This window comes from Bacillus sp. SRB_331 (genome assembly GCF_003264175.1).
GTDB classification, from domain to species: Bacteria; Bacillota; Bacilli; order Bacillales; family Bacillaceae_G; genus Bacillus_A; species Bacillus_A mycoides.
Window position 1 is genome coordinate 57672 of sequence record NZ_NADV01000008.1, and the last position, 57671, is coordinate 115342.

At 35.3% G+C, this 57671-nt stretch carries 63 protein-coding genes and 1 riboswitch (2 of these 64 cut by a window edge); of the genes, 10 read left to right on the forward strand and 53 right to left on the reverse strand.

The window, feature by feature from the left end:
• From aroA to B5P42_RS07225, 19 genes are all read right to left on the reverse strand, one after another.
• A protein-coding gene (gene aroA, locus B5P42_RS07135) for a 3-phosphoshikimate 1-carboxyvinyltransferase (protein WP_113733907.1) crosses the window boundary here: on the reverse strand, positions 1 to 506 show its 5' end (the start). The gene continues 769 nt to the left of window position 1, outside the view; only the first 506 of its 1275 coding nucleotides appear in the window; the start codon lies at positions 504 to 506; the stop codon falls past the left edge of the window.
• A gap of 157 nt (positions 507 to 663) precedes the next feature.
• A complete protein-coding gene (gene hisC, locus B5P42_RS07140; protein WP_113733908.1) occupies positions 664 to 1776 on the reverse strand; it encodes a histidinol-phosphate transaminase in 1113 nt (370 codons plus the stop codon).
• Positions 1777 to 1893: 117 nt separating this feature from the next.
• The gene (aroB, locus tag B5P42_RS07145; RefSeq protein ID WP_113733909.1) at positions 1894 to 2979 is read right to left on the reverse strand and encodes a 3-dehydroquinate synthase; all 1086 of its coding nucleotides are present in this window, start codon (positions 2977 to 2979) and stop codon (positions 1894 to 1896) included.
• Positions 2979 to 4151: a chorismate synthase gene (gene aroC, locus B5P42_RS07150; RefSeq protein ID WP_113733910.1), complete on the reverse strand. Its 1173-nt coding sequence runs from the start codon at positions 4149 to 4151 to the stop codon at positions 2979 to 2981. Before aroC ends, aroB begins: the two co-directional genes overlap by 1 nt.
• 300 nt (positions 4152 to 4451) lie before the next feature.
• A complete protein-coding gene (ndk, locus tag B5P42_RS07155) occupies positions 4452 to 4898 on the reverse strand; it encodes a nucleoside-diphosphate kinase (RefSeq protein ID WP_000415879.1) in 447 nt (148 codons plus the stop codon).
• Between the two features lie 124 nt (positions 4899 to 5022).
• Complete coding sequence (gene hepT, locus B5P42_RS07160; RefSeq protein WP_002011823.1) at positions 5023 to 5985, reverse strand: heptaprenyl diphosphate synthase component II; 963 nt, start codon at positions 5983 to 5985, stop codon at positions 5023 to 5025.
• Between the two features lie 38 nt (positions 5986 to 6023).
• Entirely contained in the window at positions 6024 to 6737 is a 714-nt protein-coding gene (menG, locus tag B5P42_RS07165; protein WP_002086620.1) for a 2-heptaprenyl-1,4-naphthoquinone methyltransferase, read from the reverse strand.
• A gap of 29 nt (positions 6738 to 6766) precedes the next feature.
• Positions 6767 to 7519 (reverse strand): heptaprenyl diphosphate synthase component 1, encoded by a 753-nt coding sequence (locus B5P42_RS07170; RefSeq protein WP_060751482.1) that lies wholly within the window; start codon positions 7517 to 7519, stop codon positions 6767 to 6769.
• Between the two features lie 271 nt (positions 7520 to 7790).
• Positions 7791 to 8360, reverse strand: a complete 570-nt coding sequence (gene folE, locus B5P42_RS07175) for a GTP cyclohydrolase I FolE (protein ID WP_002011819.1) — start codon at positions 8358 to 8360, stop codon at positions 7791 to 7793.
• Positions 8361 to 8481: 121 nt separating this feature from the next.
• Positions 8482 to 8754, reverse strand: a complete 273-nt coding sequence (locus B5P42_RS07180) for an HU family DNA-binding protein (RefSeq protein WP_001043860.1) — start codon at positions 8752 to 8754, stop codon at positions 8482 to 8484.
• A 298-nt stretch (positions 8755 to 9052) separates the two neighbouring features.
• Positions 9053 to 10531 (reverse strand): stage IV sporulation protein A, encoded by a 1479-nt coding sequence (gene spoIVA, locus B5P42_RS07185; RefSeq protein WP_000416521.1) that lies wholly within the window; start codon positions 10529 to 10531, stop codon positions 9053 to 9055.
• A 242-nt stretch (positions 10532 to 10773) separates the two neighbouring features.
• Entirely contained in the window at positions 10774 to 11487 is a 714-nt protein-coding gene (locus tag B5P42_RS07190; RefSeq protein WP_002126422.1) for a hypothetical protein, read from the reverse strand.
• A 65-nt stretch (positions 11488 to 11552) separates the two neighbouring features.
• Entirely contained in the window at positions 11553 to 11756 is a 204-nt protein-coding gene (locus tag B5P42_RS07195; protein WP_002011815.1) for a DUF2768 domain-containing protein, read from the reverse strand.
• A gap of 227 nt (positions 11757 to 11983) precedes the next feature.
• Positions 11984 to 12235: a stage VI sporulation protein F gene (locus tag B5P42_RS07200; protein ID WP_000369753.1), complete on the reverse strand. Its 252-nt coding sequence runs from the start codon at positions 12233 to 12235 to the stop codon at positions 11984 to 11986.
• Positions 12236 to 12351: 116 nt separating this feature from the next.
• Complete coding sequence (locus B5P42_RS07205; RefSeq protein WP_002011813.1) at positions 12352 to 13374, reverse strand: NAD(P)H-dependent glycerol-3-phosphate dehydrogenase; 1023 nt, start codon at positions 13372 to 13374, stop codon at positions 12352 to 12354.
• Positions 13375 to 13392: 18 nt separating this feature from the next.
• On the reverse strand, positions 13393 to 14703 hold the full coding sequence (gene der / locus B5P42_RS07210; protein WP_002011811.1) for a ribosome biogenesis GTPase Der: 1311 nt from the start codon (positions 14701 to 14703) through the stop codon (positions 13393 to 13395).
• A 124-nt stretch (positions 14704 to 14827) separates the two neighbouring features.
• The gene (locus tag B5P42_RS07215) at positions 14828 to 15013 is read right to left on the reverse strand and encodes a capping complex subunit for YIEGIA (protein ID WP_002086624.1); all 186 of its coding nucleotides are present in this window, start codon (positions 15011 to 15013) and stop codon (positions 14828 to 14830) included.
• Positions 15010 to 15903 (reverse strand): YIEGIA family protein, encoded by an 894-nt coding sequence (locus B5P42_RS07220; protein WP_002086625.1) that lies wholly within the window; start codon positions 15901 to 15903, stop codon positions 15010 to 15012. Before B5P42_RS07220 ends, B5P42_RS07215 begins: the two co-directional genes overlap by 4 nt.
• Positions 15896 to 16507 (reverse strand): YphA family membrane protein, encoded by a 612-nt coding sequence (locus B5P42_RS07225; RefSeq protein ID WP_002086626.1) that lies wholly within the window; start codon positions 16505 to 16507, stop codon positions 15896 to 15898. Before B5P42_RS07225 ends, B5P42_RS07220 begins: the two co-directional genes overlap by 8 nt.
• Before the next feature lie 117 nt (positions 16508 to 16624).
• On the opposite strand from B5P42_RS07225, the gene B5P42_RS07230 reads away from it, so the two are divergent.
• On the forward strand, positions 16625 to 16759 hold the full coding sequence (locus B5P42_RS07230; RefSeq protein ID WP_000513901.1) for a YpzI family protein: 135 nt from the start codon (positions 16625 to 16627) through the stop codon (positions 16757 to 16759).
• A 194-nt stretch (positions 16760 to 16953) separates the two neighbouring features.
• On the opposite strand, the gene B5P42_RS07235 is transcribed toward B5P42_RS07230, so the two are convergent.
• The 5 genes from B5P42_RS07235 to B5P42_RS31930 form a co-directional block, all read right to left on the reverse strand.
• Positions 16954 to 17673, reverse strand: a complete 720-nt coding sequence (locus tag B5P42_RS07235) for a hypothetical protein (RefSeq protein WP_258397438.1) — start codon at positions 17671 to 17673, stop codon at positions 16954 to 16956.
• A gap of 250 nt (positions 17674 to 17923) precedes the next feature.
• The gene (locus B5P42_RS07245) at positions 17924 to 18973 is read right to left on the reverse strand and encodes a type 2 isopentenyl-diphosphate Delta-isomerase (RefSeq protein WP_002011801.1); all 1050 of its coding nucleotides are present in this window, start codon (positions 18971 to 18973) and stop codon (positions 17924 to 17926) included.
• Positions 18974 to 18985: 12 nt separating this feature from the next.
• Positions 18986 to 20134, reverse strand: a complete 1149-nt coding sequence (rpsA, locus tag B5P42_RS07250) for a 30S ribosomal protein S1 (protein WP_044438016.1) — start codon at positions 20132 to 20134, stop codon at positions 18986 to 18988.
• A gap of 329 nt (positions 20135 to 20463) precedes the next feature.
• A complete protein-coding gene (cmk, locus tag B5P42_RS07255; RefSeq protein ID WP_002011798.1) occupies positions 20464 to 21141 on the reverse strand; it encodes a (d)CMP kinase in 678 nt (225 codons plus the stop codon).
• A 130-nt stretch (positions 21142 to 21271) separates the two neighbouring features.
• Entirely contained in the window at positions 21272 to 21445 is a 174-nt protein-coding gene (locus B5P42_RS31930; protein ID WP_002135263.1) for a DUF5359 family protein, read from the reverse strand.
• 213 nt (positions 21446 to 21658) lie between these two features.
• On the opposite strand from B5P42_RS31930, the gene ansA reads away from it, so the two are divergent.
• Complete coding sequence (gene ansA, locus B5P42_RS07260) at positions 21659 to 22633, forward strand: asparaginase (protein ID WP_002030754.1); 975 nt, start codon at positions 21659 to 21661, stop codon at positions 22631 to 22633.
• 33 nt (positions 22634 to 22666) lie between these two features.
• On the opposite strand, the gene B5P42_RS07265 is transcribed toward ansA, so the two are convergent.
• From B5P42_RS07265 to B5P42_RS07320, 12 genes are all read right to left on the reverse strand, one after another.
• Entirely contained in the window at positions 22667 to 23647 is a 981-nt protein-coding gene (locus B5P42_RS07265; RefSeq protein WP_113733911.1) for a YpdA family putative bacillithiol disulfide reductase, read from the reverse strand.
• Positions 23648 to 23756: 109 nt separating this feature from the next.
• Positions 23757 to 24287 (reverse strand): peptidoglycan recognition protein family protein, encoded by a 531-nt coding sequence (locus B5P42_RS07270; protein ID WP_002011791.1) that lies wholly within the window; start codon positions 24285 to 24287, stop codon positions 23757 to 23759.
• A gap of 79 nt (positions 24288 to 24366) precedes the next feature.
• Positions 24367 to 24603 carry a DUF3961 domain-containing protein gene (locus tag B5P42_RS07275; protein WP_002011789.1) on the reverse strand — a complete coding sequence of 79 codons (237 nt, stop codon included), beginning with the start codon at positions 24601 to 24603 and terminating at the stop codon, positions 24367 to 24369.
• A 94-nt stretch (positions 24604 to 24697) separates the two neighbouring features.
• Positions 24698 to 24907 carry a hypothetical protein gene (locus tag B5P42_RS07280; RefSeq protein ID WP_002126403.1) on the reverse strand — a complete coding sequence of 70 codons (210 nt, stop codon included), beginning with the start codon at positions 24905 to 24907 and terminating at the stop codon, positions 24698 to 24700.
• An 80-nt stretch (positions 24908 to 24987) separates the two neighbouring features.
• A complete protein-coding gene (gudB, locus tag B5P42_RS07285; protein WP_000225168.1) occupies positions 24988 to 26274 on the reverse strand; it encodes an NAD-specific glutamate dehydrogenase in 1287 nt (428 codons plus the stop codon).
• Between the two features lie 348 nt (positions 26275 to 26622).
• Complete coding sequence (locus B5P42_RS07290; protein ID WP_002011786.1) at positions 26623 to 27231, reverse strand: genetic competence negative regulator; 609 nt, start codon at positions 27229 to 27231, stop codon at positions 26623 to 26625.
• 77 nt (positions 27232 to 27308) lie between these two features.
• Positions 27309 to 28184, reverse strand: a complete 876-nt coding sequence (locus B5P42_RS07295; protein WP_113733912.1) for a MerR family transcriptional regulator — start codon at positions 28182 to 28184, stop codon at positions 27309 to 27311.
• Positions 28184 to 28960 (reverse strand): metallophosphoesterase, encoded by a 777-nt coding sequence (locus tag B5P42_RS07300; protein ID WP_002141026.1) that lies wholly within the window; start codon positions 28958 to 28960, stop codon positions 28184 to 28186. Before B5P42_RS07300 ends, B5P42_RS07295 begins: the two co-directional genes overlap by 1 nt.
• A gap of 71 nt (positions 28961 to 29031) precedes the next feature.
• Positions 29032 to 29511 (reverse strand): LysM peptidoglycan-binding domain-containing protein, encoded by a 480-nt coding sequence (locus B5P42_RS07305; RefSeq protein ID WP_002126396.1) that lies wholly within the window; start codon positions 29509 to 29511, stop codon positions 29032 to 29034.
• Positions 29512 to 29533: 22 nt separating this feature from the next.
• Positions 29534 to 30097 (reverse strand): CPBP family intramembrane glutamic endopeptidase, encoded by a 564-nt coding sequence (locus B5P42_RS07310; protein WP_002064506.1) that lies wholly within the window; start codon positions 30095 to 30097, stop codon positions 29534 to 29536.
• Complete coding sequence (locus B5P42_RS07315; protein WP_113733913.1) at positions 30097 to 31626, reverse strand: RecQ family ATP-dependent DNA helicase; 1530 nt, start codon at positions 31624 to 31626, stop codon at positions 30097 to 30099. The genes B5P42_RS07310 and B5P42_RS07315 overlap by 1 nt, the downstream gene beginning before the upstream one ends.
• Complete coding sequence (locus B5P42_RS07320) at positions 31616 to 32677, reverse strand: YpbB family protein (protein WP_002086645.1); 1062 nt, start codon at positions 32675 to 32677, stop codon at positions 31616 to 31618. Before B5P42_RS07320 ends, B5P42_RS07315 begins: the two co-directional genes overlap by 11 nt.
• A gap of 297 nt (positions 32678 to 32974) precedes the next feature.
• On the opposite strand from B5P42_RS07320, the gene B5P42_RS07330 reads away from it, so the two are divergent.
• Positions 32975 to 33223, forward strand: a complete 249-nt coding sequence (locus B5P42_RS07330) for a ferredoxin (RefSeq protein WP_001151994.1) — start codon at positions 32975 to 32977, stop codon at positions 33221 to 33223.
• 116 nt (positions 33224 to 33339) lie between these two features.
• Here the strand turns inward: B5P42_RS07330 and B5P42_RS07335 are convergent, their stop codons facing one another.
• Positions 33340 to 33918 (reverse strand): ECF transporter S component, encoded by a 579-nt coding sequence (locus B5P42_RS07335; protein ID WP_002011769.1) that lies wholly within the window; start codon positions 33916 to 33918, stop codon positions 33340 to 33342.
• Between the two features lie 163 nt (positions 33919 to 34081).
• Positions 34082 to 34221, reverse strand: a riboswitch (FMN riboswitch).
• Positions 34222 to 34469: 248 nt separating this feature from the next.
• Here B5P42_RS07335 and B5P42_RS07340 point away from each other — a divergent pair.
• Complete coding sequence (locus tag B5P42_RS07340; protein ID WP_002030740.1) at positions 34470 to 35156, forward strand: hypothetical protein; 687 nt, start codon at positions 34470 to 34472, stop codon at positions 35154 to 35156.
• Positions 35157 to 35376: 220 nt separating this feature from the next.
• Here B5P42_RS07340 and B5P42_RS07345 read toward each other — a convergent pair whose 3' ends face one another.
• The 14 genes from B5P42_RS07345 to B5P42_RS07410 form a co-directional block, all read right to left on the reverse strand.
• On the reverse strand, positions 35377 to 35991 hold the full coding sequence (locus B5P42_RS07345) for a peptidoglycan DD-metalloendopeptidase family protein (RefSeq protein WP_113733914.1): 615 nt from the start codon (positions 35989 to 35991) through the stop codon (positions 35377 to 35379).
• 85 nt (positions 35992 to 36076) lie between these two features.
• The gene (locus B5P42_RS07350) at positions 36077 to 36658 is read right to left on the reverse strand and encodes a cob(I)yrinic acid a,c-diamide adenosyltransferase (protein WP_113733915.1); all 582 of its coding nucleotides are present in this window, start codon (positions 36656 to 36658) and stop codon (positions 36077 to 36079) included.
• Between the two features lie 143 nt (positions 36659 to 36801).
• A complete protein-coding gene (resE, locus tag B5P42_RS07355) occupies positions 36802 to 38577 on the reverse strand; it encodes a sensor histidine kinase ResE (RefSeq protein ID WP_142674047.1) in 1776 nt (591 codons plus the stop codon).
• Positions 38577 to 39293, reverse strand: coding sequence for a DNA-binding response regulator ResD (gene resD, locus B5P42_RS07360; protein ID WP_002011758.1), 717 nt, complete (start codon positions 39291 to 39293; stop codon positions 38577 to 38579). Before resD ends, resE begins: the two co-directional genes overlap by 1 nt.
• 301 nt (positions 39294 to 39594) lie before the next feature.
• On the reverse strand, positions 39595 to 40752 hold the full coding sequence (gene resC, locus B5P42_RS07365) for a cytochrome c biogenesis protein ResC (RefSeq protein ID WP_002030737.1): 1158 nt from the start codon (positions 40750 to 40752) through the stop codon (positions 39595 to 39597).
• Positions 40753 to 40770: 18 nt separating this feature from the next.
• Positions 40771 to 42387, reverse strand: a complete 1617-nt coding sequence (gene resB / locus B5P42_RS07370) for a cytochrome c biogenesis protein ResB (RefSeq protein WP_002135242.1) — start codon at positions 42385 to 42387, stop codon at positions 40771 to 40773.
• A gap of 124 nt (positions 42388 to 42511) precedes the next feature.
• On the reverse strand, positions 42512 to 43033 hold the full coding sequence (gene resA / locus B5P42_RS07375) for a thiol-disulfide oxidoreductase ResA (protein WP_002064495.1): 522 nt from the start codon (positions 43031 to 43033) through the stop codon (positions 42512 to 42514).
• A gap of 94 nt (positions 43034 to 43127) precedes the next feature.
• Positions 43128 to 43856 carry a 23S rRNA pseudouridine(2605) synthase RluB gene (rluB, locus tag B5P42_RS07380; RefSeq protein ID WP_002030733.1) on the reverse strand — a complete coding sequence of 243 codons (729 nt, stop codon included), beginning with the start codon at positions 43854 to 43856 and terminating at the stop codon, positions 43128 to 43130.
• Positions 43857 to 44144: 288 nt separating this feature from the next.
• Entirely contained in the window at positions 44145 to 44675 is a 531-nt protein-coding gene (spmB, locus tag B5P42_RS07385) for a spore maturation protein SpmB (protein ID WP_002086660.1), read from the reverse strand.
• Positions 44672 to 45268 carry a spore maturation protein SpmA gene (gene spmA, locus B5P42_RS07390; protein ID WP_002086662.1) on the reverse strand — a complete coding sequence of 199 codons (597 nt, stop codon included), beginning with the start codon at positions 45266 to 45268 and terminating at the stop codon, positions 44672 to 44674. Before spmA ends, spmB begins: the two co-directional genes overlap by 4 nt.
• On the reverse strand, positions 45261 to 46385 hold the full coding sequence (locus tag B5P42_RS07395) for a D-alanyl-D-alanine carboxypeptidase family protein (protein ID WP_113733916.1): 1125 nt from the start codon (positions 46383 to 46385) through the stop codon (positions 45261 to 45263). Before B5P42_RS07395 ends, spmA begins: the two co-directional genes overlap by 8 nt.
• Positions 46386 to 46497: 112 nt before the next feature.
• Entirely contained in the window at positions 46498 to 47412 is a 915-nt protein-coding gene (locus B5P42_RS07400; protein WP_060751496.1) for a superoxide dismutase, read from the reverse strand.
• Positions 47413 to 47518: 106 nt separating this feature from the next.
• Positions 47519 to 48010: a YpuI family protein gene (locus B5P42_RS07405; protein WP_060751497.1), complete on the reverse strand. Its 492-nt coding sequence runs from the start codon at positions 48008 to 48010 to the stop codon at positions 47519 to 47521.
• A 22-nt stretch (positions 48011 to 48032) separates the two neighbouring features.
• Positions 48033 to 48422, reverse strand: coding sequence for a hypothetical protein (locus tag B5P42_RS07410; RefSeq protein WP_113733917.1), 390 nt, complete (start codon positions 48420 to 48422; stop codon positions 48033 to 48035).
• A 194-nt stretch (positions 48423 to 48616) separates the two neighbouring features.
• On the opposite strand from B5P42_RS07410, the gene mprF reads away from it, so the two are divergent.
• Entirely contained in the window at positions 48617 to 51202 is a 2586-nt protein-coding gene (gene mprF / locus B5P42_RS07415) for a bifunctional lysylphosphatidylglycerol flippase/synthetase MprF (RefSeq protein ID WP_113733918.1), read from the forward strand.
• A 4-nt stretch (positions 51203 to 51206) separates the two neighbouring features.
• Here mprF and B5P42_RS07420 read toward each other — a convergent pair whose 3' ends face one another.
• Positions 51207 to 52001 (reverse strand): hypothetical protein, encoded by a 795-nt coding sequence (locus B5P42_RS07420; protein WP_060751500.1) that lies wholly within the window; start codon positions 51999 to 52001, stop codon positions 51207 to 51209.
• A gap of 173 nt (positions 52002 to 52174) precedes the next feature.
• On the opposite strand from B5P42_RS07420, the gene deoD reads away from it, so the two are divergent.
• From deoD to B5P42_RS07440, 4 genes are all read left to right on the forward strand, one after another.
• On the forward strand, positions 52175 to 52882 hold the full coding sequence (gene deoD, locus B5P42_RS07425) for a purine-nucleoside phosphorylase (protein ID WP_060751501.1): 708 nt from the start codon (positions 52175 to 52177) through the stop codon (positions 52880 to 52882).
• Positions 52883 to 53038: 156 nt separating this feature from the next.
• Positions 53039 to 54850, forward strand: a complete 1812-nt coding sequence (locus tag B5P42_RS07430; protein ID WP_113733919.1) for a sensor histidine kinase — start codon at positions 53039 to 53041, stop codon at positions 54848 to 54850.
• 107 nt (positions 54851 to 54957) lie between these two features.
• Entirely contained in the window at positions 54958 to 55488 is a 531-nt protein-coding gene (locus B5P42_RS07435) for a tyrosine-type recombinase/integrase (RefSeq protein ID WP_000806230.1), read from the forward strand.
• A 120-nt stretch (positions 55489 to 55608) separates the two neighbouring features.
• Entirely contained in the window at positions 55609 to 55803 is a 195-nt protein-coding gene (locus B5P42_RS07440) for a DUF3924 family protein (RefSeq protein WP_113733920.1), read from the forward strand.
• Between the two features lie 326 nt (positions 55804 to 56129).
• Here the strand turns inward: B5P42_RS07440 and B5P42_RS07445 are convergent, their stop codons facing one another.
• Entirely contained in the window at positions 56130 to 56975 is an 846-nt protein-coding gene (locus B5P42_RS07445; RefSeq protein WP_002086674.1) for a DUF72 domain-containing protein, read from the reverse strand.
• A gap of 160 nt (positions 56976 to 57135) precedes the next feature.
• Here B5P42_RS07445 and B5P42_RS07450 point away from each other — a divergent pair, with 160 nt between their 5' ends.
• Positions 57136 to 57671: the beginning of an ATP-binding protein gene (locus tag B5P42_RS07450; RefSeq protein ID WP_002030719.1), read on the forward strand. 715 nt of this gene lie beyond the right edge of the window; 536 of the gene's 1251 nt are visible here — the first part of the coding sequence; its start codon is at positions 57136 to 57138; its stop codon lies off the right edge, out of view.

The following is a 57671-nucleotide window of genomic DNA, read 5'->3' on the forward strand; positions in this document are numbered from 1 at the left end:
TTCACTTGTGCGCTTGCTACTGGTGAATGGTAATGCATACCTTTTACCTTACCACCGCGAATAGATAAAGGTGTATATTGTCCGTTTTCTCTACCATCAATTTGAGCATTCATCTTACTAAGCGGGTCTGTAACACGTTTCATAGGACGTTTTCCAATTGATGCATCACCAATTATCGTACTATGGAACGGCGTATTTGCTAAAATCCCAAGCATAAGACGAATAGTCGTCCCTGAATTCCCCACATCTAATACTTCTTTCGGTTCTTGTAAATTATGTAATCCTTTACCGTAAATCGTGACATCGTTACCAAACTGTTCAATCTGGACACCTAGTTTTTGAAAACATGCAATTGTACTTAAACAATCTTCTCCTAATAAAAAATTTGATACTTTCGTCGTCCCTTCCGCTATCGCTCCAAACATAACAGAGCGATGCGAAATAGATTTATCACCTGGAACAACAATTTTCCCATTCAAACTATTTTTTCGTCCTACTAGTTTCAAACTGTATCCTCCTCACATTTTAAATAAGTTATATGTACAATAGTTCTTCTTATACGTCTACTTCTATTGTAACGTTTTCTTTCTTGAACGTGCAAACAACTCCCCTTATTGCAGTTCAAATGAAAAAGGCTCCTGTAACAGGAGCCTCCACCATTTCTTAAGAATACGTTTCTTCTTTCTTCACTTGTTCTTTTACAAGTTCCGTAAGTAATTCAATAATCTCATCATTTTCTTCTTTTAATCCAACAGTAATACGAATACCATCATGCATACCAAATGCTGCACCAGAACGAACGATATATCCTTTTTTCATTAATCGTTCGAAAGCTTCATTACCAGGTATACCAAGTTTCAAGAAAATGAAATTCGTTTGAGATGGATAGTAGAATACGTTATATTCCTTACAAAATGCATAATATTGATTTAATCCTCCGGCATTTTTCTTCACACACTCTTGTAAAAACTGTTGATCCTCTATTGCCGCTAATGCTACCGCTTGGGCGATAGTTGATGTGTTAAATGGTAGTCTTGCTACCTCTAGCTGCCCAATAAGCTTTGCATCACCAATCGCATATCCAATACGAAAAGCAGCTAATCCATATGCTTTTGAGAATGTGCGTAGCACCATAAGATTTTCGTACTTTTCAAGAAGAGGTAATGTTTGCGGATAATCTTCTGCCCCAGCATATTCATAATATGCTTCATCCATAATAACGAGCGCTGACTTTGGAACTGATTCTAAAAATGAAAGTAATTTTTGTTTTTCTACATATGTACCTGTCGGATTATTCGGATTACAAACCCATACAATCTTCGTTTTCTCATCTACTTGTTGTAACATTGCATCTAAATCGTGAATGCCATCTTTAAGTGGTACTTCACGAACTTCTGCTCCTTCAATAACAGCATGGTGATGGTATTGCGAGAACGTAGGGTTCGCCATTACAACATTTGTTCCATTATGTAGCAAAGCACGACTAATCATTTGAATGACTTCATCTAGCCCACTACCAAATAAAAGTTGTTCCGCTTTTACACCTAAATGCTCTGCTACTTTCTCACGAACCTCAAATGCCGCCCCGTCCGGATAGAGTGCATATTGATTAGCTAACGAAGTTAATGCTTCTGTCACACGCGCAGAGCAGCCAAACGGATTTTCATTCGAGGCTAGTTTTACAATTTTTGACAATCCATATTCTCTTTTTACTTCCTCAATATTTTTCCCAGGTACATATGCTCTCAAAGTTAACAATTGCTCTTTTACTCTCACTTTTCTTCCCCCAGTCATTGATATGATTTATAATGTCTTACTGTCATCTTTAATCATAACCGTCACCATTACGAGAATACCTTTAAATATGCATTTCATACCTGTTCTATGACTTTTTTACACCATATCCTTTTGAAATGCTTCTAACGCAATATGAACAGTCTCATCTGAAATAGATACGACATTCACTCCCCCATATTCCTGCATAAGCACCATATGAATTGTTCCAGCATTTGCTTTTTTATCTTGTTTCATCAACCGAACGAGACGTTCTACATTCAAGTCACTTGGCATTTTTGGATAACCGTATTTCAAGAACCACTGCTTCATTTCTTCATAAGAAAGATCAACTTTGTACACTTGCTCACTTAAAAACATAGCAAATAGCATGCCAACCGCTACTCCATCACCGTGAGTAATATTCCCATATCCTAACTCTTTTTCAAGAGCATGTCCTAACGTATGCCCAAAATTCAAATGGGCACGTACACCTTTTTCTGTTTCGTCTTGCGACACAATATTCGCTTTCACAGGAATCGCCTTCGTTAATATATGAATTAACTTTTCATCACGAAGATCCGTTAACGTTTGCACTTCTTCTTTTAACCAATGATATAGCTCTACATCACCAATAAGAGCATGCTTTATCACTTCTGCATAACCTGATCGCCACTCTTTTTCAGGAAGTGAATGTAAAAATGGCGTATGATATACAACAGCTTCTGGCTGATGAAACGCTCCAATCATATTTTTTCCTAGTGGATGGTTAATTGCTACTTTCCCGCCTACTGCGCTATCGTGAGCTAATAAAGTCGTTGGAACTTGGACAAAGCGAATACCACGCATAAACGACGCGGCAACAAATCCAGCCAAATCTCCAATCATCCCGCCTCCAAGTGCGATGATTAAAGAATTTCTATCTAATTTATTTTCAAGAGCCGAAGTGTGAGCCTCATAGAAATTTTCAAAAGACTTCTCTTTTTCGCCACTGGGTACAACAAACGAAAATACTTTTTGCTCTACTTGCAATGCATCAACAACTGTCTGTAAATGCAGTGATGCAACAGCTTCATCAGAAATGATCATTATGTTAGATACTGCAGGATTCATTTTTTGAATAAGCGTTGTTAAGTGTGACAACGCCTCCCTTCCAACATGTACATCATATTCTTTTGATTTCGTTTGAATATGTATGTTCTCCATTAAAATCCCCTCGCATATTCATTATGTTTCTCAATATTTTCACGTATAAGATCGATACGATCTAATCCAAATTGTTCAATTAAAGCTGTTGCGAGCTCCCAAGCCACAACAGATTCAGCCACAACGCTAGCTGCTGGCACTGCACAACTATCTGAACGTTCAATACTCGCTGTAAAAGGTTCTTTCGTATCAATATCAACACTTTGAAGCGGTTTATATAATGTCGGTATCGGTTTCATAACACCGCGCACAACAACCGGCATACCAGTTGTCATGCCACCTTCTAATCCACCTGCATTGTTCGTTTTTCTTCTGTACCCTTGCACTTCATCCCAAAGGATTTCATCATGCACTTCACTTCCAGGTCTATGTGCTGCTTCAAAACCAATTCCAATTTCAACACCTTTAAAAGCGTTAATACTCATAATTGCCGCTGCTAATTTTGCATCTAATTTTCTATCATAATGTACATAGCTACCTACTCCAATTGGCATTCCTTCTACAACTACTTCAACAATACCACCGATAGAATCACCATTTGCCTTCGCATCATCAATTGCTTGCATCATCTTTTTACCGGCCTCTTCATCTAAGCAACGTACAGGAGATGCTTCTGTAGTACTTTGTAATTCCACAATAGAGTTATATTTAATATTTGCTGCCTGTACACCACCAATCTCGATAACATGTCCCGCTACTTGTATACCTAATTCCGCTAATATTTTTTTTGCAACTGCACCAGCTGCAACACGAACTGTCGTTTCACGTGCTGAAGAACGCTCTAATACATTCCTCATATCTCTATGACCATATTTAATCGCACCATTTAAATCTGCGTGTCCAGGTCTAGGTTTCGTAACTTGCCTTTTCATTTCTTTCTCTTCCTGCTCAGTTAACGGCTCTGCACCCATAACCTTTGTCCAATGCGTAAAATCACGATTTTCAACAACAAGTGCAATCGGTGACCCCATCGTCTTCCCATGCCTAACACCACTTACAATTTGTACTTGGTCTTTCTCAATTTGCATGCGTCTACCGCGTCCATATCCTTTTTGTCTTCTAGCTAATTCTTCATTTATATCATTCGCTACTAAAGATAACCCTGCCGGAACACCTTCTAAAATTGTCGTAAGTTGCGGACCGTGGGATTCACCAGCTGTAATATATCGCATACGTTATTCCTCTTTTCGCATATGTATTTATCCCGCTACATAAAGCAGCTATATTACCTTCCATCACTCTTTAAAATACAAAGAAATTATATAGTAAATCGAATGTTTGCTTTCCCTACTTGTAATTGTTCGATTATTTTCATAATATTAGACCTTTTACTTTACATACCAATATATCATAACAGTCCTAACTTCGTAACTGATTGAAATAAAAAAAGTGCAAGAAGAATACCCCTATTCTTCTCGCACTTTTTACTATTATCACAGTTATTAAAGCGTTTACAAATTATTTCAAAATAATTAGTAAATCCATTGATTCATTAATTTTGAGTAGTCTACTAATTCTTCTTCCTTAAAGAAAATAGCAATCTCGCGTTCTGCACTTTCTAAAGAATCCGAACCGTGGATAATGTTTTTCGCAACAGTTACACCGAAATCTCCACGAATTGTTCCAGGAGCAGCTTCATGTGGTCGTGTTTTACCCATCATATTGCGTGCTGTATCTACTACACCTTCACCTTGCCATACCATTGCGAATACAGGACCAGATGTAATAAAGTCTACTAATTCACCAAAGAAAGGTCTTTCTTTATGCTCACCGTAGTGTTGTTCAGCAATTTCCGGAGTAACTTGCATTAATTTTGCACCAACTAATTGAAAGCCCTTTTTCTCAAAACGAGCTACAATTTCCCCAATGAAGGCACGTTGTACACCGTCTGGTTTTACCATTAGAAATGTTTTTTCCATAAAAAATCTCTCCACTTCTGAATTATGTATGTAATTGTATATCCCCACACACATATTAACACCCTTATCACAATTGCGCAATAGTTTTGAAATAGAGAGATTATTTTATTTTTTAGACAAAACACTAAAATTTTCGTTTTCCAATATACTTTGCGACATTTTGCAACGCATACTTCGCCTGTCCACGAGGGAGTGGTTTTATTATTTCTAATGCTTTATGTAAATAACGTTCACTAAACGAAAATGCTTTATCAATAGCTTCGCTCGCTTTAATATCATCAATAATTTCTTTCATTTCACTTGCTGTTGTATTTTCATGCACAGATGTAATTTTTTGACGAAGAACTGGATCTTCCATGGCATACAAAACAGGTAATGTAATGTTACCTTGTAATAAATCACCACCAGCAGGCTTTCCAAGCTTCTCTTCTGTCGATACGAAATCTAAAATATCATCAATAATTTGATAAGACATACCAACAAAATATCCGTACCAAAATAGACGATTTACAGTATCACGATTAGCACCAGCAGCAATCGCTCCCAACTGACAACTTGCGGCGATTAACAATGCTGTTTTTCGTTTTATCCTTCTTAAATACGTTCTTAAATTTTGATCATAGTTATACTTATCTTTAATTTGTTCGATTTCACCTTTACAAACTTCTAAAATTGTATGAGACAACGCTTGATGTGCATCTGGAATTTCTATATTTGTTATACATTCAAGAGACTTCGCAAACAAGTAGTCTCCTGTATACATTGCAATACGATCTCCCCATTTCGCATTCACTGTTGCGCTACCGCGTCGTAAAAACGCAGCATCAATGACATCATCGTGAACAAGCGAAGCCATATGAATTAGTTCTAATGCAACCGCAACATGCTTAATTGCATCTAACTTATAATCCCCAAATTTCCCTGCAAGCAAAACAAAAACAGGGCGAATCCGCTTCCCACCTGCTTCAATAAGCTGTAATGCCGCTTCTTCTACTAACGGCTGCTCAGAAGCAACTGTCTTCTTCAATTCTTTTTCTATAACATTAATATCCGATCGTAAAAAAGAGTACATAAGTTGTAACTTCATATTGTTCACCTTAACCTAAAACGTCTTTTTTCTATTTTCTATTTTGATTCTGGTTTAATACCTAAATGCATAGCTGCTACACCAAAAGTAAATGGTTTCACTTGCACATTCTTAAGCCCAGCTTCTTCAAACATACGCGCTAACTCTTTCATCCCTGGGAATGTACTAGCAGATTCCTGAAGCCATGAATATTCTTTATAACTTTTCGCAAACATCTTTCCAAATAACGGCATGATATATTTAAAGTATAAGACATATCCTTGACGAAAACCTATCATCGTTGGTTGAGATGTTTCCAGGCAAATTACTTTTCCACCAGGCTTTACTACACGCGTCATTTCTTTTAATACTTGCATGTAATCCGGAACGTTACGTAACCCAAAACCAATCGTTACATAATCAAACGTATTATCTTCATAAGGAAGTTCCATTGCATTTCCATGCATAAGTTCTACTTGCTTTAATTCTAAAGCTTCTACCTTTTGTTTACCGACAGCTAGCATATTTTCGCTAAAGTCTAAACCGTAAACCTTCCCATCTTCACCTACAGCTCCCGCTAGTGCAATTGTCCAATCTGCCGTCCCGCAGCATACATCAAGTGCCTTACTCCCGGGTTTCACATCCATAATTCGCATCGTTTCTTTGCGCCATGCCTTATGCCTTTGAAAACTAATTACAGAATTCATCACATCGTATTTATCAGAAATTTTCTCAAATACGTCATGTACTCTTTCTTCTTTTGATTGTTGCATGCTCGTACCTTCTTCCAATGTAAAGTTGCTTATGTCCTTGATTTATCTCTTAACATAGAAATTATCTCATTAACTTCTGTATGATTCTCTAAAATTTTTTCTTCTTGCTTTCTCATTTCCATAAGCCATTCATTAATAACTGTTTCCAAATTTTTATCATCATCCAATGAGATTTTTTGGACTGCTTGAAAAACAGGTGAATTTTGTTTATCAGCATACAATTGACACTCTTTTTGAAGACGATTTTTTCCTAACACATAAGTTATATATGGTTTCCAATTAGATAACTGAAAATGATCACATGTTTTTTGCAAAAGCGCAGATTCAATTATTACTACACTTTCCATTATGTCTTGAATCGTCACATGTGCTTTTTGATACAGCATAATTTTATGTTCATTAATCTCCTTAATTCCTTCAGCAAGTGCACGAATTAAGATAATATCACAATTCATTGACAATAAGTAATAGTATAGACCACTATAATAATCCCCTGCAAGAACTGTCAATTGACGACGCTTATGGAATCCACTCGTCTCTTCGTTTGCTTTATTTGATACTTTTTCATGTGTATCAAGAGCAATTTGTACAAGCATAATCGTTACGACATAATGATCAATTTGTTCTTTATGTATATTTGCACTTTTTAATGCACCGTATAACAGCGCTATTTTTTCTTCATCAATAAATGGTTCTTCAATATAGTTTATAAAATAAGGATGGCGTAATTTCTCCATCAATTTCTCTTTAATACCCGCATACCCTCCGTAGATGTCACACACAAAAAATCACCCTTGTTTTCTAATTCATAAAATTTATTATAACACATACATTCTATTTTCTATAATCAAAACTTGGCTACTTCTGCCAAACTGCCACCGAATAAAGCCTCAACTTTTATTCATACAAGTTATCTTCGTCTCTAACAACTACAAACATTCATTTACACAAAAGGCAGAAGTAATTTTCAACCTTTATATTCTTGCTCTTTAACATTAAAACTATATCATTTTTTTGTATATAAAAAAAAGAAAAGCAGTTTCCCGCTCTTCTTTAATTCGTCTTAATAAACGATAAAATTTCACTACGTGCTGCTGCATCATTTTCTAACACGCCGCGCACTGCAGTCGTTACTGTTTTCGCACCAGGCTTTTTCACACCACGCATCGTCATACACATATGCTCTGCTTCTACTACTACCATTACACCATGCGGCTCTAGTACTTCCATAATAGAGTTAGCTACTGTTGATGTAATACGTTCTTGTAGTTGCGGACGACGCGCAATTGTGTCTACAGTACGAGCTAATTTACTTAGTCCCGTTACTTTTCCACCTTGCGGAATATATGCAACGTGAGCAACTCCATAAAACGGAACAAGATGATGCTCACACATCGAATAGAATGGTATATCTTTTACTAGCACAAGCTCTTCGTGGTCTTCTCCGAATACTTTGTGTAAATGCTCTTTCGGATCCTCATGCATTCCTGAGAATACTTCTGCGTACATTTTCGCAACACGTTTCGGTGTATCAAGTACTCCCTCGCGATTTGGGTCATCTCCGATTGCCTCTAAAATAAGACGTACTGCATGTTCAATTTGTTCTAAATTAACTTTTGCCATCCGCTAGCCCTCCCGAAAAACCTAAAAGTGATACGAACACATTCTAGCATATTTATGTTTTTAAAAGCAAAAAGAAGAGTTTCCAAAAAGGAAACTCTTCTTCCCTGTTAATATGTAAGGATTATTTAACCGCATCTTTTAACGCTTTACCAGGTTTGAATGCAGGTACTTTACTTGCAGCGATTTCAATCTCCTCACCTGTTTGTGGGTTACGACCTTTACGAGCCGCACGCTCACGAACTTCGAAGTTACCGAATCCGATTAGTTGTACTTTATCACCTTGTTTTAAAGCTTCTAAGATAGAATCAAAAACAGCGTCCACTGCTTTTGTTGCGTCCTTTTTAGAAAGGGAACTTGCTTCTGCAACAGCATTGATTAAATCTGTCTTGTTCATGCCATTCACCTCCTCCCAAAGATAAGACTGTATAATGATCATAAAATGAGTCTTACTTTCATTTGTAGGCAATTTTTACAAATTCTATACTACAAAGATGTAGATAAATCATTATCAACGCCTATATTATACGATTCTCCTTTATAATTCAATATTTTTAAGGAAATTGTTACTCTAAAAATGTGAAATTCTGATGAAACTTGACAATTTACAACAAAATATTAGATAATGACTGTTTATTTTTCTATTACGTACTCAAAAAGAAAAAAATCCCTCTACAATTAGAGGGATTTTTTTCTTATAATATAATCGCAATTAATCCGCCAGATCCTTCATTAATAATTCTTTCTAGCGTTTCTTTTAATTTATAACGAGCGTTTTCTGGCATTAGAGATAACTTCGCTTGAATTCCTTCTCTAACAATAGAGCTAAGAGAGCGCCCAAATATATCAGAATTCCAAATTGATAGCGGGTCATCTTCAAAATCTTGCATCAAGTAACGAACTAGTTCTTCACTTTGTTTTTCAGTACCGATAATTGGTTCAAATGTTGATTCTACATCCACTTTAATCATATGAATAGACGGCGCAACCGCTTTTAATTTAACACCGAACCTTGAGCCGTGACGAATAATTTCCGGTTCATCTAAGCTCATATCAGCTAATGCAGGCGCTGCTACTCCATATCCGGTTTGTTTTACCATCCGCAGGGCATCCGCCACTTGGTCATACTCTGTTTTCGCATGAGATAAATCGAGCATAAGCTTTAATAAATGATCTTTCCCTCGAATCTCTACTCCTACTACTTCTTTTAAAATTTGATCATACAATTCATCTGGCGCATATAAATCAATCTCTGCCACACCTTGCCCCATATCGATGCCAGCTAGACTTGCTCGATCAATAAATTCATATTGACTAAACTGCCAAACGACACGGTCCACATCACGAAGACGTTTTATATCCTTTACAGTCTCTTGAACCGCTTCCTGATAACTTTGGCGTAACCAATGCCCTTCATTTAGCACCATTACCCAGCTCGGAAGGTTTACATTCACTTCTAAAACCGGGAACTCGAATAATGCTTCTCGCAGTACGTTATACACATCTGTTTCTCTTAAACTCTCTACACTCATCGCAATTACTGGGATATCATATTCTTCTGATAAACTTTGACGTAACTGCTCCGTATCTGGATGGTATGGCTGTACAGTATTGATAATCATAATGAAAGGCTTTCCTACTTCTTTTAACTCATTTACAACGCGTTCTTCTGCCTCTATATAATCTCTTCTTGGAATTTCACCAATTGTTCCATCTGTTGTAATAACGACACCAATTGTTGAATGCTCTTGAATTACTTTACGTGTTCCGATTTCTGCAGCTTCATGGAATGGAATAGGCTCTTCATACCAAGGAGTATTAATCATGCGCGGACCATTCTCATCTTCATAGCCTTTTGCTCCTGGAACCGTATATCCAACACAATCTACTAATCGAATATTCACTTCAAGACCTTCATCTACTTCGATAGAAACCGCTTGGTTTGGAACAAACTTCGGTTCCGTCGTCATTATTGTACGACCAGCAGCACTTTGAGGCAGTTCATCCTGCGCTCTTTGACGGTCTGACTCATTTTCAATATTGGGAATAACAACAAGTTCCATAAACTTTTTAATAAATGTTGATTTCCCTGTTCGAACAGCTCCTACAACTCCAAAATAAATATCACCGCCTGTGCGTTCCGCAATATCTTTAAAAATATCTACCTTTTCCAAGTGATTCCCTCCCTCAATATTTTTGGGAATAATTCCACGTTTATAGTCAACTAATACCTTCTCTAACGTTGCCTATAATATCTGATATAATATAATGGTATTCTAGAAGTTCGGACAATATATCATATAATTTTGTCCAATTTCATATGACTATTTAAAAATACCTTTTGTTTGCATCGCAAGTTGTATAACATAAAAAACCTTTCTTCTAGAACTTATTCACTAAAAGAAAGGTTCATGACTTATGATTTCAAAAAAATTGGTTCTCCATTTTTTACTGTATACGGCAAAGAGTATGCAGGAACAAACGGGGAATCCTTCGATAGTATACTCCGGATATCTTCACCTTCTTTAAATTGTCCTTCATTTTTTTTCAACGCTTCATATAAGTCGATTCTATAATCAACAAACAATTCTCCTTTTTCATTAATTACAAGAGGGAGACCTTTTCCTGAGTACGGACTTGTCACTTGTGGTACATCTTTATATCCCAGTTTTTTGAAGTCTAATTCATAAACACCATCTGTGATCACTTTTTTAAAAGGTGGATATTGATGTTCATCACGATACATTCTTAGCTTCAATGCCACTTCTTGAATTTGTTCCGCCATTCTCACATCAATTAACTTTACTGTCGGATTTTTTTCAACATCTATTAATACATATTGATATACTCCACCACTTTCATACGCATTCCCTGGTGCCTCTTGTATGTACCTTGGAGCAATTTTTTGAAAATCAATTGGATACTTCTGATAAATCGGCGTACTCATATCACGCGTCTTAATTGGTAATAAACCATCCGTTTGCTCCTTATATGTATTAATGGCTTTTTGTACAACTTGCAACTGGTCTTCATAAGGAATAGCACTTTGTTTCATATTTTCTCTTGGATACATACACCCTGTTAAAATGCTCATGCAACAAAATATTAAAATAATATGGATTTTTTTCACTGACAATCACCTTTTCATGCTAGTATGGACTGTTGCTTTTGTAACATTTACCGACTACACATCCTTTATTGCTCAATAGGGCCACTAAATACAACAAGGAAAATAACAATTCCCGATACAATCATGAGGGTGTACGCTACTAAAGCTGTAATCCCTTTCAAAAATTTATTCTTCATTTTATGCCTACTCAATAAAATAAAACTTACTGCAAGAAACATAAATCCAATTGCCCCTAAAGCAAACCACATTTTCATAAGCCCTTCCGACATATATACACCCCTTTACTTTCAATCTATTTTTATACTATTTTAACAAATTAAAATATTTAAACAAATAAAAATCATCATTTTTCCGTGAATTGATGATTTTTATTTAAAATAATAAAACCGAAGCACGAAATGATGCGCTTCGGTTGACCAAATATGCCCTTAACAGCTCTATTCCCATTCTTTCATAACTATCATATGCATTCTCTAAACTCTTTGTTTCTCATAATTTATTTTTTAAACATTTTACTTAACGAACCAAAATCCGCCGGCATATTATTGTTAATAATCGCTTTTACAATTTGATCCTCTTGCTCTTTCGGCACCTCGCGTCCTGCCATTAGAGCAACTTGATGAATCAATTGGCGAAGCACTGTCTCATCACGTAAGTTCGCATTTTGAACAGACGACGCTAATTTAAAAATATCTTCTTTGTTCACTTTCGCTTCTTTTTCAATGTTATTAAAAATGTTGTTATCCATTCTTTTCACCCTCTCCTCAAGTTACTCTTCATCCTATGCAGAGATGAAAAATTGGTGAAAAGACCCATAAAAAATAAAAAACGGTAGAAGTACGAAATGTACTTCTACCGCTTTCTTTATAACAAATCAGGTATCGCTTCAACTTCATGTTTTCGAACACGTCCCATCAATGAGCCTACTGCATCTTTCACATTATTCCCATTGAACAGCACGTCATATAAAGCAGCTGTAATCGGCATTTCAACTTCCATTTTCTCCGCCAATTCATGAGCAGCTTTCGTTGTTCTTACACCTTCTACAACCATACCCATACTTTCTAGCACTTCTTCTAAAGAGTGCCCTTTTCCAAGCATATTTCCAGCGCGCCAATTTCGGCTATGCACACTTGTACAAGTTACAATTAAGTCTCCCATACCAGTTAGACCAGCAAACGTTAACGGATTTCCGCCCATTTTTCTTCCTAAACGAGCAATCTCTGTTAAACCACGTGTCATTAATGCCGCTTTCGCATTATCACCTAATCCAAGCCCGTCAGATATCCCCGCAGCTAGTGCAATAATATTTTTTAAAGCACCACCAAGTTCAACTCCAACGATATCTGGGTTTGTATATACACGGAAATAGCTATTCATAAACAAATCTTGTACTCCCTCAGCCGCTTCCATACGCTTTGCTGCAGACGTAACAGTTGTCGCTTGACGCAATCCAACTTCTTCAGCGTGACTCGGCCCAGATAGTACAACAACATCCTTAATCAAGCTCTCTGGAATTTCTTCCTCAATCACTTCCGAAATACGTTTTGACGTACCTGGTTCGATTCCTTTACTTGCATGAATCCAAGTAATTGGCTCTGTAACAATTTCTTTCATCTCTTGCAATACGTCTCGGTACGCTTTCGTCGGTACTACTAGCAGTACTGTATTTACATCTACTAATGCTTCTTCTAAAGAAGAGTAGGCTACGATTGTGCTTGGCAATGTAATCCCTGGAAGATACCTACTGTTCTCACGCTTCGTATTAATTTCATTCATGAGTTCAGGACGGTTTCCCCAAATACGTACATCATGCCCATTGTCAGCTAATACCATCGCTAACGCTGTTCCCCAGCTACCTGCTCCTATTACTGTGATTTTTGTCATAAAATCACATCCTCTCCATTAGTCTCTTGCTCTAGCGATAATGTGAATCGGCGTTCCTACAAAACCGAACGCTTCACGTAAACGGTTCTTTAAGAAGCGCTCATATGAAAAGTGCATTAATTCTGTATCGTTTACAAATATAACAAATGTTGGTGGTTTTACCGCAACCTGTGTCGCATAGAAGATTTTCAGACGGCTACCATTATGTGTCGGCGTTGGATTCATCGCTACCGCATCCATAATTACATCATTTAATACATTCGTTTGTACACGGATGCTATGGCTTTCATTTACCTCATTGATAACCGGTAATAACGTTTGTGTACGCTTTTTCGTTTTCGCAGATAAGAATACAATCGGTGCATACTCTAAAAATTGGAAATGAGCACGAATGTTTTCTTCAAATGCTTTCATTGTTTTTTCATCTTTTTTCACTGCATCCCATTTGTTTACAACGATAATAACAGCTCGTCCTGAATCATGAGCATATCCAGCGATTTTTTTATCTTGCTCAATAATTCCTTCTTCTCCGTCTAAAACGACTAAAACAACGTCAGAACGTTCAATCGCTCTAAGTGCACGAAGTACGCTATACTTTTCTGTACTTTCGTATACTTTCCCTTTTTTACGCATACCAGCTGTATCGATGATTACATAATCTTGGTCATCTTTACTATATGGTGTATCAACAGCATCACGTGTCGTTCCCGCTATATTACTTACAATTACACGTTCTTGACCAAGAAGTGCATTTACAAGTGATGATTTCCCTACGTTTGGACGTCCAATTAAAGAGAAACGGATTGTTTCATCGTCATACGCTTCTTCTTCAATCTTTGGAAAATGATTTGCAGCTTCATCTAACAAATCACCAAGTCCTAAACCGTGTGTACCTGAAATCGGGAATGGCTCGCCAAATCCTAATGCATAAAAATCATAAATATCACTACGCATGTCTGGATTGTCAACCTTATTTACCGCAAGTACAATTGGTTTTTTAGAACGGTATAAAATTTTAGCAACTTCTTCATCTGCTGCAGTTACACCATCGCGACCATTCGTCATAAAAATGATAACATCTGCTTCATCAATCGCTACTTCCGCCTGTTGACGAATTTGTGTCAAGAACGGCTCGTCTCCAATATCAATTCCACCTGTATCAATAATGTTAAACTCATGATTTAACCATTCTCCCGCACTATAAATACGGTCTCGCGTTATACCTGGTATATCTTCTACGATTGAAACTCTTTCTCCAACAATTCTATTGAAAATAGTAGATTTCCCTACGTTCGGGCGGCCTACTATCGCTATTACTGGTTTCGGCATATACTTTCATCCTTTCAACTTGCTTCTGTTTATTATGTAAAAAACCCTTCTTTGTGCAAGAAGGGATTTGCATTCCAGAATATTTCTCAACGTATCAAAACACCTCACATTATACCACACGTTACTAATGTTTCACAATAATATATACATTATCTTGTAAGCGATGTGCAATACCATCTAAAATAGCCTCTAAATTATTTGCAACAAATTCCAGTTCCTCTGTCGACTCGCAAATAAATAAAGGGGCACCACCTGCAAATTTCTCTGGCGTTGTTGTAATGACTGCGAGAATAACACTTTCTAACATCATCTCTTATCTCCCCTTCCTTTCGGAGCTTCTGATGACATATGAACAGCACTCTCTAATGTTGGTACATTTCCGATTACCCCTATCGCTTTTTCTGCATCTTGATCTTGCGGCAGAACAAAAATCCCAACTCTCCCATCCTCTAAATCACGCTTCGCTAACGGTACAAGTGCCGGCGTTCCAGAATCTCTATATATTCCTAAAGCAACCGAAACATCATGTAAAATAGCTTGCCGTTGTCCTAAGTTTGAGATTGTAACCATCGCATCTATCGATTTCGGTTTTAAAATAAATCCCATTCCATATTTCATAATTTCTTCTTGCCTTGCTGGCAATCCAATATTCATAATGTAAATATTATCAATATAAAGTCCCGCTCCTTCAAAACGAAGTGGAACGTGCTCTATTTCTACAAGGTCATGAAGTCTTTTACCTGACATTAATTTTTTCGCAATGAAAAAACTTACTATACCAGTAATTACCCCGGCAATCCATGAATCGAATCCTATATACGCAAACGTTGTTACAAACGACGTTAACATCGCCAAGTAGTTACGACTTTCAAATACTAATGCAATTCCTTCAATGTATGTATTACCACGTGGTACGAGCTCATATCCATCTAATTGTTGAAGTGTATTTCTTTCCATATTGCGCACATCACGAAATTGCGTCGCTGCTAACGTAAGAAATGTAATTGCAGAGAAATCTTTTTTCAAAACAGACGGAATCGCAATTGCTCCTAAGGCAGCCGCAATTAATCCCATCGCGATATGAATAATTTTCCCGTGAAGCCTCGTCGGATATTGCCTCGTATCGGTACGAAGCATTAACAACCTAGTTATTGTACCTGCAATTACGCCACATAAAATAGCTGGTGTATATTCAGTCATGTATTACCCTCGCCTTTCTTTTACGTGTTTTCCTCTTAAATTGTTCCATATATACCGATGCCTTTGTAATCCAAAGTAAAATCGCCATAAATAAAGTGGAAACAGCAGCAACATCTAAAAAAGCTAAACTGCCGTATTCATAAGGAAAATGTAATTTACGAAAAATAAGCGTCACCAATAATTCTCCTTGTAACATCCCTATATATAAGGAGCATAATCGTAATATGCGATCCCCGTGCAATAAAACCGATGCATACACAAGTGCACCACTTAACAGCAACAACCTATCAACCACAATCCAAATTGGATCATATACTTCTAACAAATGAAAGCTTGTATATAACATTGCGATAATAAGTGCCGAAAGTAAGGTATATAATTTTTTCCAAATAGAATATAACGCGATACCTACAAAAGAAATAATACAAAGCAAAAGGGCATTTACCGATATCGTGAAAGAAGCAATCGTCACATTTAACGGAGAACAAATAATAAAAATTAATATACAAGCACTTATCTTCCAACGAATAGATTCCTTTTTCATAAAAAAGGTCACGACAATCCACCCTATCCAAGCAACAAAATAAAAAGTACTCCCATCCATCATTTCACCTCCTATGATTTCCATTATGGGAACTTTTTATGAAAGTTAATCCTCCTTTTCTTTGTGCATAGTTTTTCTCATAACAGCAAAACTTTTAATAAGGAGGTGTAACTCACAATGGGTAAAGATCGCCAAGAACGAAAGCTAAGAGAATCACGCCGCGTTGAATCTGATCGCGACCAATCACTTCAATATCCCGGTGCAACAAGTCTTGATACACCGGAGCAAGCTCGAAAGCAGAATCAGCATTAAATAAAGTGAAACCTCAGTGGGGGATTATTAGCCCACACCAATCAAGCTGCCCTCAAATAGGCAATACAAAAAGACGGTTTCGATATTGTACGAAACCGTCTTTTTACACAATTATTTTATTTATTTCTACTCGTAATATAATTCTTTTGTTTTCGCATTATAAACCCTATCACTCAACGAGGCATTAATCGTAACTACACCTGTTGGTTTTTAGAATATGCAATAACATAATACGTATGTAGAGAAGGATCTTTACTCTTTACCTCTACACGTACATAATCCGTCTCTCTTATCTCATTTAACTTTCGCTCAACCTCTTTTTTCGCACCTACAATATCTTCTTTTTCTCCTTTAATCTCCCTACTCACAATGGTATTTCCTTGATCAGAAAGTAATACTACTTCAGCATTACTTAAATTCACTTCATTTGGTATATTAAAATAATAAATTGTATACGAATCTTCCGATGGATTTTTGTCTTCTCCTAATTCCCTTGGCAAAATTAGTGCTTCTATTCCACTTCCTGCATTCACCGTTGGATTCCTATACAATTTATTCCCGACTGCAATTGCAATATTCGCCGTTTTAATTGCTGATTGTGCTGTTGTTGAACTAGAATCTCCTTCTCTTACATTTGAAGTTAATGAAATTTCAACCTTTTTCTTATATCCAGAAACCGCTGTATCTTCTCTTATATTTCGTGCATGGATGTTAAAATCTTCACTATTATATGTAATGCGTCCTATTGTATTTTTACTATTTGAAGATACATTATCTCCTTTTTTATTAACATCCTCATCCCCTAAATTATCGTAAATTTTTCCTTGTTTCTTTTGACTCTTAAATAGCAATCTCTTATCTTGTTTTATCGCTAACCAGCTATATAGAGAGGAATACTTTCTTACTTTTGCCATGTTTCTCTCCACAAACATGGCAAAAGTAAGAATACTCCAATAATTCAGCGGCATATTTTCTACATTTCTTCATTTTTATAACCCTTTTTTTCAATTTTAGCTTTTCTGTACGATATTTATATATACTTTTATTATAATGTAAACTCTCTCTTTTTTCCATTTATAGAATTATATAGAATGATAACTTCTCGCCTCCCCTCTTCATTTTACGAAAATAAAACGCAAAAAAATCAACCGGATGGTTGATTTTTTATCGCCTACTATAATGTGCAGTGTCAATCCCTCGCTGCGCTAACCAATGGTACGTTTCACCTTTTACAACAAGAGGTACAGATTGTAACTCTTCTATCGTCTTCACGCCAAGAGCTGTCATAATAAACTTTAAATCTGTATGTAAAAGATCAATTTCATCCACTAAATTCTCAACACCATCTTGCATTAAAATACGTAAAAAGTATCCAGCAAACGCAGTTGTATTCGCCCCTAATGCGATTGCCTTCGCCACGTCAAGTGCTGTTTGTATACCCCCAGATGCAATAAAAGAGAGGTTATTATTTGTAGAGGTTGCTTCAATAATCGAGGTAGCTGTTTGTATGCCCCAGTTATTAAAATAAGAAAGCATTCGCTGTCTTCTTTCATTTTCAACAGCAGCAAAATTCGTACCACCTTGTCCGCCAATATCAATTGCTGTTATACCTATATTCGCTAACTGTTGTACTGTTTCCTTACTCATTCCAAAACCGACTTCTTTTACGATGACAGGTACTTTACTTTTTAAAACTATTTTTTCAATCCGCTGAAGTACACCAGTAAAATCACGGTCTCCTTCTGGCATCGTTAACTCCTGTATGACATTTAAATGAATTTGCAGTGCATTCGCTTCAATCATATCAACGGCACGCTCTGCCTGTTCGACAGTTGCCTCACTTCCTAAGTTTGCGAAAAAAATCCCATTCGGATTTACTTTCCTAACAACTTTATACGAAGCCGCTTCACTTTCATCTTTTAAAGCTGCCATTTGCGAACCTACAGCCATAGCAAGGTTATGATGTTTCGCTACATATGCTAATTGCTCATTAATATGTAATGTTTGCTCTCCTCCACCACCAGTCATCGCATTGATAAAAATCGGCGAACTTAGTGAAAGTTCGCCGATTTTTGTTTCACATGTTATAGTGTCATAACTTGAATTTGGCAAGCTTTGATGCACAAAATCAATATCATGAAAGCCATGCGTACGAGACTGACCAGTAGAAAGAGCATATTCAATATGATCTAATTTACGTTTTGCCCTTACCACTTGTACCCCTCTTTATTTCTTTAATTTTTTCAGTTGTTCACCAATAATATCACTTAACTGGAAAGTAGCCGAATCAGCATTTGGCTCATATTGGCTATAATCTTCTGTTACATTATTTTCTTCAAGCGTTTCTTTTATGCTTAAAGAAATACGTTTTTCTGCTACATGGACTTCAAGTACTTTCACTTTTACTTCTTGTCCCATTTCCAATACTTCATTTGGATTTTTCACGTGACGATTTGCAATTTGAGATACATGTACAAGCCCTTCAACACCAGGTAAAATTTCAACAAACGCACCGAATGTAACAAGGCGTTTTACTACTCCCTCACGAATATCTCCAGCTTTTATTTCGCCAGCAACATTTTCCCAAGGTCCTGGCTGAGCTGCTTTAATTGATAAAGAAATACGTTGCGTATCAGCATCAACAGATAACACTTTTACCTTTACCTTTTGACCTTGCTCTAATACCTCAGAAGGTTGCTCTACACGTTCGTGTGAAATTTGTGAAATGTGAACTAAACCGTCCACACCACCAACGTTAACGAAAGCACCAAAATCCGTTAATCGTTGTACTGTTCCTTCAACAATGTCCCCTTCTTTTAACGAAGAGATTGCTTCTTTTTTCTTAGAATCTAGTTCTAGTTCTACTACCGCTTTATGTGAAAGAATAACACGATTTTTTTCACGGTCTAATTCAACAATTTTCACCGCTAATGTTTTTCCTCTATAGTCAGCAAAGTCTTCTACATAATGTACTTCTACAAGTGAAGCTGGGATAAAACCACGAACACCAAGGTCCACAACTAACCCACCATTCACGATATCTTTTACAATAACATCAAATACATGACCAGAATTAAATTTTTCTTGTAATTCTACCCACGCTTTTTCTGCATCAACAGCTCTCTTAGATAAAACAAGATCATCATCTTCTAATTTAATAATTTTCAATTCAAGTGTTTGATCTAATTCTACAACATCGCTTGCTTTTTCAATATGAACGTTAGCTAATTCACTAATCGGAATTACGCCATCTGTTTTGTATCCAACATTTACAAGAACTTGTTTCTCTTCAACTTTCGTTACAGAACCTGTAACAACGTCACCAACTTGTAATTCTTTTGAATTCATAACTTCTTCATTCATTTTCTCTACCATGGAAATACCTCCCTACAGAATTGACAAAGCATTTTTATGTATATACGAAATGAAAACAAATGTTTTCATTTGCATGTTTAAGAATTTATCATCACATATTCTGTTTCAATACAGTTCACAAGAAACTATATTAAATCTATATAAATAGTATACAGCAAAATCATCTTGAAGAAAGTATGATTTGAAATATAATAGCGAATATATTCTGACAGTTTTTTTCCTCTGTAACTAACTTCTTACAAATTAGCCCATTTGTCAAGAAAAGAGACTTATAATTCACTTATCCTTTACATTTCAAAAAAAAAAAGAAAGAGGATAGTCCTCTTTCTTTATTTCGCAAATACTCCTGAAACAATACCCATAATTTTTTGGACAACTTCTTCAATTGATAAAGAAGTTGTATCTAATTCCAATGCATCATCAGCTTTTTTCAAAGGAGAAACTTCGCGTTCTGAATCTAATTTATCACGCCTAGCAATTTCTTCTCTTAACTGCTCTAAATTAGAATCGAAACCTTTATTCATATTTTCTAAATGTCTTCTTTCCGCTCTTTCTTCTACAGAAGCAAGCATAAAGATTTTCACTTCAGCATCTGGTAGTACATGTGTACCAATATCACGGCCATCCATTACTACTCCGCCTTTTTTAGCTAATCCTTGTTGACGACGTACCATTTCTTCACGAACAAGACGATGCTTTGCTACAATAGATACACGATTCGTCACATCTGGCGTACGAATCACTTCAGAAACATCTTGTCCATTTAAAAATACAAGTTGTGTATTTTCCCCTTGCTGAAATTCAATGTTTACATTTTTTACAACTTCCATTAACTTTTCTTCATTTTCAATATCCACTTTTTGTTCAAGGGCTGCATATGTAATAGTACGGTACATTGCGCCTGTATCAATGTAAACATATGAAAGTTTTTTTGCAACAACTTTTGCCACTGTACTTTTCCCAGCAGCCGCTGGACCATCTATAGCAATTGAAATTCGTTTATCCATTGTAACACCTCATTTTTCACTTATAAAACAAAACGAAAAGCAGGTATTTTCCCCCTGCTTCTTCTCATTTGCCTCACGTCATTAAATCCTCAATAATTGTAGCATAATCCATCATAGAAGAAAATGAAAACTACTTATTCACCTGTAAGATTTCCGCCTTATTTTTCGTGACGACACCTTCGTAATAAACAATTTTCGATAAATATTTCACTGAAGATTTATGTATAAAAAGCAGTTGGACGACAGAAAGAAAAATAAATTGAATCAGTAATATACGAATTATAATTTTCTCCACTTTTTTCAAAAAAACTCACTCCTTCCCTCTCTACACTTACACATCTACTCTCATAAATTCCCATAAACAAAACCTAACCTAATAAACACTTACCGGAGCACACTTAAGGTAATTTATTTTATTGTCATTTTCTAAGCATACTTTTATACATTTTCATTGTCGAATTTACTCAAAACATGTTATGTTCTAAATGTATTTTTCAACTTGAAAGGGGTATAAGCATTGAAAAGAATCCTAGTTTTACACACAGGTGGAACAATTGCAATGGAGGAAGATAAAGAAACTGGGGTCGTACAACCAGGTAAAAAGAATCCTCTTTTAAAATTCATTCCTGATTTAGAAGGCGATGTTGATTTAATTGTCGAAGATGTGTTCCATCTTCCATCTCCTCACATGACTCCTAGCGAAATGCTACAATTGCAAGTCATCATTGACGAAAGAGTAAAACAAGACGATATTCACGGCGTAGTCATCACGCATGGTACCGATACATTAGAAGAGACAGCTTATTTTCTTGATTTAACAGTTCAAGCAACTATCCCAATCGTTGTGACAGGGGCAATGCGTTCTAGTAATGAATTAGGTGCCGATGGTCTATATAATTTCTTATCAGCTGTAAAAGTTGCTAGTAGTAATGAAGCTGCTGAAAAAGGCGTTCTAGTCGTATTAAATGACGAAATACATTGTGCTACAAATGTAACAAAAACGCACACAAGTAATGTCGCGACATTCCAAAGTCCACAGTACGGACCAATTGGCATGGTAACAAAACGTGGTGTTGTTTTCCATCATGCTTTAGTGCATCACGAAACATGCACAGTACGACAGATTTCTAAAAACGTTGTCGTTCTAAAAGCATACGCAGGTATGGATGATACATTATTATCAGCAATCGAAACACTACCAGTAGACGGAATTGTTATTGAAGCACTTGGACAAGGTAATTTACCACCAAGAACACTTCCTAGTCTAGGGCGATTAATAGAAAAAGGCATTCCAATTGTATTAGTTTCACGCTGCTTTAACGGTATCGTTCAAGACGTATACTCTTATGAAGGTGGCGGAAAACAATTAAAAGATATGGGCATTGTTTTCACCTACGGTTTAAACGCTCAAAAGGCGCGAATTAAATTACTAGTCGCACTAGAAAACACAAACTCTCACGAAACAATCCAACATATGTTTATGCACGATTAAAAAGAAGCTGTCGAAGATTTCGACAGCTTCTTTTTATTCTTCTCTTGATGCAATGGTTTGCGCAATCGCATCTCCATGGAATCTACCGTTCTCGATAAATATTTCATTTGCGTTATTCCCCGCAGCAATTACACCTGCAATAAAAATATTTTCAGCGTTTGTTTCCATACTACCCTCTATATAAATCGGGCGCCCTGTTTCTTCATCAATCCGAACTCCCATTTTTGTTAAGAAGCTGTGGTCTGGATGGTAACCCGTCATAGCAAATACAAAATCGTTTTGAATTGTATTTGCCTCACCATCTACTGTATACGTCAACGTATGCTCAGTAATTTCTTTTACATGCGCATGGAAATGCATTTGAATTGTCCCATTTCGTACTAACGCCTCAAATTCCGGCAAAATCCACGGCTTAATACTTGGCGAGTATTCCCCACCACGGTATAGAACTGCTACACGTGCACCCGATTTAACAAGCTCTAACGCTGCATCTATACTTGAATTTTTACCACCTATTACAACGACATCTCGATCAAAATAAGGGTGTCCTTCTTTGAAATAATGAGCTACTTTCTCAAGTTTCTCACCAGGTACATTCATATAATTCGGATTATCATAATATCCAGTTGCGACAACAATGTATTTCGCAACATATATTTCTTTGTTTCCGTCACGCTTCGTCGTTTCAACTTTAAAAACATCACCATCTTTTTGAACTTGTTCCACTCGTTCAAATGCATTTACACGTATAGATTTACGCTTTACTACTTCACGATAATACGCAAGCGCCTGATTACGAAATGGCTTACGATTTTCTGTAATAAAAGCAACTTCACCAATTTCTAATTTTTCACTAGAGGAGAAAAATGTTTGATGAGTTGGATAATTATAAATTGCATTTACAATGTTTCCTTTTTCGATTACTAACGGATTTAACCCCACTTTTTGCAACGAAATCGCCGCTGCTAATCCGCATGGACCGCCTCCGATAATAATAACTGTTTCTTTTTGCATACTTAGTTCACTCCTAGTCTTCTACCTCTGCTCTATTTATATAAACAAGAAAAAACCTACTTACAGCAGTAGGCATCTATCTTTATTGTATTCATTTTTCATATATTTGTCATCTAAACGAAACATACATCCGATAGACATCTGCTAAAAACTGCTGAAATTTAATTCCTTGTTGCCCTAATACATTCTCAGGATCGATTTTCCGAGTAGGATCCAACGTTTTGTGTGACACAATAGCCTTTTTAGGATTTAAACCGAAATTTTGACATAAATAAGCGTGATACCACGTAAAACGAGTATACGCCTCCCAAAAGTTTACGTCGCCACCATAGCAAAGTTCAACCCCAATTGCAGCCTTATTCGCATCATAACCGAATAACTCATTATCCGTTGGCACATTGTATCGAACATGGTACGCAACTTCATTTATAGGGACAATTTCTAATATTGTTTTATCATCAATAAATGTATGCGCTGAAGCTTTCGGTTGTATTTCATTAAAGTAATCCCGATTTCCTATCGCATTGCTACCAGGGTTCCCCGTGTCATGACTTACAATAAATCTTACTTTTGAAAGAGGAATTCCTGGTCGTGAATTTCCATACCCAATATAGTTACGCTCTATAGGGAACATCGCCATTACTACCAACTCCCGCTCTAAAAAATTACCTTACTTCCTTATATATGTATTCGGTGGCAATGTCCTTATGGCATATTTCTTATGCGAAGAGAACATCGAAAATATTTGATGTGAATACCATAAATAATACAATACTTACAGCCACTCCGTAAAAACCGTAAAACCAAATACAATCTTCTTTCGTATCTAAACCGAAAAATTTATTTACCGATTGTAATAATGTGCCACGCTTGCTTTGTTTGTTTCGTAATACTTCCACTCGTTCTACAACATCTGCTGGCATCATAAATCTTTGGTCTACTGTCATTTTCATCATTTATCTCTCCTTAAAATCATTTCCGTTTTGCTTATCTAAGGAAAGTATAGCACGTTTGTTCGTGCAGAACAAGCGTTCTTTTTTATTTTTTATTCTATTTTTCACCAAACCAAGTAATAATTGTGAATATAAACGCGATAATTGGTCCAACTACAACTGCACCAAATATTAAAAATAATAATCCTTCGCCGAACACCCGAACGACACTTGTTTTTCGGGCTCTCTTAGCTCTTGCAAGTTCACCCTCTAACACCTTAACCTTTTCTTCTAATTGGTCTACTCGTTCCATTATTTCATTCCCCATATACAACACCTCATTTAATACTTCAACAAAAAAACGCGATTCCCTCGAAAGGAAATCACGTTTTCTCAAAACATTATATATTATACCCAACCTCTGAAGCGACTAGCCTCAGCCATTTTACGAACACCAATCATGTATGCAGCTAAGCGCATGTTCACTTTACGAACTTGTGATGTTTCATAAATTGAATCGAATGATTTTACCATTACTTTTTCTAAACGTTGTTCTACTTCTTCTTCAGTCCAGTAGTAACCTTGGTTATTTTGTACCCACTCAAAGTAAGATACCGTAACGCCACCAGCACTTGCTAATACGTCTGGAACAAGTAAGATACCACGATCTGTTAAGATTTTTGTTGCTTCTAATGTAGTTGGACCATTTGCAGCTTCAACCACAATTTTCGCTTTAATCTTATCAGCATTTTCTTCTGTAATTTGGTTCTCAATTGCAGCAGGAACTAAAATGTCGCAATCAAGTTCTAACAGTTCTGTATTTGAAATTGTATTATTAAATAGTTTTGTTACAGTACCAAAGCTATCGCGACGATCTAGTAAGTAGTCAATATCTAATCCATTCGGATCATGTAATGCACCGTAAGCATCTGAAATTGCAATTACTTTCGCGCCTGCATCATGCATAAATTTAGCTAAGAAGCTACCCGCATTACCAAATCCTTGAACAACAACGCGTGCACCTTTAATATCAATGTCACGTTTTTTCGCAGCTTCACGAATACAAATTGTTACACCTTTTGCAGTCGCTGTTTCACGTCCGTGTGATCCACCTAATACAAGTGGTTTACCTGTAATAAATCCTGGTGAATTAAATTCATCGATACGGCTATACTCATCCATCATCCATGCCATAATTTGTGAGTTTGTAAATACATCTGGAGCCGGAATATCTTTTGTCGGACCAACAATTTGGCTAATTGCTCGTACATAACCGCGGCTTAATCTTTCTAATTCACGGAAAGACATCTCACGTGGGTCACAAATGATTCCACCTTTACCTCCACCATATGGTAAATCAACAATACCACATTTTAAACTCATCCAAATAGAAAGTGCTTTCACTTCATTTTCTGTTACGTTTGGATGGAAGCGAATTCCACCTTTCGTTGGACCAACAGCATCATTATGTTGTGCACGATATCCTGTAAATATTTTAACAGTCCCGTCATCCATACGAACTGGAATTTTCACTGTCATCATACGAATTGGTTCTTTCAATAATTCATATACTTCGTTTGGATAACCCAATTTTTCTAATGCTTCATTAATTACAATTTGTGTTGAATTTAACAATTCAAAATGTTGTTCCCCTTGTTGTTGTGTTTTCGTTTGAGTTCCCTTTTCGGCTACCATAGTAAGTAAACCCCCTGTAATTTCACTTGTTTAGTAAACCTTCATTGCCTAGTATACACCGTTAAATTTGGAATGCAATAGAAAACGCTAACAAATATATACAAACTATTTTGTATTGCAAGCGTTTTCACTATTATTATAGTCCTTTTATCGCTTTTAGAAAAGTAAAATACTTAAATATTTAAATATTTTTTATTTTCATCAAAATACATTCGATAAAACCATTATTTCATCAAGAAATAATGATTACATTTTAACATACAGATCGGCTAGTCTTGTTACCTACACTTCGTTTTATAGATTTTAGATTTTCAGCTGAATAAAAATAAAACCTCAAGCTACGTTACATTAGCTGAGGTTTTGTTTTTTCACAAAGTAATTGTATATTTGTTCAATCGCTTGAGAATCCATTAATTCTTTACCATATTCCATTACGCGGTAAATTGTTGCTGTTGACGGATTACCGTACTCCGCTAAAATAGCTATAAAATCCGCCTTCAATAATTGAAATTGCTCTTCTTCTTCTATCCAAAGATAAAAACGATCATCCCACGTATACAACTTCCCATCAGTTACACCAAGGTTATATAAGCGATTTGACAAATTGATTACATCATCTAATGTAGCAAACTCGTAAAGTATATGTTCACTTTCATCAAGAGTCACTTGCATTTCAATAAACTCGTCACGGAACTCATCTTCTGTGTCCACTTCGTGATTTTCTTTTGTTACAATTACAACCATACCTTGAGCTTGTAGAGAAAATACTTCAACAGCAATCGGTCCATCCGCTTCAAACCCTAATTCTGTATTTGCTTCTTGCATCATATCACGGAATAGTTGCTGTACTTTCGGTGCATTTCTCCACAAATCTTCTTTCGTTAATCCTCGTTCAGATAAATCATCAAATGTTAGGAAAATTTTAATCTTATTATAATTTAAACGTTCCAGTCTCATCTCATACCCTCCCTACGTAACCATTGCATCTAATTTTTATTATATGAAATAGAAAATAGATGGTTCTTTTCGAACGACTATTCCGGCATCTTTAACCATCCATCCCATTCTTCTTTCGTGTTACCAATTAGGATATTTTGAAGATTTAATTGATCTCCAATGCCTTTTCTTCCTATAAAACCACCAGAGATGTTTTCATTTTTTTCTTGCAACAAGTCAATAAATTCTACTGCCTCTTCAAGTTCTCGTTCATCATCAAAAGATATAAACAAATATTTAGGTTGTAATTGTTCAATAGCTAGTAAAATACCTTCTTCATCTAAACTTGTCCCCATATACATTGTTTGATATCCTTTTAGTCGTAAATACGTCGCGAAAATAAATCCTTTTAATATATTATTTTCTAAAACGAAAACTTTGTTAACGGAAGAATACACCGACGCATTATGATAGATCATCCCTAAACGTGTTTGTAAGAATGATACAACATATTTGAATTGCGACATTGTAATCTCATTATTACTTTTTAAAGTTAACAACTTGTTTGCCACTTGAAGAATGATGCTTGTAACAACCTTTTCCGTTGAATATATACTAAAAACCTCGTTTAATAATGCAGAAATTGTAATTTCATCAAATTCTAACAAAGCTTGTAGTATATCGTCCACTAAAACAACTTCTGTATCAGTAATTTTTTCTTTTTGAACGTTGTTCTGCAACCGATTCCCTTCTAATAACTGAACTGCTTGTCCAATCATCATCCCCTCAGAAACTTTGTTCATTAACCATTTCAAAATATGAATATGCTCTTCTGTATATAAACGATGCCCCGCACGATTTCTCTTTGGGGCAATAATATGATAGCGTCTTTCCCATGCGCGAAGTGTACTCGGTTGAATTCCGAGTATATTTGAGACAGCTTTTATATTATATTTTCCATTTGAATTCGGCATTATTTCCCTCCGCATAACGTAATGATATGTGTTTGGGAAGGTGCCCGAAAACGAAGAGGGAACAATGTTGTTCCATACCCATTACTAACAAAGAGAGTCGTATTAGAATGCTTATATACGCCACCCTTTAAATACTTTTCAGATGGAAACAACCGAATCTGACCTCCATGTGTATGTCCACTTAATACGAGCGAAATTTGTTCATTACCAGACATTTTCTTTATTATATCTGGGTTGTGACTAATTAAAATGCGAAAACCTTCTTCTTTACAATCAGACAACGCTAAATCTAAACGATCTCGTTCTAATCCAACATCATCGATACCGAGTAAGCAAATTTTCTCTCCTAATTCAGACTCAAATACAACTCTTGTATTATCTAATACCTTCACATTATTTTCTATTAATAAAGCATCTAATTCGTGATACTCAATTTCATAGTCATTATTTCCCCATACAAAATATACAGGGGCTATTTCTCTTAACTTTTGAATATTTAAAGCGATTTGCGATAAAGGTACTCCTTTTTCAGCTAAATCACCGCCAATAATTACGATATCTGCTTTTCCTTTCACTCGTTCAATTAGCGAGCTAGAAATGATCCTTCTATGAATATCCGAAATAAAAAAAACTTTAACTTTTTGAAAACTTTCCGGAAATTCTTCGAATACTAAAGTATGTTCCAACACTGTATTACGCATCGCTTCTTTATACATTCCAAGAAGACATACAAAACCAATGCTTATGAGAGTACATAATAATATAATCCATGACATATATTTTTTACTCTCCCTCCTCGTAAAGTATAGTCCTTAATTTTATGTGGAGCTATATATCACTCATTTAGCTAGCTCTCATACTTCGTGGACTTATCTTTTATAGGAATTTTCAATTCTTGTCCTACCTTCACTTCGTCTTCTTGTAAATCATTATACTTTTTTATTATTTCTATCCCATCTTCATCTGAGAAATATTGCTTCGCTATACTTTCTAAAGTTTCTCCATCTTTCACAACATGAGTTGCTACTTTCTCAGGCTGCTTCTTTGATTCAGTCTTAGCGGAATCAAAGAAAATTACTTCAAACGCACTTTTCTCAGCATTATTACTATCACTTTTTACCTGTATATACTTATCCGTATACCATAGGATACTAATAGGTAACAATATGAACAAAAATGTTAACACTCGGACGAAAATGTGATTCATTTTAAACTTTGGTTTGTTCTCTTTATTTCTATGAATTTCACTACGCGGCGGTAAACTTTCATCTTCTTCCACTTGCTCAACTTCTAACTCCTCTTCAAAATCAGGAATTCGTTTTCTCATGTTGTTCACCACCACCTTCCATTTATTTTCTTAATTGGAGCCCCATTATAAAATCAACAAGAAAGTGTGCAAAGATTGTTATAAACAAATTTCCTGTCCACTCGAATACATAACCAAAAACAAAACTAATAAAGCAGACGAAACAAAACAAAAAAGGCTTCGTTATATACCGAATATGTAACACAGCAAAAATTAAACTCGCTATTACAATTCCGAAATGAGTCTGCACTACACCTCTAAATAAAAACTCTTCCGCAAAGCCAATAATAAACGTGATAACGAGTAAATGCATGACAGAAATCCCTTGAAACATTCTATCGTTAATGCCACCATCATCAAACCAAGATTCTGGAAACACTCGCATTGCAACATAATCTAATAACACAATACAAATCGCTAACAAGCTACCTATTAAAAGTATAGAAACCGGTTCCCATTTCCATAAACTATAAACTTCTCTTTTATCTTGAAATAATATATATGCTAGTAAACAACCGATACCAATAATGATTAGTTGTGTTATGTAGAGATTCAGTCTTATTTCTCTCGGACTCATATCTTCAACATTATGCCTTTGAATGTTCATCATTCCTCCATCTTTCCTAGGCCGAAAAGCTTTTGTAACTCTGTTTCCCAATTATAGTCGAAAACTAACTGTTGCGCTCGTCTTTTTTTATAATCCGTTTTTGTAATACCACAGTAATCACAACAGTTTTCTATCTCTTTTTCTTTTCTATAACCGAATTGTTGTAATAAATATTCACGTCTACATCCTTGAACTTGTATCCATGACTTCATATTTTCTAGCTCACTATATTTATTACGCATTCTCACTTCCACTTCCGCTATTAATCTGTGCATTATTTCATCTGACAAGCTCTCTAGCATGAGATTTCGCTGTTGTATGATTCCAAGATGTTCGAGATGATAACGTGTAAAGCGCCAATACTGTTCATTAAATCTTGCTGCATTATAACAAATTTCTTCTACATCTTCTAATGGTAATACTTTCGTTTGAAACATTCTTTCTTGTAGTAACGAAAATAAAAATTGTATTTGCGATTTACTTGGTAATTCATCTTCAATGATTGAAATTGGCAAATCGTGATCCAATGGACTACATAATAAAATGGCTATACTCAATTCTCCATCTCTTCCCGCTCTTCCAATTTCTTGTAAATAGGAAGCTACATTTGTCGGATATTGAAAATGAATAATATATCTTGTATTCGCCTTATTTACCCCCATCCCAAAAGCACTTGTACATATTACAATTTGCAACTGGTCATTCATAAACTGTTGTTGAATTAACATACGCTCTTCATGTTCCATACCACCATGATAAAAAGCTACACCTGTAATTCCTTTTCCTCTTAAATACTCGGTTAAACGCTCTGTCCAGGCCCTACTTGAACAATAAACAATACCAGGCCCTTGCAAATACATTACATGCTCAAAAAGCGCCTCTTTTTTTTCTTCTATTGTTTCCACAAATTGCACTTCCATCGCAATATTTGGACGATCAATTGAGTACACATGCTCAGCAATATTTTTTAGATTTAAACTTTCCGCTATATCTCGCAATACATCCTTTGTCGCAGTTGCTGTTAATGCTAGTACTGCCGGAGATCCGATACTCTCAATTACTTTATCTAATTTTTTATAATCTGGCCGAAAATCATAGCCCCATTGTGAAATACAATGCGCTTCATCTACGACAAATAATGAAATATGAATTTTTTTCAATTCTCTTATTAGAAGTTCCGACTGCAACATCTCTGGCGATACGAAAACAAATTTATAAAAAGATAGCTTTTTCATTGCTTCTCTTTTTTCAATTAACGTCCGAAAACTATTCAATGCAATAACTCGATTTTTCACGACATACTTTAATTGCGTAACTTGGTCTTCCATTAAAGATAATAATGGTGATACAACAAGCACCGTACCCTCTTGCAGAAGCCCCGGAAGTTGATAACACATTGACTTTCCCCTTCCAGTCGGAAGCATTGCTACAACATCTTTTCCTTCCAATAAGTCCGTAATAACTCCTTTTTGCCCCGGACGAAATTCAGAATATCCAAACCACTTATATAAATATTCCTCAAGCTTCATTTATACCCTCCATCCGTGCCAATACAAGACGTACTTCAAAATAAGAGATTTCCTCTCCAACCGCTTGCTTCAACACACGCAATTTACGTGTTTGTAATGCTTCAATTACTTTTGTTACTTTTTCCATTTTTTCTTTTTCCATAAACATTTCAATAGAAAATTCTTTTTCTCGTAAAGCAATTTCTACAAAATGGTCTTCTATCGTGGCAACCTTCAAATTCCGAATTGTTGCTATTTCTTCTAAAGAGCGTCCTTGTCTCCAAAGATTATATGTTTTTTTCGTTGATAAACTAAATAAATCAGCTTTCTCATTTGGATAAGATATAATTTCAGCTAATAATGGAAACTCATTTTCTTTATTGCGAACTTCTTGAATAAGGAAATGAATTGTACCCCAAAATAAAAAATACACTCGAAATATATCTTGTTTCGTAATTTCCGCTAATTGTTGTAAAGTACACCCAATACGTTTATACCCAGTTAACCGATATATTACGATTGTCGCCTCTACTGGATTATTTTTTTGTAAAAGAGTATGCATTTCCTTCCATAATCTTTTAGCCAATTCACTTCTCATATACGGTATTCCAGTGAGAAAACGTTTCACCCACATCATTATTTCTGTATCCTGTTGAATTGGAATAAATTTCGTATTCGCCTGTTGTAAATTCGAAATGGTTTGAACGATCAATGATAATCTCTTCCAAAACGTTTCACCTATTTCACCATAGTGTAAACCATTTAAATATGTCGGAAAGGCAAAGTCACCTTCCCATTTGTTTAATTGCACGTTACCAGCAGTCGTTAACACATATGTATTATCATGTATACCTTGAACTAAATCCGTTTGTAACAACTTTGCAACTTCTTGATCATAATCAGCTCTATTTAATGACTTATAAATCCCAAACAAAAAAGAAATTTGAAACATATTCCCATCTTGTAATGTTTGCGACGATCTCTTTCCTTTTAATAAATAATAAATCGAAGAAACGGTTCTTTCACCATTCAATTGTTTTAAACAATATAATAAAGTATATTGTAGCTGCATTACCGCTTCCACCTCTCAGTCTAACTTCATTCCTTTTTCAATACGATTGCACATTAACTGCTATTCATTTAACTTATCATATTCACACTACATGCTTGTATATATTCTATTGTATCAAACGAAATAACATTTAAGTATTTTGAAAATCTTATGAAATAATTCAAAAATAAGTTGACACTCTAATTGATAAGCATTATCATTATAATTTTATGTTGAAAAGTTTTTAAAACCGTTTTACAATAAGATTATAATTTTTTGGCGAACTTTTCACATACATATTATCAGGAGGGAAAAAATATGGCAAAATATACAATCGTTGACAAAGATACTTGTATTGCATGCGGTGCTTGTGGTGCTGCTGCACCAGACATTTATGACTATGATGATGAAGGCATTGCATTTGTAACATTAGACGATAACCAAGGTATCGTTGAAATTCCAGATGTATTAATTGAAGATATGATGGATGCATTCGAAGGTTGTCCAACTGACTCAATTAAAGTTGCTGACGAATCATTTGATGGCGACTCTTTAAAATTCGAATAGTCTTTTATTAACTTCAAAAAATCCCCCTCATACTTATGAGGGGGATTTTTTGCACTCTTTTTCATTCTCACTAACAAAAAACCATTAGCAGTTACGCTGCCAATGGTTTAATATTTTTAAGCATTTTTCATTTTTGCAAATACCCATACTTTCAAGCGTGAAAATAATGCTACAAATACAATTGTTACAACAATTCCTTTAATTACATTAAACGGTAATATCGCCGTTACAATAGTTTGTCGCATAATATCACTAGACATAGCTGGTGAATTTAAAAACCAAGTGTACGCTGGTAAAATAATAAAGTAGTTTAACACACTCATAATAACTGTCATAGTAATTGTACCTAGCATTAATCCTGTCGTTAAACTTTTTACTGTGCGATACTTTCGGAATAAGAATGCTGCTGGACCAATAAATAAACATCCCGCTATAAAGTTTGCTACTTCTCCTACTGGTACTCCCGTTAAACTTCCTTGAATTCCGTAATGCAAAATATTTTTTATCGCTTCTACAATTACACCTGCAATTGGACTAAAAATTATCGCCGCAATTAAAGCTGGCACATCACTAAAATCAATTTTTAAAAATGGCGGAAGCCCTGGGAATGGAAAATCCAACATCATTAGTAAATACGCAATACTACTTAGCATCGCTACACTCACCATCTGCACTACACTGTTTTTTTGTTTCATCTTTCTCTCTCCTTTTCCATCGATCTTCTCATGGAAAGTGGAAAGGTTCTGCTATGCCTATTTTTTCATAGAACGAAAAAACCCTTTGTGATTTACACAAAGGGAGAATTTTAAGGCACATCAAACAGACGTTCAAATACTTATCTTTTTTGAACGCTTGAACCTCCATCTTCTCCCATCCAGACTGTACTGTCGGCTTTGGAATCACACCAAATCCTGCCTTAACGGCTCGCGGGCTTAGAACGAAATTATTAAATGTTCATCACCGCCGGTCGGGATTTTCACCCTGCCCCGAAGATAGACCGATATTCTATTTTCCACTTCATTATACAACAACATGATCGTATTGTGAACAAAAAAAGTGTAACTTACTATAAATAAGTTATTAATTTTATATAATCAAAGAAACGATCACTATATTTTACAATACAACCCATATTTTTTATAATTCGGTATTTCTCTTATGAATCCCCCTAGTCATATGTCGTCAAAAGTGATAAGATGTTGAATTGTTAAGATAAGAACATTTTCTGAGTTATGGAGGAAATGTCATGAAGAAAGATAAAAGACACTCTATTCGAGAAGCAATGAAAAAGAACTTAAGAAAAGAATACTTTTATTTGAAAAAAGAATTACTTTTCTACTGTCCAATTGATCTAGGCACATTCTCAAGAGAGACATACTACGCTACTTTTGACCAAGATGGCATAAGTATTTATCAGTATGATAAAAAAACAGAAAGTAAATTAAAATTGTGTGAGCGTCATCCATGGAAGAGTTGGAATAAGGTAAAAGTTGATCACTATTTAACAACTTCTCAATTTATTTTCCAAGGTGAGCGAAACTGGATTTTATCCCTTTTCCAAAAAGGAAAAGAAGCTCAAAAAATAATTGAAGAACATACATCTTTACAAACGGAAGTTGTTTCCCGTCCGTTTTCCAAGAAACTTCCTGGTTTCCGTTCTGATACACCATTGAATAAATACATCGGTTGCATTTGTTACACTGCACTTATTGCATTTTTATTAAAATGGATGATTCCATTTCAAGCACCACAAATCGCCCTGTATTCTCTTTCAATTGGCTTTATGCTTCTTGGTTTACTTTGTCTTACAATTGGTCTAATCGAACCAACTATCGTACTATTTCGGACAAAAGAAAAAACAAGAACAAAAGTCTTTTACTTATATAGCTACTTAGCTATTACTGGATTTATATGTGTCTTTATTTTTTGGTAAAAGAAGCCGTCCCAAAAGATCTTTTGGGACGGTTTTTCGTTAGGAATAGGTTGCTCTTACTGTCGCATTTTATTGTTAGTCGATATTTCTTGTCAAAATATCGATATACTAATAGCTATGTTCGATATAAATTTTTGTCGATATAATTTCATTTACTATCGCAATCTTAAATAAGAAAAAAATAAATTTATTCAAAAGTTATGCTTTTGAGACGTTGCCTTTACTTGACGTATAGTTGTTGGTTCGGATAGATTTGCTCTTGTCGCAATCCATTCCTCACTTTAATTTCCTCAACTGTCATACTAAATTTCCGGGCAATACCAACTAAAGTATCACCTTTTTGTACAATATATAGTGATGATGACACAACTTGATTTTTTTGTTCATTTAAAACAAGCAACGGATTCATCGCATTCCTTTTCTCCATCGTCCATATCCCTTGATGCACTTCTAAATGTAAATGCGCTCCTCGCGATTCTCCTGTATTCCCTACCTCTCCAATTAGCTCTCCTTTTGAAATGTTATCACCTTGAACTACATATCTCTTATTTAAATGCGCATAAACAGCCTCATATTCTCCATGTTTAATAAACACAACATTTCCATAACTACTTGAGAAATAAGACTTTGTCACCTTACCATTTTGAATAGCTGCAACAGGCGTTCCAATAGGCGCAGCTATATCAATACCATAGTGTTTCCCATGTCTTGTCCCAAAATAATCACTTATCTGCCCATCAACAGGCCATATCCACTGATTCCCTTCAGCGTAAACATGTAATTGAGATAAAAATAATACACTCAATATCACCACGCCACATTTTAACGCTTTCATATACATCCTCCGTTTTCTAATAACCGTCATACCTTCTCTATTGTGGGATATTACAGAAAAAAGTATACAAAAAAAAGAAAGTGTATTACTCCACTTCCTTCTCTTCTTTATTACGAAAAACAAGTGCACTGCGGTTATACTCCACATCTTTCACTTGTAAACGCGCATTTATTACTCTAGCAAGCGCAAATAAATAATCAGATAACCTATTTATATACTTTAGAACAATTTCATTGGTTTCTCCTTCTTTTTGCAATGACACTATACAACGTTCTGCTCTTCTTATAACTGTACGTGCAATGTGTAGTGCAGCCGATACCTCGCTACCGCCTGGTAAAATAAAACGCTCTAAAGGCGGCGCTTCTTCTGTATACGAATCAATTCGTCTCTCTAAATACTCGACCATCTCTATCGTTACTTTATAAGGGATTTTCTTCTCTACTATTGCTAAATCCCCTCCACAATCAAATAGTTCATGTTGAATATTTTCAAGTTCGTTATAAATATTACGAAAACATTCCTCTTGTAATTTAGACATGGCATATCCGATATGAGAATTCGCCTCATCAATTGTTCCATAAGCTTCTACACGTATATGATCTTTATCCACTCGGCCACCTATGACACTCGTTTCCCCTTTATCACCTGTTTTTGTATAAAGTTTCATTTCATTATGACACCTCTCTTTTTATTTTCATTCTGATTATTAAAGAAAAAAAACTCTACCATTCTTTATTTAATTGCACTTACAAAAAAATAAAAAAACAGTAAAGCTTTTATTCATGATCAACTTTTAAAAAACATATACATCTAAATTATACGATTTGATAAATATACAGAGAATGTAGTTCCTTCTCCAACGACACTTGATACAGAAATTTTCCCGTCATGACCTTGAACAATATTTTTAGCAATCGCAAGCCCGAGTCCTGTTCCAACTTTTTTCCCTCGCGTTCTCGCTTTATCAGCTTTATAGAATCGATCGAACAAGAACGGAATATCTTCTTCTGGAATACCAGCACCTGAATCTTGCACTTCGAAAGTAAGGCCACTATTTTTCGTATTAATTACAAGTGTAACATGTCCACCTGCATTTGTATGACGGATTGCATTATCAATTAAATTCGTCAGTACCTGTTCCATACGGTCTGCATCAAACGGATATTGTTCAATTGGACTTTGGAAATCCACTGTTAATTGGACTTCTTTATCCTTTGCAATCCCCTGGAATTTACGGCCAATTTTTTCGACAAATGGATGAATATCTACTTCACCTATATGTAACTCTACATGTCCACTTTCCATACGGGCTAAATCTAATAACTCATTTACAAGTTTACCTAAACGAACAGATTCATCATAAATAATTTGAACAAACTCATTAATTTCCTCTTTCGTTTGCACAATATCATCTAAAATCGCTTCACTATATCCTTGAAGCATTACCATCGGTGTACGAAGTTCATGTGATACATTCGCAATAAAGTCTTGACGCATTTTCTCAAGACGACGCTCCTCCGTCATATCTCGCAATACTGCTACAGCTCCACGAATTTTTGTTTGATTGTAAAGCGGTGTCATAAGAACTACGTAGTTACCTTTTTGCAAATTAATTTCAACAACTTGTTGTTGCTCACTTTCTACAACGAGATGGAATAGTTCAACAAGTTCAGAAGGCAGTTTTTTAATTAACTCTACTTCTTTTTCTTCTTGCCAAACTTGTAAGAAGTGTTCTGCCGGTGGGTTGATAACAACGACTTCACCTTCTTGATTTAACGTAACAACACCATCTGCCATACTACTCAAAATGCTAGCTAACTGCTCTTTTTCTTGCTGCAGGGCATTCATATTAAACTTCAACTGTTTCCCCATTTGATTTAAAGCAGTTGCAAGCTCACCAATTTCGTCCTGCGACACCATAGGGGCTTTCGTATCAAATTTCCCGCGTGCTACCTCAAATGCAACCTCACGCATTTTACGAAGCGGTGCCGTAATTCGAGTAGATAAGAAAAATGCAAAGAAAGTTGTTAAAATAATCGCAATCCCGGCTGATAAGAAAATAAAATCAGTCGTTCTCTCCATACCTTGTATTGGAACTTGCAATGATTCATATACAAACACTGCACTTTGATTTTTTGACTGTACTGGTTTCCCGACGATCATAATATCATTTTCAGTATTTTTATTCTTCCTACTATTAGAAGCTTTTCTAATAGTATTCTTAATATCCTTTTTATCTGTAAAAACAGCTGCTAATTCTTTATCATTTTTCAAATCATCTATTGTAAGAGTAACTAATCCTTCTTGTTTCGGCGAAGAAGAAATTTCCTTACCGTCTTCTACAATGATAATCCTTGAAAGTGGATCAGAAAATTTGTAAGCAATATCCTCAATCGTTTTTACATTGGCACCTTCTTCAATTAATTCCGTGACACTTGTTGCAACTTTCTGAAGCCTAGCTTCACTCATATCAACATAATACGTTCTAAAAAACTGTGAAAGTAAAATAGCAACAAATCCAAGAACAAACGAAACGAGAAGTAATATGGTCATCCATAACTTCCCTACTACACTTCTCCAAAGCATCAGTCGTTCACAACCTCAAACTTGTAACCTACGCCCCAAACGGTAACAATCATTTTCGCTGCATCTGGTGATTGTTTACTTAACTTTTCACGTAAACGCTTTACATGCGTATCAACTGTACGTAAATCTCCGAAGAACTCATATTGCCATACTTCTTTTAACAATTGCTCACGGTCAAAAACTTTATCCGGGGATTTCGCTAAGAATAATAGTAATTCATATTCTTTCGGTGTTAAGTTTACTTCATTACCATCCGCTGTAACGCGGTGCGCATCATTATCAATTGTTAAATGAGGGAAAACAGTAACATCTTTCGTCGTTGTATCTTGTGTAAAGAATGTCGTTGGTACAGCGCGGCGTAATACCGCTTTCACACGAAGTACTACTTCACGCGGGCTAAACGGCTTTACAATATAATCATCAGTTCCAACTTCAAACCCTTGTACCCTATTTACTTCTTCACCTTTTGCTGTCAGCATAATAATTGGCGTCGCTTTCTTCTCACGAATCCCTTTACACACTTCGATACCATCTTTACCAGGCATCATAATATCCAGTAGGATTAAATCATAATCATTTTGTAACGCCATTTCTAAAGCTGTATCACCATTATCCGCTTCTTCAATTGTGTATTGCTCTCTTTCTAAATACATCTTTAATAAACGACGAATACGATCCTCATCGTCTACAATTAAAATTCTTGATTCATTTTCCATTTCTACCCGCTGCGTACTTTTACCACAACGGTTTACACCTACCCTTCTACAATATAATGTTGCACCTATCCTCGTTTAATTAAGCATTTTTTAACGTTCCACTTCCCATATTATGCTTCACAAGAATAATAAAGTTTGTTCATTTTTCTTCCAAAACTATGTATTTTTTTTGAACAGTATATTTGGTCCTCGACATCATTTTACAGAATCAACCGCTACTTTGTCATGTTTTTCTCAAAAAAGAAGAAAATTTGACAAAAATAAAATAGGAAAGTGACATACACTCTCCTATTTTATTTCTCTATGCATATGAATGTAAACCCGCGATAATTAAGTTTACTACAATAAAGTTAAACATAATGATTGCAAAACCAATCACTGCAAGCCAGGCGGATTTTTCTCCATGCCATCCTTTAGATAAACGTAAATGTAATACCGCAGCATAAAAGAGCCAAGTAATAAGCGCCCAAACTTCTTTTGGATCCCAACCCCAAAAGCGCGTCCAAGCGATTTGAGCCCAGATCATTGCAAAGATTAATGCTCCTAATGTAAACACCGGGAATCCTATCGCAATAGAACGATATCCGATTTCATCTAATAAATCACTATTCGTATTCTTTACTAACGGCTGAAGTGCCGCTGACACTCGCTTACGTAAAACAAGTCTTAATACAATATAAAGTAGCGTTCCGACTAACACTGACCAAATAACAGTATTTAATTTTTTCGCATTTACAATCGCTGGAACTTCAACTGTTGGCTCTAATTTATTTTCTGTCATTAACTTCCCTTCATGCGGTCCAACTAAAGCAGGGAGATTATACTTCATTTCAACTTGTTGTTCATTTTTATCAATCCATTGAAACTTCGCTTCGTATTTCATACTAGAAAATACCGTTGTTATTCCAATAAACCCAACTGTACAAACAAGTGTGAAAACTACTGTCTCTAACCAAAATGTACGCTTACTTCTTGTTGATTGATCTACATTTTTCAGTAAATACATTACGCCTGTAATAAAACTAATTGCTAATATTGCTTGTCCCGCTGCCGCTGTCGTTACATGAATATGTAGCCAATTACTCTTTAAAGATGGGATAAGCGGCGAAATTTCTCTCGGGAACATACTTGCATAAGCGATTAATAAAAGAGCTACCGGTAAAGCAAATAAACCAATAATACTTACACGATATACAAAGTACATAATGATAAAAGCTCCCACAAGCATCATGCCAAAAAATGTACCAAATTCAAAAAAGTTACTAACCGGTGCATGTCCTGATGCGATCCATCTTGTAACAAAATATACTATTTGTGCAATAAACCCCAAAATTGTTATAGTTATACCTATATTTGCCCACTTGTTACCTTTTTCTTTAATTGCTCCTCCAAAAAATAAAGTTGCAATTAAATATAAGATAAACGCCGCGAACAGAAAATTACTACTTATTTGTACCATATCGTTTCCCCACCTTAACTAATTTTTTTCATTCATTTTATCGTGTGGTTGTGGAATCGCTGTTCCTTCTAGTACTCTTTCAATATCTTTCTTTAAGCCGAACCAATTTTTATTCGTATGGCCTGCAACCCACCATTCATCATTAACACGTTGTATCCAAATACGGCGATGGTTCCAATACATACCTTGAATCACACCAACCATAAATATAAATCCTCCAATACCGAGAATCCAAAGCGTCAAATCTTTTCTTACTGTAAGAGCTGTTGCATTTTGCATTTCCACACCTGCAAATGACATTTTATATTTATTATTCCCGTCAGGCTCTATGTTTTGCTGAATACCGACGAAACTAACTTCACCATCTGGTGTTTCCGGGGTAAACATTTTAAAGACGAATGCAGGATTATTCGGTAATTTTGTTTTCGTATTCGGCCTTCCATTCTCATCAAAATAAAAATCAGGAAAATAGCTTAATAGTTCTAGAGAATACCCATTTCCTAAATCATATTTTTCTGTAGGATTCGCTAAATCTACTTTAATCGGTCCCAACTTTTGATTATTTTCTTTGTTTTGCAAATGGAAAGACATGCTTTTAAATTCACTTTCTTTGTAATCCACTTGATAAACAGCAAATTGATCAAATTTCAGTGGCTCATTCACTCGAATTTCAGCTTCTTTTACCTTTTCTAATTTTGGTTTTTGACCCGCTATATTTTCTCCTACCGCTTTATATAATACAGCATTTGTTTGGAAGTTTTTCGCAATCATTTTATCACCAACACGATCAATTGCTTCATCAAAAACTTCTTTATCCTTACTCTTATCATAAACTTCCTTGATAAACTTTTCGTTTTTCAAATAGTATTGACCATCTGTTCCTGGTATTTCTTTCGTTTCACCGTCACGTAACCAAAGTGCTTCATCTACATACATACTCGGTAAAAAACGTAGCATTGCACCGAATAGAAAGATAATAAGACCAATATGGTTTACATATGGACCCCAACGTGAAAAACGTCCCTTTTCCGCTAAAACGTTCCCGTCTTCCACTTTTACATTATAATTACGTTTCTTTAAATTAATTTGAACTCGTTCTAAGTCACCTTCATGCGGCGTACCAGTCCCGTGCACTCTCTGTCTTTTCAAAAAACTTGGGTGTCTTTTCACCCCTTGTTTTTTTAAAGCTTTATAAAGAGGAATGACACGGTCTAAACTACATATAACAAGTGAAATACCAATGGAAGCAATTAAAATCATGTACCACCATGATCCATATAAATTATTAAATCCTAATTGATAGTATAATTGTCCTAAAAATCCATACTCGGTCTTATAATATTCAGCTGGTTCGATTCCTGGAGTTATGTACATTTCTTGGGGAAAGATAGTTCCTATTGCCGATGAAGCTAAAGTTATTACGATTAACCATACACCTACTTTTACAGAAGAGAAAAAACTCCAAATTTTATCGACTATCGTTTTTGTATGTGTGAGAGATCTCCGTGCACTCCCCTCATATCTCATATCCAATAATTTTATATTTTCATTACTTTCAAATGGTTTCCCACATGCTTCACAAAAAATGGTTCCTATCGGATTAACATGTCCACATTCACACTTAATTTCTTTCAAAGCTCTCACCGCCCTTTTATCTATATGTACTATTGTATATTCCAGCCTAGAGTTACCGCAATACTCAGAATTTTTAAAGCGAAGGCGCTATACGTAAGCACCTCTTATGTAAAGGCTTTCTTAATTATGGAGTGATTTTCTTTAAGTACTCTTCCAATTGTTCCTTCGTTTGCTCACCTATAATTTGCTCTACTACTTTGCCTTCTTTATCAATTAAAAAGGTTGTTGGTAATGGTCCCACTCCATATGTACCTATGATCTTTTGCCCTTTATCAATTGCAACTGGGAATTTCAAATCATATTGTTTCACAAAGTTCTTCACTGCGATATCCGTTTCATCTGCATCTAAGGCAATAATTTCAACGCCTTTTTCTTTATATTTCGGATATAACTCATTCATATAAGGCATTTCTTTTTCACAAGGTTTACACCAAGTTCCCCAAAAATTTAAAAATACACCTTTTCCCTTTAAATCTTTTAATTCAATATTCTTTCCTTCTAAATCAGTTACAACAAAGTTAGGTGCTTCTTTTCCAATTTGCATTTTCTCTTTATCAGTAAAAAATCCTTGATATAGCGTAAACCCTACCGCACCGCTTAAAATGAGCAAAATGATAACACGAAATAATAAGCGATTTTTTTTCATGTTGTCTCCCCTCTCTTCGACGAGTGATAAATATATGTATTTTTTAATAAATCACCAGCGGAGCATTCCACTGGTGAAAGTTTCACAATATAGATTAGCGAGGCTTTGTAGAAGCCAATGCACGTAATTGTTTCACCTCATGTGGTGTCAATTCTCTTGCATCGCCAGGACGCAAGCTACCCACTTCTAAAAAGGCATACCGTTCACGTTTTAATTTCATTACTTTACAATCTAACGCTTCAAACATGCGGCGTACTTGACGGTTACGTCCTTCATGAATCGTTAATTGTACAATTGCCATCTCTTTACGCTTGTCCCAAGAAATAATTTTCGCTTGTGCTGGTGCTGTTTTCCCATCTTCTAATGCAACACCTCGTTCTAACATGCGAATTTTCTCACCTGTTAATGGCCCTTTAATTTTCGCAACATACGTTTTTTCAACTTTATATCTCGGATGCATTAATACATTTGCAAATTCACCATCATTTGTCATCAATAATACGCCAGACGTATCATAATCTAAGCGTCCGATTGGGAATAAACGTTGTCTAATTTCAGGGAAAAAGTCTGTTACAACATTTCTTCCTTTATCATCTGATACACTTGAAATTACACCAGTTGGTTTATATAGTAAAAAATAAACAGGTTCTTCTTTTTCAAGAGGGATGTTATTTACTTCCACTTTATCTTGAGGAGTTACTTTTGTTCCTAACTCCTTCACTATTTTCCCATTAACTTTCACTTTCCCTTGCTGAATTAGTTCCTCAGCCTTTCTTCTCGATGCAATACCTGCTTGCGCAATCACTTTTTGTAATCGTTCCATTTCTTTTTTTCACCTCAAATTTATCTTACCTTACATTAGAAAGACTTGGCAACCGCCTAAGCTTTATGCCATTTACTTCGCCTATCTTTAACAACATAGCAATGATGATAAACGTCTAAAGGCATATCACGTTTTCACCCTTTATTATTGTTTACACTTTTTCATGTTGTCCACGATAAAAGTTCATCATTTTGTCAAAAACACCGCATAAAAAAACCACTATTAAACTACACGTTAATAGTGGTCGTATACGTATTATAAGCTAAATAGCGCAAAAAATGAATAGCATTACCGAAACAATAGGGAAACAAACACAATTGAACAAATAATTCCGATTAAATCTGCAAAAAGTCCTACCTTTAATGCATCTCCCATTTTTCTAATACCGACAGCCCCAAAGTATACTGTTAATATATAAAAAGTCGTATCTGTGCTACCTTGCATCGTTGAAGCTAACCTACCAATAAACGAGTCTGGCCCATATGTAGCGATTAAGTCGGTCGTAATACTTAAACCAGCAGATCCCGAAATCGGACGTATAAGTGCAAGTGGAACGATTTCGGCTGGTACATGAATAAAGTCTAACATCGGCTTCATTACCGATATCATCGCATCTAAAGCACCTGATGCCCGGAAAATAGAAATAGATACAAGCATTCCAACCATAAACGGCAAAATGGAAACCGCAATTTGAATCCCTTCTTTTCCGCCCTCAACGAACGATTCGTACGTTGGAACTTTCTTTATCGTGCCATACAAAAGGATAAAACCAATTACACAAGGAATTACCCATAATGAAATTGTATTTACAATACTCATTTTTTCCGCCCCTTTCTACTCCTTCTCCGGTAAAAATAGCGGTCAATCCAAATCGCTCCAATCATAGATAACACTTGTGCTATAAATGTTACGCCAACGATTTCAGTAGGGTTTGCTGATTCATAAGTCATTCGAATCGAAATGACAGTAGTCGGAATTAATGTAATCGCTGAAGTATTTAATGCTAGAAACGTCACCATAGAACGACTTGCTGAATCCTTTCCACCATTTAACTCTTTCAGTTGTTCCATTGCTTTAATACCTAAAGGTGTTGCTGCATTACCTAACCCAAAAAAGTTCGCCATCATATTTGATAAAATGAATCCCATTGACGGGTGATCCTTCGGTATTTCTGGAAATAATCTTTTTACTATCGGCATAAAAAGTGATACTAACTTCTTTAACAATCCAGCTTCCTCAGCAATTTTCATTAAACCGAGCCAAAATACTAAAACACTAATAAGTCCAATACAAATCGTTACAGCATCTTTTGACCCTTCAAACACTGCTTTGGTCACTTCTTCCATCGTTCCATTTATCATGGCATACACAATCCCTATAACTGCCATCGCTGCCCATACGAGATTAACCATCTATCCCAACACCTATCATGTAAGAGAAGATTTCTTTTACGTTATTCCAATACAATCCCGTTGTAGCTACTAACTTTCGTTTACTGTAAAACAAATTGCGTTCTCCAACTTTCTCGTTCCCTACATAAATTTCTGTCTTCCCAACCTTTACTCCATCCGTAAGTTTTGCACTTTTGTCGAGCTCAACTTTCAATAACACGCTCTTTCTTTCCTCTTCAGTTAAAGGTACAGAAAAACTATTTTTCGTATAAACATGATTGGCATATTTCTTTTCATTTATTTCAGCGAGTGCGCCTTGTCCTAAAACTTTCGCTTGCTTATAGCGTTCAAAGCCTTTATCAAACAAATTCATATGATCATCCCAGTCACTAGAAGCACTCAAAGTTACGACAATTAAATCTAGTCCGTCTTTTGAAGCTGTTGTGACAAGCGTCCGTCCTGCTTTCTTCGTAAAACCTGTCTTTCCCCCTGTTGCAAATTCATAATAAGATGTCACAAGCTTATGTTTATTTTTCCACGGATAATCCCAAGAATCCGATTTATACGTTTTTGTTCCAAAAATCTCCTTAAAGGTCTCGTTCCCCATTGCATATTTCGTTAATAATGCCATGTCATAAGCCGACGAATAATGCGATCCATCCCCATCCAAGCCATGCGGGTTTGAGAAATGCGTATCTTTCATTCCAATTTCTTTCGCCTTTTCATTCATTAAATATACGAACCCTTCTATACTCCCTCCCACATTTTCAGCAATTACTTGTGCTGCATCATTACCAGATCTAAGCATTAATCCGTAAACTAAATCTTCTAACTTCACTTTTTGTCCAGGTTTTAAGTAAATTGCCGACCCTTCTACTCGTACCGCTTCATTACTAACCGATACTAGCTCTTTCATTTTTCCTGATTCAGCAGCTAACAATGCTGTCATAATTTTTGTTATACTAGCAATTTTTTGTGGCTCATGTTCTAATTTTCCATATAGCACACGACCGGATTGTTGTTCCATTAAGACTGCGTTACGAGCACTGACACCACCGTTCATTTTTGCATATGTAGGAATCGGCATAACGCTTGCGTACATTATAATTAGCGTAATTATTATACAAATTCGTCTCATATTTCCCCCCACGTCCTTTTGGCACTTTTTGTACAAGTTTATGCTTGGCCTTTTAAAATATGAACGAAATCTTCCTTCCACCTCCACTAAAAAAGACGCATGGGATATGCGTCTAATACGGTGTCCATTCAACTTGCTTCGCAATTTCAAATCGCTTTTCTACATCTGGCCAATTTACAACATTCCACCAATTTTTAATATATTCATCTTTTCGATTTTGATATTGTAAATAATACGCATGTTCCCATACATCCAGTACAAGGAGCGGTATCGTATCCCACTGTGTAAACAATTGATGAAGCGTGCTTTGCAAAATTTCTAACCTTCCCGACCGAGGCACCCACACAAGAATTGCCCATCCAGACCCCTCAACTTTCGAAGCCGCCTCTGTAAAATGTTTTTGAAAACGTAAGTAACTCCCAAAATCCTTCTCAATTTCTTGTGATAATGCCCCTCGTGGACCCCCACCACCATCTTTTTTCATGTTATTCCAAAATATCGTGTGTAAGTAATGACCTGATCCATGAAAAGCCGCTTCTCTTTCCCAATGCTTAATTAAATCAAATTGATTTGTTTTTCTCGCTTCTTCCATCATCTTCTCTGCTTTATTTAATCCTTCCACGTAACTACGATGATGTTTATCATGGTGTAACATCATAATTTCTCGTGAAATGTACGGTTCTAGCGCATTATATGGATAAGGTAATGGCGGAAGGGTATGCCCCCCAATCGGAACAGCTCGTTCGCTATCCCCTCTTTCACATAGTTCATATTCCTCTCCTTCTTGCATAAATACTTCCTGTAAATGGTGTTGAATATGTTCTACATCCTCACTTATTTCATACATAAACTCGGCATCTGTGTCGTATTCATGCTCTTTCATACGCTCTAATAAAGTTTGAATTTTATAAGCAAGCATATGGACATCATACACTTCCATTGCACGGCTATCTAATACTTGAAGAACACTTTCACACCAGCTCTCTACTTCATGAAAGTAATCTGTAAATACACCTTGCTGACTCATGTCACACCTCCTTGATGCTACCCACTTTAACTATATTCAATTAAAATCCCTTATATAACTGGACAAACGGAAAAGAAGCTAAGTGTCCTTAGCTTCTTTTCCTTAATTAATATTTGTGCAACATTTTTGTTTGGTAATCTGTCTCATAATATTCTAGTTCTTCACGCATCAATTGAAATTTCCCTTCTAAATCCTTCATCATTCGTTCTATAGATCCAGGGGGGCTTTGCTGAAAAACAATAGAATTTTTCCCTGTATAAGCAGAACGACTATTTTCATACCAATGATCATTCTTTGGCGAAAAAAACTCTGCAATTACTTGATGGTAAATCTTATATAAAACTTTTTCAGCTGCGGTCTTTCGAAATGGTTGGCTATTCAACAAAACAAAACATGCATCAAGTCCTTCTTCACAAAAAACAAGAAGTCTTCTTATTGATGCTAATATTCCTTTATAGTATTGCTCGTTTCCTGTTGGTGCCTCCTCCAATAAAGAAGGTAACGTATGATAATTTACATAATTAGTTATCAAGGAAATTACATCTTCTAAAAATATAGAAACTTGTTCTGTTTGATTTTCAACCATCAAATTAGACATGGCTTCTCTCTCCTTTGCCGTTTTACGCTATTTCTACTCTTTTATTTTTATGTAATTCAGCTAATATTTCTTGTACTTTCACCACTGTTCCCTCGTCAAAGTATCGTTGAAAGTCTGTTACTTCATTGAGATACAAGCGCTTCTGCGCGCGTAGCTCTTTATTGTTCACTAAACAAGCGATCGCTACAATATCTCGTAAATATACGTCTTGTTCTTCTACTTTATAAACTGGATTTCCTTCAAAAGAGGTAATTTCTTGTAAAATTTCTTCAAAATATCGAACATATAAGACAGAAAAGGTTTTCTCTTGATTATTTAATATATATGTTACTTCAGATCTATTGAAAAAATCTTCTGATGTATTCGGTTGTGCTTTTTCTAACTCATATCCTGCATAACCTATTATAATCATCTACTTCCCCTCTCTCTCTTCCTTCCTTCTTTCATCTTATATTAACTTAATTTTCCGATAAACGAAATATTCTTCTAAATATAACCTATATAAAAAATAGCTTCCCTATACAGGAATTTACCTTTTTATTTTTCTTGAAGTTTGTCATAATAATATTATTGTCTCAGTTTTCTTACACAAGGAGAGTTGTATTTATGTCGTTTTCATGGAAACGTTTCTTACAAATCGGGAAAATAATCTTCCCATTTGTTGTCTTAACAATTGTTTTCTTTCAAGCTAAAAAAGAATTAGCGGGCATTTCTTTTTTAGAAGCAATTGAAACAATTAAAAACATTCCAACTGGTGGGGTATTTTTAGCGATTACACTCGGTGCATTTGCCGTTTCAACAATGTTCTTTTATGACTTTGTTATGCTTCGTTACTTAAAAGCAGATATACCTGTACAAAAGATTTTCCGTATCTCATGGATTGCAAACACTTTAAATGGATTTATCGGTTTTGGTGGTCTTGTTGGTGCCGGTGTACGTACAATGCTATATCGTCCACATATAAAAGATAATGGAAAACTTATTAAAAGCATTGCTTGGATGACAACCGCTTTTATTAACGGATTAGCCATTCTGTCATTCCTCGGCCTTATTGGAATATTAGACACTAGTTTTATTCTGCACGAAAAACCGTGGTTATGGCCTGTTCTTATCTTCTTTGCTCTTTTCGTTCCTATATACATTGGGTTTTCTAAAATTAAAAATAGAAAAACAAAACAGACTGACGGACAAGAAGAAGAAGAAGAAGAGAAAAATCCAACTATTTTATATTCATTAGTTTCATTAGTCGAGTGGGTATCAGCTGGTATCGTTATGTACGTCATTTTAATATTGTTTGGAATTGATATCGAATTTCAAAAGTTTTTAGGTGTCTATGTAATTGCTGCTTTAGCTGGTGTCGTAAGTCTTGTCCCTGGTGGCCTTGGTTCATTTGATCTTGTTTTCTTAACCGGACTAGGACAATACGGAGTTGATACAGGCGTATTACTACCCGCTATGTTATTATATCGACTTGTCTATTACATCTTACCATTCTGCCTTGGTCTCATTTTTGCAGCATTTGAAATGACAGGAGCGGCCATAAAAAAAATTGAAGACAAACCATTTATTGCACCTGCATTAGAAACAACTGGTGTAATTTGGACTTTACAACGTGATTTTTTAGGGAAATTAGGTTCATGGGCATCCGCCGCTTTAACCATATTCGCTGGCTTAATGGTTATTCTATCAACAATTTTACCGACTAGTATAAATCGAGCTCACGCCTTACATATTTTAGCTCCAAAGCATCTTATTCAATTTTCTTTTAGCTTATCATTAACATTCGGTATTCTCCTCTTGATTCTTTCGCGAGGCATATATTATGGAACAAAGCGTTCTTACTATATGACGATTGTTTCTTTAATTGGAGCAGCAATCTTTAATACCCTAAAAGGAATTGATATTGAAGAAACCTTTATTTTATTAATCGTACTTGCTGTGTTGTATATGCTTCGCAAAAGATTTGCACGCGAGAAAATGGAAGTCTCTCTTTCTGACATCGTAAAAGTGTTTATCTTCTTATTACTTACGTTATATTTATATAAAAACTTAGGTATTTTATTTGCAGGTGCAAAAGAAGCGTTCCAACCTGATTTTGTCGTTCGAAATATTACACAAGTTAAACGAAGTGCATTAGCAGCAGCCTTTTTCGTTCCTACTTTTTTACTTATTGGTTCACTAATTGCCAATCGTTACCGTAGTCAATTTCCCGGGCAACCAGCTAATGATAAAAGGTTAGAAAACTTCTTAGATGAACATGGTGGGAACGTACTTAGTCATTTAGGTTTTTTAGGAGATAAACAGTTCTTCTTCAGTAGTGACGGAAAAGCACTTCTTCTCTTTTCAATTACTGGAAAACGTCTTGTTGTACTCGGTGATCCAATTGGTGATCCATCCTCTTACCGCACTGTGTTGCAAGAATTTTTAGCTGAAGCTGATCGATTTGGGTATATTTGCGTATTCTATCAAATTGAAAGCAAATGGATGAGTTTATACCACGATTTCGGCTACAACTTCTTTAAACTTGGCGAAGAGGCTGTCGTTGATTTAAATACGTTTACAATAACAGGAAAAAAACGTGCTGGTATGCGAGCTACTTTCAACCGTTTTGAACGAGAAGGTTATACATTCTCTATTCATAAGCCACCATCCTCAGACGAATTATACGAGGAATTAAAGAAGGTGTCTGATGCTTGGCTCGGCGGAAAAAAAGAGAAAGGATTTTCACTTGGGTACTTCGATCGTGAGTATATTAGTCGTGCCCCTATCGCTACATTATCTGATGCAGAAGGAAAAATCATTGCATTCACAACCTTTATGCCAGTATATCAAAGTGGCATATTATCTGTTGATTTAATGCGTTATTATCCAGATGCCCCTAGCGGAATTATGGATGCAATTTTTATCCACTTATTCCACTGGGCAAAAGAAAATGAATACCATTCCTTTAATATTGGTATGGCACCACTCTCAAATGTCGGTTTATCAACGCAATCATTCTGGTCTGAACGAGTTGCTGCTGCAATATTTAATAACGTTCGTTACACATATAGCTTCAGCGGTTTACGACATTTCAAAGAAAAATACAAACCTGCATGGAGTGGAAAATATTTAGCATTTCGAAAGAATCATTCTTTACCAATTACAATGCTCTCTGTAACAAAATTAATAGGAAAACGAAAAAACAGCTAAGTACTTAGCTGTTTTTTCGTTTTTGCACTTGTATACTAAACTCCTTTTCATACTTCTTACTATTTATATAGAAATCCCCCCATATTTTATATGTTCCTTCTTCTGGAAATGTAATACGATATTGTAATTGCTCATCCGTATCAACAGGAATCGCATATAAAAAATGTTCCCTCGTTTCATCAATGATATATAGAGCGTTGACTTCACCTCTCCCTGAATTTAATTTCAGCTTTTCTCCCTTTTTCGCTTGAAACTGAAATGTTAATGTCGCTGCCTCATTCGGATGTAATGCACCAAATAAAAGAGACACTTGATGCTCTCCTATATTTTTTGTAAGTACAGTATCGACAGGTAGTTTCTTTTTATTCTTGTCCTTGTTTTTCTCCTTTTTTTCTTCACCAAAATCTTTCTTAGAAAATGATTCCACGGACTTGTTTTCATCTTCATACAAAAATATCGTGTACTCTTCACCTTTTGCTACATTTGAAGATAGCTTATACGATCCATTCCCGGCAAATATAGGCTTCGTTTGTTGTATGTTTTTCAAATTCCCATCCACTATCACTGCTCGAATTTGATCGTTCACACCACGAACTTCATTATTCATTTTATTTAGCAATTGAAACGAAATATCAACTTTTTCATTTCCCTTTTTATTTTTTACATCCCATTTCACTTCTTGTACATCTCCGGTCGTTTCTTCAGTTTCTTGATATTTTTTTATGTAAAATCCTCCTGCCACAATAAGTACTAGTGCAATAAGCCCAATGACAAGATTTTTCAAAATATCACCTACCATTTTTATTGTCTTTATCCATGCAAAACTTCTTAAATATATATTCTAGATTATGATTTATGAAATCCTGCTCTTTTGCACATATTACAAATAAAAAAGATTTTAATTGAAAGGAGTCGTAGTGTATAATGCAAATGATATTGATTTCTATCAATACATTATAAGGAGGATTTTTCATGAGTGTACATATTGAAGCAAAACAAGGCGAAATTGCTGAATCTATTCTATTACCTGGTGATCCATTACGTGCAAAATATATTGCTGAAACATTTTTAGAGGATGTTACTTGTTATAATAACGTGCGTGGCATGTTAGGTTTCACTGGAACTTACAAAGGAAAGCGTGTATCTGTTCAAGGTACAGGCATGGGTGTTCCTTCTATTTCTATTTATGTAAACGAATTAATTCAAAGCTACGGAGTTAAAAATTTAATTCGCGTTGGAACTTGCGGTGCGATTCAAAAAGACGTAAAAGTACGTGACGTTATTATTGCAATGACAGCTTGTACGGATTCTAATATGAACCGTTTAACATTCCCAGGTTTTGATTTTGCACCAGCTGCAAACTTTGACCTTTTAAAGAAAGCTTACGATGCTGGAACTAAAAAAGGCTTACACGTTCGTGTTGGTAATGTTTTAACAGCAGATGTATTTTACCGCGAAAGCATGGACATGGTTAAAAAACTTGGAGATTATGGTGTACTAGCAGTAGAAATGGAAACAACTGCTCTTTATACATTAGCAGCGAAATACGGTGTAAATGCGTTATCTGTATTAACAGTAAGCGATCACATTTTCACTGGTGAAGAAACAACATCTGAAGAGCGACAAACTACATTTAACGAAATGATTGAAATCGCTTTAGATGCAGCAATTCAACAATAATACATTAAAGAACTCGTCATACGTCTGTCGAGTTCTTTTTATGTGACTTTTTATTAAAAACTACTTTCAGAAGAGACAGATTTTCTCCTCTACTTTTTTGTAACGTTTGTTATAATTAAGAAATCATTTACAGTATTTCTCACAAGAGGTGACGCAGTGAAAAACAGAAGTATCGTCTTTAAACTATTTTTATTAACATCAACATTATTTACAATCATATTCCTCCTTTTTTTCTTAGGACAATCTCTATTTTTAGAGAAATTTTATATTAATAAAAAAGTAAAAACAGTTCAAACTGCTTTTGAGAAGTTCGTAAATACTTACGAAGAAAGTGGTAAAACTTATGAGGAAATTCGAAAACTAAAACAAGAATTTCATGATAAAACAAATGCTGAAATGCAGTTTTTAAATACGAACGGCATTATTAAAAGTGACAATAATTTCTACATTGATGTAATTAATCCTAAAAATAATAAAGCATATTCCATTCCACTCAATAATGTTTTAACGCCAGAAGAATATAATAAATTCGAAAACTTAGGATTGAAAAAAGATGGGATGATAAACGTCGTCGGTTTTGTACAAGATTCCACCATAACACCACTAGAATTGACAACAAACTATAATCGATGGCAAAACGAAAATGTCAACTCAGATTTTCAATCCATTAATGGAAACCCTGCTAAAAATAGACTTACAAGCCGATCCAAAACTGTGACTCAAATTGAGTTTACTGGTATCGTATCTAAGTTACAGCTTCCATCCAAAGCAGATGTTCGTCTTGCAAATGATTTTGAAACATTACAAGCCGTTCAATATTTTGCAGAGATTATTAGAAATGGCACTGCTAACTCACACCAATTAAACACTTATATAATAGATGGTGGAGAGAATATAAAAAATAGTATCTTTGTAAAACCTATTGTGGAAAATGGAAAAATTACAGAATACGCTTTTGCGATAGCATCTTTACAACCTGTTAATGAAGCGATGCTCGTTTTAAAAGATTATTATGTCTATGCCTTAATTATCGTGTTTCTCGTTATTATTTTGTTATCCTTCTACTACTCAAAAATCATTGTTAAACCATTAATTAAGATAAATCGTGTTACAAAAAAAATGGCCAACTTTGATTTTAGCGAGAAGTTACCTGTTACGGCAGACGATGAAATTGGCGGGTTATCAAGTGGTATTAATACACTCTCTGTAAATTTAAAAGATCGAATCGACCGATTAAATGTTGCCAATACAAAATTACAACAAGATATTGAACGCGAACGTCAATTGGAAAAAACGAGAAAAGAATTCATTTCTGGTGTATCTCATGAATTAAAAACACCACTTAGTGTAATTAGAAGTTTCGCAGAAGGAATTAAAGATGGCGTTAGTAAAGATACGACGTATTACACAGATGTTATTTTAGAAGAAACAGAAAACATGAACAGACTTATTGTTGAAATGTTAGAATTAGCAAAACTAGAATCTGGTACGTACAAACTAGATATGACGACATTCTCAATCGGTGAATTAATTCAACAAGTCTATACAAAGTTATTATTTAGCATGGAGGAAAAGCATTTACAAGTGGACATCCATGCTGACTCTTCTCTATTTGTTAAAGCAAATCGTAGCCGTATTGAGCAAGTCGTTGTAAACTTACTTAGCAATGCAATTCGATATACTCCAGATGGTGAAAAAATACACGTCTCTGTTATAGAAACGGAAGATACAGTGAAAATCAAAATTGAAAACACAGGTAATCCTATTCCAGAAGAAAGCCTTGAAAAAATTTGGGACCGCTTCTACCGTTTAGACGCTTCTCGTAGCCGTCATACTGGGGGTACTGGCCTTGGGTTATCCATTGTGAAAAACATTTTAGATCTCCATCACGCTGAATACGGCGTGTATAATACCACTAATAGCGTTGTATTTTATTTTAATTTACAAAAAGGAAAAGAAGTCAAATAATTTGTCTTAATTTCACTAGGAGTTCACATGAAATTCACACTCTCCCTTTATAGTAAGAAACAAGTTAATCCTTTCCTTTACACATATAAAAGAGGAGAGTGCGTGAAATGAAACAAGCAGGACAACCTATTCAAAATGAAAAACAATTAGAAACTATCAAAAATATACTTTTACAATCTTCGAAACGTGATGGCTTATTATTCGTATTAGCTGTAAATTCTGGCTTAAAAGTAAGTGAAATCTTACAATTAAAAGTTAGTGATGTAATCGATGAAGACGAAAATGTTCGCCATTCCATTTTATTTTACAATGAAAAAGTAAAGAAACATAAATGGTTTGCTGTAAATGAAGACTTACAGCACGCAATCGAAGACTACATGAAAGAACGTAAAACTTGGAAACGTAATGAACCATTATTAAAGTCTCAAAAAGGAACAAAGTCTATTACGAGACAACATGCATGGTACATTTTAAACAAAGCTGCAAAAGAAGTTGGATTAGAAGGGATTAGCTCACATACACTTCGAAAAACTTGGGGCTATTGTGCATACAAATCAGGTGTTGATATTGCATTTTTACAACACTTCTTTGATCACAGTACTCCATCCAAAACTTTAAAGTATATCGGTATTGCTTAATAACTCTTATACATAAAAAGGTTACCATTTGTAAATTTGGTAACCTTTTTTATGTTTCATATTCTCTTTTCTTGTCTCTCCTATACTGTAGTGGTACTCTAATAGTAAGGGGGAGAAATTATGAACACATTAATAATTGAATTACCGAAAGAAACGGCTGAAAAACTTGATTTATTAAAGAAATCTTATGAAAAGAAAACAGGTGCTACAATTTCTGAAAGCACTCTCGTTCAAACACTTATCTCAAAGGAATTTATCCAAGCGATAACTCCTTTTGATTTACAACAAATCATCAATGGAAAAGAACAGCAGTAATTGCTGTTCTTTTTTTATTACTATTTAAAATATAAAGTGAAGGCTAATAATCAGTGGGGGTTTACGGGCAGCAGGGCTCCCACCTAACTTCTTTGCTCCAGCCGAATTTTGAGGTAGGAGTTTTACTGCCGCAAATAGCGGGATAAAAAGTTTTTTACTTATTTTCCGAAAAACCATTGACAATGATAATGATAACCATTATCATTTATTATGAAGCCAACAATTGATGAATCAACCAAACGCTCAGTAACATTGTTACCCCTCTTTTTCATATAGAAAGGCACTGTACATTCCCCCTGTTTGTACAGTGCCTTTCTTGTTTATCATCATTCAAACAAATTTAATTGCTCAGGCTTCGGCTCACCATATGTAATGTTCATCATTTTCATAAGCTGTTTCGCATTATCCGCTGCATCTCCGCCCGAATTATTATTAAACAATACAAATATATCCTTCGTCTTCTTTTTCAATCGCTCTAATCGTTCTACCCATTCCGCCAATTCTTTACTATTATAACGATATAAACAGCGAACCGCTCTCCAATTTTCTCCTTTATCCAGCCAACCATGAACATTTCGGCCATGAAAACGTATTAACGCCATGTCCGAGTTTGTTGCCTCTAATATAAGCGGTACTGATCCTATTCCAGCCTGAGGCTCATCGCAAATTGTATGAATCCAGTTTTCTTTTTCTAAAAACTGTAACGTCTTATCTCTCATTTCTGGATAAAACCATGTTTGATTTCGAAACTCTATTGCACATGGTAAATCTTCCATTTTTTCTTTCGTGTATCGAAGTAAATCTACATTTTTCACTTTACAATCAAACCATGGTGGATATTGAAATAAAATCATTTTTAATTTATTTGCTTCTATTAAAGGAAGAATGGATTGTTTATACACATCAAACATCTCATCGAACGTAGAAAAAGGGATTTCCCCTTTCATATGTCCTGTCATTCCTTGATAGGCTTTTACTATAAAAGAAAAATCTTTCGGCGTTTCCATCGCCCATTTTGTATAATTCCGCGCAGGTTGTATCGCATAAAATGAACTATCTACTTCCACAATGGGAAAATGTTCACTATAAGTTCGCAATTTATTTCTATTTTCATAGGGATTTATATATAAAGAATCATGATCTCCCCACCCTGTCACTCCAATGAAAAGCAAATATATCCCTCCCTTTTTAACTTCACCTTCTATCCATTCTACTCACTTCCCGGACATTTCAGCTAATCAATTTCATTAAGTAGCCCCTTCTTTAAGAGTATCCGTATAAAAATATGATATACTAAATGGAAGAATTTTTAAATTGAGGGGTTATTTATTTATGCTTCCAAACGATGATATTGTATCTCATGAAAAACGAATAGAAGAACTAGAAAATAAAGTGCGGTTATATGAAGAGCTTGTGAATCAATTACCACATCATTTCACATACAAAAATCCACATATTGGTTTACAAATTAAGAAAACGAGAACGACTCATTCCATTCAAAACATACAAAAAGAGAATAAAAAGGCTGATTTTCAACTTACTTGCGATTCATTATTTTTATTTGAACAACTTGAAACATACTTTGTTCATATTTTTGATGCTTTTTCACATCATGTCACCTTTGTTGATAGTAAAGGAAATATAACTTTATGTAATCAAGCTGCAGCAGATGATTTTGGTGTAGTACGAAATGATATAATTGGAAAGCCAATTCAACAATTACTAAACTTGCCAGAAGAACAAATTAAAGCGATTGAAACATTAAGAACAGGAACAGAAATATATAATGAAGAAGTGTTAGACAAAAACTATGGTATTTTAAACAATCGAATTATTCGGGATTATAACGGAGAGATTTTTAGAGTTAT

Excerpts from the sequence above, each read along its gene's own strand:
- menG (WP_002086620.1), bottom strand. The coding sequence starts at position 6,737 with ATGCAACAATCAAAAGAAGAAAGAGTACATGACGTATTTGAGAAAATT.
- resC (WP_002030737.1), bottom strand. The coding sequence starts at position 40,752 with ATGGTACAAATAAGTAGTAATTTTCTGTTCGCGGCGTTTATCTTATAT.
- B5P42_RS07405 (WP_060751497.1), bottom strand. The coding sequence starts at position 48,010 with ATGTCTAATTTGATGGTTGAAAATCAAACAGAACAAGTTTCTATATTT.
- B5P42_RS07225 (WP_002086626.1), bottom strand. The coding sequence starts at position 16,507 with ATGGATGGGAGTACTTTTTATTTTGTTGCTTGGATAGGGTGGATTGTC.
- ndk (WP_000415879.1), bottom strand. The coding sequence starts at position 4,898 with ATGGAAAAAACATTTCTAATGGTAAAACCAGACGGTGTACAACGTGCC.
- rpsA (WP_044438016.1), bottom strand. The coding sequence starts at position 20,134 with ATGGTAGAGAAAATGAATGAAGAAGTTATGAATTCAAAAGAATTACAA.
- B5P42_RS07440 (WP_113733920.1), top strand. The coding sequence starts at position 55,609 with ATGAACACATTAATAATTGAATTACCGAAAGAAACGGCTGAAAAACTT.
- B5P42_RS07340 (WP_002030740.1), top strand. The coding sequence starts at position 34,470 with ATGAAGAAAGATAAAAGACACTCTATTCGAGAAGCAATGAAAAAGAAC.
- B5P42_RS07180 (WP_001043860.1), bottom strand. The coding sequence starts at position 8,754 with ATGAACAAGACAGATTTAATCAATGCTGTTGCAGAAGCAAGTTCCCTT.
- B5P42_RS07205 (WP_002011813.1), bottom strand. The coding sequence starts at position 13,374 with ATGACAAAAATCACAGTAATAGGAGCAGGTAGCTGGGGAACAGCGTTA.
- B5P42_RS07265 (WP_113733911.1), bottom strand. The coding sequence starts at position 23,647 with ATGCAAAAAGAAACAGTTATTATTATCGGAGGCGGTCCATGCGGATTA.
- B5P42_RS07280 (WP_002126403.1), bottom strand. The coding sequence starts at position 24,907 with ATGGGGAATGAAATAATGGAACGAGTAGACCAATTAGAAGAAAAGGTT.
- B5P42_RS07305 (WP_002126396.1), bottom strand. The coding sequence starts at position 29,511 with ATGAGAAAACGAATTCCTGATTTTGAAGAGGAGTTAGAAGTTGAGCAA.
- B5P42_RS07220 (WP_002086625.1), bottom strand. The coding sequence starts at position 15,903 with ATGACTGAATATACACCAGCTATTTTATGTGGCGTAATTGCAGGTACA.
- der (WP_002011811.1), bottom strand. The coding sequence starts at position 14,703 with ATGCCGAAACCAGTAATAGCGATAGTAGGCCGCCCGAACGTAGGGAAA.
- aroB (WP_113733909.1), bottom strand. The coding sequence starts at position 2,979 with ATGGAGAACATACATATTCAAACGAAATCAAAAGAATATGATGTACAT.
- gudB (WP_000225168.1), bottom strand. The coding sequence starts at position 26,274 with ATGGTAGCCGAAAAGGGAACTCAAACGAAAACACAACAACAAGGGGAA.
- hepT (WP_002011823.1), bottom strand. The coding sequence starts at position 5,985 with ATGAAGTTACAACTTATGTACTCTTTTTTACGATCGGATATTAATGTT.
- B5P42_RS07300 (WP_002141026.1), bottom strand. The coding sequence starts at position 28,960 with ATGTCATGGATTATATTATTATGTACTCTCATAAGCATTGGTTTTGTA.
- cmk (WP_002011798.1), bottom strand. The coding sequence starts at position 21,141 with ATGGATAAACGAATTTCAATTGCTATAGATGGTCCAGCGGCTGCTGGG.
- B5P42_RS07350 (WP_113733915.1), bottom strand. The coding sequence starts at position 36,658 with ATGAAACTTTATACAAAAACAGGTGATAAAGGGGAAACGAGTGTCATA.
- B5P42_RS07315 (WP_113733913.1), bottom strand. The coding sequence starts at position 31,626 with ATGAAGCTTGAGGAATATTTATATAAGTGGTTTGGATATTCTGAATTT.
- deoD (WP_060751501.1), top strand. The coding sequence starts at position 52,175 with ATGAGTGTACATATTGAAGCAAAACAAGGCGAAATTGCTGAATCTATT.
- resA (WP_002064495.1), bottom strand. The coding sequence starts at position 43,033 with ATGAAAAAAAATCGCTTATTATTTCGTGTTATCATTTTGCTCATTTTA.
- B5P42_RS07395 (WP_113733916.1), bottom strand. The coding sequence starts at position 46,385 with ATGAGACGAATTTGTATAATAATTACGCTAATTATAATGTACGCAAGC.
- B5P42_RS07235 (WP_258397438.1), bottom strand. The coding sequence starts at position 17,673 with ATGGCAAAAGTAAGAAAGTATTCCTCTCTATATAGCTGGTTAGCGATA.
- folE (WP_002011819.1), bottom strand. The coding sequence starts at position 8,360 with ATGGCAAAAGTTAATTTAGAACAAATTGAACATGCAGTACGTCTTATT.
- B5P42_RS07195 (WP_002011815.1), bottom strand. The coding sequence starts at position 11,756 with ATGTCGGAAGGGCTTATGAAAATGTGGTTTGCTTTAGGGGCAATTGGA.
- B5P42_RS07435 (WP_000806230.1), top strand. The coding sequence starts at position 54,958 with ATGAAACAAGCAGGACAACCTATTCAAAATGAAAAACAATTAGAAACT.
- B5P42_RS07420 (WP_060751500.1), bottom strand. The coding sequence starts at position 52,001 with ATGGTAGGTGATATTTTGAAAAATCTTGTCATTGGGCTTATTGCACTA.
- B5P42_RS07310 (WP_002064506.1), bottom strand. The coding sequence starts at position 30,097 with ATGAACATTCAAAGGCATAATGTTGAAGATATGAGTCCGAGAGAAATA.
- B5P42_RS07290 (WP_002011786.1), bottom strand. The coding sequence starts at position 27,231 with ATGAGACTGGAACGTTTAAATTATAATAAGATTAAAATTTTCCTAACA.
- B5P42_RS07275 (WP_002011789.1), bottom strand. The coding sequence starts at position 24,603 with ATGATGAAAATGACAGTAGACCAAAGATTTATGATGCCAGCAGATGTT.
- B5P42_RS07270 (WP_002011791.1), bottom strand. The coding sequence starts at position 24,287 with ATGGCGATGTTCCCTATAGAGCGTAACTATATTGGGTATGGAAATTCA.
- mprF (WP_113733918.1), top strand. The coding sequence starts at position 48,617 with ATGTCGTTTTCATGGAAACGTTTCTTACAAATCGGGAAAATAATCTTC.
- resD (WP_002011758.1), bottom strand. The coding sequence starts at position 39,293 with ATGGAAAATGAATCAAGAATTTTAATTGTAGACGATGAGGATCGTATT.
- B5P42_RS07215 (WP_002086624.1), bottom strand. The coding sequence starts at position 15,013 with ATGATGTTAGAAAGTGTTATTCTCGCAGTCATTACAACAACGCCAGAG.
- rluB (WP_002030733.1), bottom strand. The coding sequence starts at position 43,856 with ATGGAACGATTACAAAAAGTGATTGCGCAAGCAGGTATTGCATCGAGA.
- aroC (WP_113733910.1), bottom strand. The coding sequence starts at position 4,151 with ATGCGATATATTACAGCTGGTGAATCCCACGGTCCGCAACTTACGACA.
- B5P42_RS07410 (WP_113733917.1), bottom strand. The coding sequence starts at position 48,422 with ATGATTATAATAGGTTATGCAGGATATGAGTTAGAAAAAGCACAACCG.
- spmA (WP_002086662.1), bottom strand. The coding sequence starts at position 45,268 with ATGGTTAATCTCGTATGGGCAGCGATGGCAGTTATAGGGATTGTGTAT.
- B5P42_RS07200 (WP_000369753.1), bottom strand. The coding sequence starts at position 12,235 with ATGGATAACAACATTTTTAATAACATTGAAAAAGAAGCGAAAGTGAAC.
- B5P42_RS07345 (WP_113733914.1), bottom strand. The coding sequence starts at position 35,991 with ATGAAAGCGTTAAAATGTGGCGTGGTGATATTGAGTGTATTATTTTTA.
- B5P42_RS07335 (WP_002011769.1), bottom strand. The coding sequence starts at position 33,918 with ATGAAACAAAAAAACAGTGTAGTGCAGATGGTGAGTGTAGCGATGCTA.
- B5P42_RS07330 (WP_001151994.1), top strand. The coding sequence starts at position 32,975 with ATGGCAAAATATACAATCGTTGACAAAGATACTTGTATTGCATGCGGT.
- B5P42_RS07400 (WP_060751496.1), bottom strand. The coding sequence starts at position 47,412 with ATGAGTCAGCAAGGTGTATTTACAGATTACTTTCATGAAGTAGAGAGC.
- B5P42_RS07295 (WP_113733912.1), bottom strand. The coding sequence starts at position 28,184 with ATGCCGAATTCAAATGGAAAATATAATATAAAAGCTGTCTCAAATATA.
- B5P42_RS07230 (WP_000513901.1), top strand. The coding sequence starts at position 16,625 with ATGGGTAAAGATCGCCAAGAACGAAAGCTAAGAGAATCACGCCGCGTT.
- B5P42_RS07320 (WP_002086645.1), bottom strand. The coding sequence starts at position 32,677 with ATGCAGCTACAATATACTTTATTATATTGTTTAAAACAATTGAATGGT.
- spmB (WP_002086660.1), bottom strand. The coding sequence starts at position 44,675 with ATGAGTATTGTAAATACAATTTCATTATGGGTAATTCCTTGTGTAATT.
- resE (WP_142674047.1), bottom strand. The coding sequence starts at position 38,577 with ATGCTTTGGAGAAGTGTAGTAGGGAAGTTATGGATGACCATATTACTT.